Below are 57,671 nucleotides of genomic sequence, written 5' to 3'. Positions count from 1 at the left end.
CCCAGCAGCGCGCCGTTCCGCCACAAGCCGCGCAGTTCCGCCCGCTCCGGCCCCAGCGCCGCCATCCGCCGCCAGTAGTCGGCGCTCACCGTCACCGGCCGCAGCGTGGCATTGTCTTGCACCGCCAGGTAAAGCGCTTGCATCCGCTCCGCCTGCGCGTCCACCTGTTCCGGCGTCATCACGCCGATCTCGCAGCCGGCGGCTTCCACGGGCTTGAAGATCTGCTGGCGGATGGCGCTGCGGTATTTGGAGGTCATGCCGGCCAGGTAGTCGTCGTAAACGCGCCAGTCCTCGGCCAGCGGCAACACCATATTGGGTTCCGTCTCCAGGGTGCTGTAGCTGAGCTTGCCCAGCGCCCGGCTGTCTTCCCGCGCCGTTTCGTCCATGTCCTTGACCAGCACGAAGTCGATCTGGCCGTTCAGCTTCTCCGCGCGGCGGATGCGGTAGAGAATCTCCGCCACCGCCTGCCAGCGGGTCTGCGGGTCCAGATCGGCGGCGAAGGCCGCGCCGTCCAGGCCGTAGCTGAGCATATTGCCGCAGACCAGCAGCCGTTGCCGCAGCTTGGGCTTGAGGTTTTGCGCCAGCGCCGCGCGCAGCGAGCCTTCCGGCCGCGGCCCGGGATGGGCGTGCATGGTTTCCAGGCTGACTTCCAACAGCTGCATCGCCACCGCCGCCACCGGCTCGCCGTCGCGATAGGCCAGCGCGTAGCGCACTTCGAAATGGGCGAGCCCGGACCGCTCCAGCGCGCGCCAGTAATCGCGGGACATCAGCAGCCCGTGCCGGGCCGCCAGCTGATCCCAGTGTTGTCCGTTCAAAAAGTCTATGCGCTCGGAGAAGGCGAAATTCAGCGCGCTGGCCTGCCGCAAGCGGCGGCGCAGCTTCCAGCCGTCGCCCAATTGGCGGGCCAGTTGTTTGATTTTCTTGCTCATGGCTTGGGGCGTAGAAGGCTGGTTCTATGATTGACAATCATTCCAGTGTGCCGCAATGCCAAACGGGCAACAAGCTCCCTCAAGGCGCGCCGTCGGTCAGCAAGCGCCGGTAACGCTCCGGGGAATAGCCCAACTGCTTGTTGAACATGGCGATAAAGGCGGAAGCGGTGCCGTAGCCCAGATCGGCGGCGATGTCCTGCACCGGCCGCCCCTCGCGCAGCCAGGCCAGGGCCCGCAGCAGTCGCATCCGGTTGCGCCACTGGACAAAGCTCATGCCCAGCTCGCGTTGAAAATGGCGCGCCAGCGTGCGCTCGGTGCCGTGCACGCGCCGCGCCCACTGCGCCAGCGTGGCCGCGTCGGCCGGATTGTCGCGGATGGCGGCCAGAATGGGCGCCAGCTGACGGTGCCGGCTGTCCGGCAGATAGCTGTCTTGGTGGCCGGCCTGGGCCAGCCGCGCCAGCAGCAGCTCGGCCTGACGCCGGTCCCACGGATCCCGGATCGCGGTAACGCCGCGCTGACAGAAGTCATCCAGCAGCGCGCGCAGCAAGGGCGTTTGCGGAATCAGGCAGGGGTGGGCGGGCAGCCCGGCGGCGTCCTCCGCGCCGACGTAGACCGAGGTGTAGCGCATCGCCTGGCGCACCGAGGCGGAGTGGCGCACCCCGGCCGGCACCCAGATCAGAAACTCCGCCGGCGCCGCCAGCGCGCGTTCGGCCTGACCGGCTTCGATCAGGCTCAACTCGATCACCCCCAGGCTGATGCAGTTCAACTGCCCCCAAGGGTGGCTGTGCGGCGAGAACTCGGTCTGCGGCGTCAGCTGGTCGTAGCGCAGATGGATGGGCGCCGGCGCCGGCAAGCCCTGGTCCAGTTCGGAATAGTCCAATTTGTCGGTTTCCCGCTATCGTCTTGTCTGGTTTGCGTTATATACATTGAATCAGACAGCGCTACACTGCGCACTGTCAATGCTTTTCTGTGCTCTCGCCCGCCCGATCGGACGAAAGCCGCATCCGGAGCCATCCCATGTATTCATTGTTTCCCATGCTGGCCGTGCTGATCTGGTCCGCCAACACCGTGGTGTCCAAGGCCGCGGCCCAGGCGCTGGACCCCGCCGCCATCTCCTTCTACCGCTGGTTGCTGGCCGCGCTGATTCTCACCCCCTTGAGCCTGCGGCCGGCGCTGCGCCAATGGCGGGCCATCCGTCCCTGGCTGGGCCGCTTCGCCGTGCTGGCCGCGCTCGGCATGGTGATGTACCAATGCCTGGCTTATTACGCCGCGCACAGCACCAGCGCCACCAATATGGGCGTGATCTGCGCCTTGATTCCCTTGCTGGGCCTGGCGTTGAACGCCGTCGCCTTCCGCCAGCCGGTGGGCGCTCACGCGCTGTTCGGCGTGGCGGTGTCCTTGCTGGGCGTGCTCTATCTGCTGGGCCAGGGGCGGCCGCTGGATCTGCTCAGCGGCGGCGTCAACCGCGGCGACGCGCTGATGCTGGTGGGTTCGCTCTCCTACGCGCTGTACGGCATTCTGCTGCGCCGCTGGGCGCCGCCCTTCGGCAGCTGGACCAATCTTTACATCCAGGTGCTGCTGGCGGTGTTGATGCTGGTGCCGGTGGCGCTGAGCGCGGACAGCCTGGCGGTGCCGCCGCAAGGCGTGGGCCTGGTCGCCTTCGCCGGCATCGCCTCCTCGGTGCTGGCCCCCTATCTGTGGATGCGCGGCATTCAGGGCCTGGGCAGCGAGCGCACCGCCATCTTCATGAATTTGCTGCCCTTGTTCACCGCCGTGATCGCCAGCGCGCTGCTGGGCGAAACCATTCATGATTACCACTGGCTGGGCGGCGGCCTGATCCTGCTCGGCGTCAGCCTGAGCCAGGGCGGCTGGGCCAAGCTGCGCGGCCTCGTCCGTTCGACGGCCTGAGCTTCGCTTTTCCCGCCGCGCCCGGGCTCCACGGCCGGCGCGGCGGGATTGCCGCGGCCCCGCTTATCGCCTAAGCTCTGTAACAAAACCGCAGCCGGCGCGGGCCGGCCATGACAACCTCTTTACCGTGGAATCAGAAACCATGTGCCAGTTACTGGGCATGAATTGCAATACCCCAACCGATATCCTGTTCTCCTTTGAAGGCTTTCACCGCCGCGGCGGCCAGACCGACCACCACGCCGACGGCTGGGGCATCGCCTTTTTCGAGAGCAAGGGCTGCCGCATCTTCCTGGACGACAAACCGTCGGTGGAATCGCCGGTGGCCAATCTGGTGCGCAACTATCCGATCAAATCGGAAAACGTGATCGCCCACATCCGCAAGGCCACCCAGGGCGAAGTCAATCTGGCCAACACCCACCCCTTCATGCGCGAGATGTGGGGCCGTTACTGGATCTTCGCCCACAACGGCAACCTGGAAAACTTCCAGCCCGAGGCCGGCTGCCATTACAACCCGGTGGGCAGCACCGACTCCGAGCGGGCCTTCTGCCACCTGATGGAACGGCTGCGCGCCAAATGGTGCCAGCAACCTCAGCTGGACGATTTGTTCGCCGAAGTGGCGCGGCTGGCGGCGGAGATCTCCAGCCACGGCGTGTTCAACTTCATGCTGAGCAACGGCGAGGCGCTGTTCGCCCACTGCTCCACCCATCTGCACTACATCATCCGCCAGGCGCCGTTCAACACCGCTCACCTGGTGGACGACGACGTCAGCGTGGATTTCGCCTCGGTCACCACCCCGCATGACCGCGTGGCGGTGATCGCCACCCAGCCGCTGACGGACAACGAAAGCTGGACGCCGCTCGTCCCCGGCGAGCTGCTGCTGTTCCGCGACGGCTCTCCGCTGCTGCAACACCTGCCGGGCTGAGCGCCCGCCGACAAGCCCTTGCCGCCGGTGTTATGCTGGCGGCAATGTCTTGTTCCGCGAGGCCCGCCATGCAGCGATTCGACTTCAGCCACGCCCCATTCGACGCCCTGAGCCCGGACGAACGCCTGAGGCTGGAGGCTTGCGCCGACATCCTGTTCTACGCCGACGAGCAAACCGTGCTGGCGCCGGACGCGCCGGTCACCGCCCTGTACGTGGTGATCAAAGGCGTGGTCAGGGAAATGGCCGGCGACGAGGTCGTCGCGCTGTACCGGGCGCAGGACGGCTTCGACGCCCGCGCCACCGCCGCCGGCCAGACTCGCCACCGCTTCATCGTCCAGGAGGAAGCGCTGCTCTACAGCCTGCCGCGCGCCGAAGTGCTGGCGCTGACCGAGAGCAACCCGCGCTTCGGCGCCTATTTTTACGCCAGCGTGTCGGAAAAGCTGGGCCGGCTGGCGCAAGGCGCCGGCCAGCGCGAACTGCAAACCCTGCTGGCGGCCACCGTGCGCGACGCCGGCGGACGCCAGCCGGTGTTCGTGGACGACGGCGCCAGCCTGCGCGACGCGGCGGCGGCGATGAAGGAACACAAATCCAAGTCCGTGCTGCTGCGCGGCGACGGGCGGCTGGGCATCCTCACCACCACGGACTTTCGCGACATCGTGCTGAACGGCGTGCCTTCGGACGCGCCGGCGGCGGAATACTGCCAGTACGAGCTGCTGACCATAGACATAGACGACTTCCTGTTCAACGCCCTATTGCTGATGACGCGGCGCAATTTGCGGCGCCTGGTGGTGACCGAGCGCGGCGAGCCGGTGGCCATGCTGGCCCAGGTGGACGTGCTGTCCTATTTTTCCAATCACTCCCACTTGATCGCGCAGCGGCTGGAGCGCGCGGCCACGCTGGACGAACTGACGGAAGTGGCGGAGCAGATCCCGCGGCTGGTGCGCATTCTGTCCGGCCACGGCGTCAAGGCGCTGCAACTGGGCCGGCTGGTGCAAAGCCTCAACGCCCGCCTGTTCGCCCGCGCCTGGCGGCTGATCGCGCCGCCGGAGCTGGCGGCCAACAGCTGCCTGCTGGTGCTGGGTTCGGAAGGCCGCGGCGAACAGATACTCAAAACCGATCAGGACAACGCGCTGCTGCTGCGCGACGGCGCGCCCTGGCCGCAACTGGAAGCCAGCTGCCAGGCCTTTTCCGCCGCGCTGTCCCGCTTCGGCTATCCGCCCTGTCCCGGCAACATCATGCTCAGCCACCCGGATTGGCGCTTCAGCGGCGCCGAGCTGCGCGACCACCTGCACCGCTGGGTGCACAGCCCGGACGGAGACGCCTTGATGCGGCTGGCCATCTTCGTGGACGCGGAAGCCGTCTGCGGCGACGCCGCGCTGCTGGAAGACGCGCAAAACTATCTGCGCGCCACCTTGCGCGACGACGCCGGCTTCTTCTCCCGCTTCGCTCGCGCCATCGAACAATTCGACACCCCCTTGGGCCTGTTCTCCCATCTGCAAACCCGCGAACGCGACGGCCGGGCGGCGCTGGACCTGAAAAAAGGCGGCATCTTTCCGCTGGTGCACGGCATCCGCGCGCTGGCGCTGGAATACGGGGTGAGCGAGAACAATTCACAGCAAAGACTGCAGGCGCTGGCGGCCCAGGGACGGCTGGAGCGAGGCTTGGCCGAGGACGCGGGCGAGGCGCTGTCCTATCTGATGCAACTGAGACTGGAACAAGGGCTGGAACGGATGAGCGCCGGCAAGGCGGCCGACAATCTGCTGGAGCCGGACAAATTGTCCTCGCTGGAACGGGACCTGCTCAAAGACGCGCTGGGCGTGGTCAAACGATTCAAGACGCAGTTGCGCCACCATTACCGGCTGGGCAGTTTCTGATGCTGTCCGCCCTGCTGCGCCAATGGCAACGCCGCCGGCTGCGCGACCCGGCCTACGCCGGCATGTATAGCGAACACCCGGACGAACTGGTCAGCCTGGACTGCGAAACCACCAGTCTGAATCCGGCGGAAGCCGAGCTGCTGTCCATAGGCGCGGTCAAGCTGCGCGGCAACCGCATCCTCGCCAGCGAGGCGCTCTATCTCTTGGTGCGGCCGGAGCGCGCGCCGCAGGCGGACAATGTGCGCATTCACGGCCTGCGGCCCATCGACGTCAATCAGGGCCTGGCGGCCCGGGACGCCGTGCGTCTGCTGCTGGACTTCATCGGCGGCCGGCCGCTGCTCGGCTATTACCTGGAATACGACCTGGCCGTGCTCAACCGCTACGTCCGTCCCTGGCTGGGCGTGCCGCTGCCGCAGCGGCGCATCGAGATTTCCGGCCGCTATTACGACTACAAGCTGCGGCAAAACCCGGACGCCCACATCGATTTGCGACTGGCCAGCATCTGCCGGGATCTGGACATGCCCGCGCCGCCGCGCCACGACGCGCTCAACGACGCCATCAACGCGGCTATGCTCTATCTGGCGCTGAAACAGCGCGGCTACGGCTGATGCCTTGCCTTCAACTCTGCGCGCCACGCTTCACGACGCGCGGCGGACTGGACCATTTCCCAACCCGCCATCGCCGCCGCCTTTGAACGACACGGCCAATAGGACAGGTGACACGCCCGAACCGACGCATCGCATTCTACAATGCCCTGCTGCGCGCCCAAGCTTGCGCGGCAAGCGGTCTATCCACAACAGGAGAAACACCATGCGTTACGCTCACCCCGGCACGCCCGGCGCGTTGATCGCCTTCAAGCCCCGCTACGGCAACTATATCGGCGGCGAGTTCACGCCCCCGGTCAACGGCCAGCATTTCACCACCACCTCGCCGGTGAACGGCCAGCCCATCGCCGAATTTCCGCGTTCCGACGCCGCCGACATCGACAAAGCGCTGGACGCCGCCCATGCGGCCGCCGACGCCTGGGGCCAGACCTCGGCGCAACAACGTTCCTATCTGCTGCTGCAGATCGCCGACCGCATCGAAGCCAATCTGGAGGTGCTGGCCGTCACCGAAACCTGGGACAACGGCAAGCCGGTGCGCGAGACGCTGAACGCCGACATCCCGCTGGCGGCCGATCATTTCCGCTATTTCGCCGGCTGCATCCGCGCCCAGGAAGGCACGGCGGCGGAAATCGATCACAACACCATGGCCTATCACATCCACGAGCCGCTGGGCGTGGTGGGCCAGATCATCCCGTGGAACTTCCCCATCCTGATGGCGGCGTGGAAGCTGGCGCCGGCGCTGGCCGCCGGCAACTGCGTGGTGCTGAAACCGGCGGAACAAACACCGCTGGGCATTTCCGTGCTGATGGAAGTGATAGGCGATCTGCTGCCGCCGGGCGTGATCAACGTGGTCCACGGCTTCGGCAAGGAAGCCGGCCAGGCGTTGGCCACCAGCAAGCGCATCGCCAAGATCGCCTTCACCGGCTCCACCCCGGTGGGCCGTCACATCCTGCAATGCGCGGCGGAGAACATCATCCCGTCCACCGTGGAGCTGGGCGGCAAATCGCCCAATATCTTCTTTGAAGACATCATGCAGGCGGAACCGTCCTTCATCGAGAAAGCCGCCGAAGGCCTGGTGCTGGCCTTCTTCAATCAGGGCGAAGTCTGCACCTGCCCGTCCCGCGCCTTGGTGCAGGAATCCATCTATCCGGCCTTCATGGCCGAGGTGCTGAAGAAGGTGAAGGCGATCAAGCGCGGCGATCCGCTGGACACCGACACCATGGTGGGCGCCCAGGCCTCGCAGCAGCAGTTCGACAAAATCCTGTCCTATCTGGACATCGCGCGCCAGGAAGGCGCCGAGGTGCTGAGCGGCGGCAAGCTGGAACCGCTGGAGGGCGGCCTGGCGCAGGGTTATTACATCCAGCCCACCTTGTTGAAGGGCAATAACAAGATGCGGGTGTTCCAGGAGGAGATCTTCGGGCCGGTGGTCAGCATCGCCACCTTCAAGGACGAGGCCGAAGCCGTCGCCATCGCCAACGACACCGAGTTCGGCCTGGGCGCCGGGGTGTGGACCCGCGACATCAACCGCGCTTACCGCGTCGGCCGCGCGATCAAGGCCGGCCGGGTCTGGACCAACTGCTACCATCTCTACCCGGCGCACGCGGCCTTCGGCGGTTACAAAAAGTCCGGCATCGGCCGCGAAACCCACAAGCGCGCGCTGGATCACTATCAGCAGACCAAGAATCTGCTGGTGAGCTTTGACGGCAAGCCGCTGGGCTTCTTCTAGGAAGCTGTTCGCGGTTAGCGAGATCGTGAACGGTTGCTAAACCCCAAAGCGCCGCGATGCGACAATCATCGCGGCGCTTCAGCTGCGCTTAAGCATTGTTTTCTAGCATGGTTTCTCCAGGACAAACCAGCATGTCAAACCGGAGAAAGTCCCATGCGCAGCCCTGATCCACTCGAAGCCTCCCCCGCCTTTTGCCCCATTTGCGCCAAAGCGCTGAACGCGCCCGCCGTCTGCCGGGCCCATTTGACCGCCCGCTCTCCCCGCCTGTTTCTTCGCGAATGGATAAACCGGCCCGACCGGGTGGGCGCGGTCTGGCCCAGTTCCAAGTGCCTGGCGCAGTGCATGGCCGCCCAGACGCCGATGTCCGGCACCGGTTTGGTGATCGAGCTGGGCGGCGGCACCGGCGTCATTACCCAGGCCTTGCTGGCGCAAGGACTGAGCCGCGAGCGCTTGCGGGTGGTCGAACGCTCTCCGGCCTTTGCCCGGCATCTGCGGCAGCGCTTTCCCTCGGTCCAGGTGATACAGGGCGACGCCGCGCGGCTGGCGGCCTTATTGCCGGAGCACGCGGCGATAGACGCCGTCGTCTCCAGCCTGCCGCTGCGCTCCCTGCCGCGAGCGGAAGCCTTGGCCATCGTCGAACAATGGCGTCGCGTATTGCCGGCCGGCGGCGCGCTGCTGCAATTCAGCTACGCCTTGCAGGCGTCGGCGGACTGGCTGGGCGCGGGCTTTGCGCTGCGCGACAGCCAACTGATCTGGCGCAATCTGCCGCCGGCCAGGGTGATGCGGTTCGAGCGCCTGGGCACGCCGGGCCATTAAAAAAGCGGCGCCGTCGGCGCCGCCCGTTTTAAACCGGCAAGACCGGCCGGCTCAGGACGTGGCCCACTGCTCGCCCTGCGCCGCGCCGCCCATCGCCGGATCGCTATAACCGTCGCGGCCGGTTTCCACCCGGCCGGCGAAGCGGCGGCTGAAGCCGGGGAACACCGGCGCGCTGACGCTGACGTCGTACCAGCCGTGACTGTCTTTCAATGGCCAGTTCAACACCGCCTCGCCCTGCGGCCCCACGGTGACGCGCTGCGGGTCGGTCTTGGCATAGGCGTTGGCTCGCACCAGGAACTCGCAGTTTTCGCGGCCGCTATTGTGCAGCTTCAGATAAACGTCGCCGGCGACCGGGTCGTAACAGACCTGAATCTCCGGCTGCGCCTTGCTCACGCGGCCCAGTTGGCCGGCGTCGCCGCTGAAGTGGCGATGAAAGCCGTTGGGGCCCAGCACCCACAAATCGTAAAGATTGGCGTCGTAATTGACCCGCCACAGTCCAGACAGCTGCTTGCCGGCCTCCACCGCGTAGCGGCGCGGCGGCGCGTCCAGATGGCGACGGTCGTACACGTGGAACACCGCCGCCGCCTTGCCGCTGTTGGCGAAGATCAATTCCACGGCGCCGGCGTTGCCGTCCACCCGCGCGCTGGCGTGCAGCTCGTAGGGCAAGGCGCGCGAGCGGCGCAGGCCGACGGCCTGGACCGGCAGTTCCGGCAAGGCCGGCGCGTTGGGCTTGGTGCGGCCGGGCAAGGCGCGCGCCCGCGCCGCCAGCGCGGCGGTGGCCGGCAGCTTGGGCAGCTCGGCGTTGGGGTTGACGAAGTCGAAACAGGACAGCAGATCGCCGCACACCGCGCGCCGCCAGGCGGTGATATTGGGCTCCTTGACCCCGAAGCGCTGTTCGATGAAGCGGATCACCGAGGTGTGGTCGAACACCTGGGAGTTGACCCAGCCGCCGCGGCTCCACGGCGAGATCACGTACATCGGCACCCGCGGCCCCGGCCCGTAAGGCACGTGGATCAGGTCGGCTCGCTCATTGCCGGTTTCGCTGCTGCGCAGATGATGGTATTCGCCGTCGGTCGCCACGGTGGAAGCGCCGGCCAGCACCGCTTTGGCCGGGTCCGCGTCCCAGCTCAGATAACTGGGCGCGGCCGGCGGCGGCAGATGGTCGAAAAAGCCGTCGTTTTCGTCGAAATTGACCAGGAAAACCGTCTTGCTCCACACCTCGGGATTGGCGGTCAGCGCGTCCAGCACGCGGGCGGTGTAATCGGCGCCCTGCGCCGGGCTGGACGGGCCGGGATGCTCGGAGCCGTCGGCGGTGGCGACGATGTAGCTGACCTGGGGCAGCCGGTTGGCCAACACGTCCTGACGCAGATCGTCCAGCGTCCAGGTGGACAAGCCCTTGCTCTTGAGCGCGGGCTTGGCGCCGGCCTCGCCGAAGTAGGCGGCGCGGAAGCTGCGGAAGCCGGCCACCGGGTTGTCGGTGAAGTTGTCGGCCATGTCCTGATAAATCTTCCAGCTCACGCCGGCCGCTTCCAGCCGCTCGGCGTAGGTGCTGAAGGTGTAGCCGCCCTTGGGGTTGTAATCGACGGAGTCGTAGGCGTTGGCGATCACCGGGCCCTTGCCCTTCTGCAAGGGATCGTTGCCGCCGCACCACAGGAACACGCGATTGGGGTTGGTGCCGCCCTGAAACGCGCAGTGATAGGCGTCGCACAGGGTGAAGGCGTTGGCCAGCGCGTACTGGAACGGCAGGTCCGTCTCCTTGAAGTAGCCCATGGCGTGGTTCTGCTTATAGGTGGGCCAGGCGTTCATCACGCCCTTGCCCCAGGCGTATTGCGCGTCCGACCACACATGCGGCGTGCCTTCCACCCGCATATAGGCGAAAGTCTGGGCGGTGTTGAGGTGGAACGGCGCCACCACTCGCGGCGGCGTGGCGCTGTTCCCCTGATTGGTCTGATACCAGACGGTCTTGCGCTTGAGCAAGGCGCTGTCGGCCAGCGGCAGCGGGAAGCGGTCGCCAAAGCCGCGCACCCCGGCCAGGCTGCCGAAGTAATGGTCGAAGGCGCGGTTTTCCTGGGTCAGGATCACAATGTGCTCGACATCCTGAAGGGTGCCGGTGCGGTTGTTCGCGGGAATGGCCAGCGCGCGCTGGATGGAGGCCGGCAGCAGGGACAAGGTCAAGGAACTGGCGGCCAGCGCGCTGCCGCGCTTGATGAACTGGCGGCGGGAAGCGAAAACGGGAGTGTCGGTCATGGCGGGCTATCCGGGTTCAGGGCGCGCAGCGCAGCGTGGCAGGCGGCTTGGTTTGATTGGAATTGCCGTTGCCCGGTTGGCCGGCTTGGTCCTGATTGTCGCCCAGGCAGCCGGCGAGCGCGGCCGCCAGCAGACAGGCGGCCAGCCGGCGCGCCCAAAGGGCGGAGCTGGGCGAAAGAGTGGTGAGCGTCATCGGGGTGCAATCGTCTTGTGGCGGCGCGGCGCGCCGCGGTGAAAAACCAAGGGCCCGGGGGCGGAATCCCAGGCCCTTGCCCTGCCCGGCGATGAGGCCGGGCGGGAAAACGATAGCGAGAACGCGTTACCTAATGATGTCGGTTTTGTGAATTAGCCAAAAAATGCTTTTGTCAATGCGTTGGCGCGCTCAAGGCTGGGGCGGCTCCAGCGGCGCGGCGGCCTCCTCGCTCCGCGCGGAGAAGCGATACCAATCCAGCCGCCGGGTCAGCGTCATGATGGCGGTCAGCGCGGCGAAGAGCAGCAAGCTGCCCAGCAGCAAGGCGTTGTCTTCGGACTGCAAGAGGCCGTACAGCACCGCGTACAACAGGCTGATCAGTCCGGCGAAACCCAGGCCTCGTTTCCAGCCGCCCAGGATGTGGCTGACGTAGAAGCCTATCTGTCCGACGCAGGCCGTCGCCGCCAGCAGATAGGCCGGCCCGAAGCCCAGGTGTTCGGACAAGGCCAGCAGAATCAGGAAAAACATCACCAGCGCCATGCCCACCAGCACGTACTGGATGGGGTGCACGCGCAGGCTGCGCAGCGTTTCCAGCAGGAAGAATGACAAGAAGGTCAGACCGATGAACAGCACCGCGTATTTGACCGAGCGTTCGTTCTGCTGGTACTGGTCCACCGGCTGCACCAGGCCGGTGCTGAAGGACGGCAAGGCGCTCAGGCCGGATTTGCCGTCGCTGAAGGCGGCCTGCTGGAAACGGTCGTTCAGATTATTGGCGAACCAGCTGCTCTCCCATTGCGCCTTGAAGCCCTTGGCGTCCACGCTGCGTTGCACCGGCAGGAAGTTGCCGATGAAGCTGGGGTGCGGCCAGTTGGACGTCAGGCTCAGCGTGCTGCTCTCGCCCACCGGCACATAGCTGATGCTGCGCGTGCCCTGCAAATTGAGTTGGAAGGCGAACGGCAGCGTCTGCGGCTTGGCGAAGTCCAGCAACTGCGGCAGCGGCGCGTGTATGCCCTCGCTCATCCGCGGCAGGCCGGCGCCGGCCGCGAAAGGATGCGGCTTGCCGCCGGCGCTCAGCTGCGGCACTTTGCCGATGCCGCGCGGATCGCTGATGCCCACCGCCAGATAGGGGGTTTTCAGCTGAATCGACGGTTTGAGCAGCTCAGGCTGCGGCGGGATCTCGAAATGGCCGCTGAAACCGGCCTCGCTGCCGAAGATCAGCGCCTGATAAATGCCCAGCGAACGCGGGCTGACCTTGAGCTTGCCGTCCACCGCCAGCTGGCGCGGCAGCACATAGCGTTCCAGTTCGTGCTTGACGCTTTGCGTCTTGCCGTTCTGTTTCTCCTCCACGGTTTCCACATAGGGGATCACCAGCACCGGGCCGATCACGGTTTGCTCGCCGCTGGTGCTGGCCACCACTTTTTCCACCGCTTCTTCCTGGTAGTGCTTGCGCTCGGAAATCAGATTGCTGATCGCGCTCACCGGCACCAGCAGCGCCAAGGACAGCGCCAGCAGGATCAGTATCTTGGTCAATAAGGGGTTTTTCTTCATCGCTTGTCTCCTGGTTGCATGACGGGAGACAGCCTAAATCCAGGCGATGAAGCGGGAATGAGCCCGAGTGAAGTCTCGGTGAAGTTGGCCGAAGCCGCTCGCTATCGAAGCGGGCTCAGCCCGCCGGCAGCCACAGCCGCGCCTCGGCGCCGCCGTCGGCGTGGTTGGCCAGTTCGGCGCGGCCGCCGTGCAGCTGGGCCACTTCGCGCACCAGGCTCAGGCCCAGGCCGGTGCTTTTGCCGCTGTCCGGCCGCGGCAGAGAATAAAAGCGCTCGAACACCCGTTCCAGCGCGTAATCCGGCACGCCCGGCCCGTGGTCGCGCACGCGGAGCAGATAGCCGCCCTCTTCCGGCGCGCCGCTCAATTCGATGACGCCGCCGGGCGGGCTGAACTCCAGCGCGTTGTCCAATAGATTGGACAGCGCCTGCGCCAGCAGCAGGCGGTCCGCGTTCAGCCGGGCCGGCGCCAGCCGGCAAACCAAGCTCACGCCGCGCCCGGCGGCGGCCAGCGCCTTGCCGTCCACGGTTTCCGCGATCAAGGCCGGCCAGTCCAGCGGCTGGGCGTCCGGCCGCAGCCGCGACTCCACCCGCGCCTGCCACAGCAGCCTTTCGATCAACTGCTGCATGCGCAGGCTCTGCGCCAGGATGTTGTCGACGAAGCGGCGGCGCGTGTCCGGCGGCGGGTCTTCCCGCAGCAGTTCGCCGGCGCCCCGTATCGCCGCCAGCGGGCTTTTCAATTCATGGCTCAGCGTGTGCACATAGCCTTCCACATAGGCCTTGCCCTCCAGCTTGCGCCGCATCGCCTCCACCGCCAGGCCCAGGCTGTCCAGTTCCGGGCTGCCCAGCCGCGGCACATTGGCCGGCTGGCCGGCCGCCACCGCCTCAGCGTAGCCCACCAGCCGGCGGATGGAGCGGTTGATCCACCACACCATCACCGCGCCTATCAGCAAGGCCGCGCCCAGCAGCGCGCCGCCGGCCAGCATGATCTTGCGCTCGCTGCGGCGGATCACCGGCTCCATCGTCACATTGGGCTTGGACACGGTCAGCGAGCCGACGATGCGCCCGTCCAGGCGCACCGGCGCGGCCACGTGCATCACGCTGCTGTTTTCGTCGTCCGGCCTGCTGCGGGTGCTGCGCGCGCCGTATTCGCCGCGCAGCGTGCGGTAGACGTCGTTCCAGCGCGAGTAGTCCCGCCCCAGATCGCGGCCGCTGGAGTCGAAGATCACCACGCCGCGCGCGTCGGTGACGTAGACGCGGAACTCCATATTGTTTTTGACGATGCCGGAAATATTGGCGGCGATGGGCGGCCGCGCCTTGTCGCGGAAGGCGCGGGCCAAGCGTCCCTTGGCGATGTCGCCGTCGGCCAGGTCGGCGGCGGCGATGCCGGCCAGCACATTGGCGCTGTCCACCAGCGTGCCCTCGGTGGCGCGCCGCACGCCCGGCTTCACTTCCTGGGTGAAAATGGCCAACACGAACCAGCCGGCCACCGCCACGATCAGGAAATAGCCGAGGAACAGCCGCAGGCCGAAGCGCATCTCACTCGCCCAGGCTGTAACCCAGGCCGCGATGGGTCTGGATGGGCTGGGCGTCGGGGTCGATGTCGCGCAGCTTGGCGCGCAGGGTCTTGACGTGGGTGTCCACGGTGCGGTCGAAGCTGTCCTCGGCGTCGCGCCACACCCTCTCCATCAGCTGCTGGCGCGAAAACACCCGGCCCGGCTCCGCCAGCAGGGTTTTCAGCAGCAGGTATTCGTAGCGGGTCAGGTTCAGCTTGCGGCCGGCGAAATGGACGCAGGCGCGCGCCTCGTCCAGTTCGAAACCGGCGGGCGCCGGCGCGGCGGCCGGCGCCTGGCCCTTGGCGTAGCGCCGCAGGATGGTGCGCGCGCGGGCGCTGACTTCGCGCGGCGAAAACGGCTTGGCCACATAGTCGTCGGCGCCGATCTCCAGGCCGATGATGCGGTCCATTTCCTCGCTGCGCGCGGTCAGGAACATCAGCGGCACATCGGCGCGCTCGCGCAAGCGGCGGCACAGATCGAAACCGTTGATGTCCGGCAGGCCCACGTCCAGGATGCACAGCGCCGGGACGGCCCGCTCCAGCCGCTCCAGCAGCGGCAGGCCGCGCTCGAACCACTCGACGTCGAAGCCGTCCGTCTCCAGCGTGTAAATCAGGGTGTCGGCGATGCCGGCCTCGTCCTCGGCCAGCCAGATCAGCGGCTTCATGGCCGCGCCGTCGCCGGCGCCAGCCTGTGCGGCAGCAGCCGCAGCGCCTCGGCGTTGGACGGCGAAAACACCTTGTCGGCGGCCGCGTCCCACGGCAGCCAGAGCTGGGCCAGATGCTCGCGCGGCGCCAGCGTCACCGTCTGCGGCCGCTCCAGGCACAGGCCGAACACATGCTCGTCGTTGTGGGTGACGCCGTCCGGATAACGGTGGCGCCAGTGAGGATAGATTTCGTAGCGGTTGACCAGGCCCCAGTCGCTGAGCCGGGCGTCGTCGCGCGCCAGGATCAGGCCGGTTTCCTCGGCCAGTTCGCGCAGCGCGGTGTCGCGCAAGGCTTCCTCGCCTTCGCGGCTGCCGGTCACGGATTGCCAGTAGCCGGGCTTGTCGGCGCGTTCGATCAACAGCGCCTGGCCGTCCGCAGTGTGAATCACCACCAGCACCGACACCGGTTGTTTGTCGCCCATCAGCGCTTGCCTCCGTTGGCCGGGCTCTGGCTGGCCAGCAGGCCGGCCAGCTCCACTGCGGACTTGACGCCCATCTTGTCGAACACGCGGGCGCGGTGCACTTCCACCGTTTTCATGCTGATGGTCAGTTCCTCGGCGATCTGCTTGTTGAGCTTGCCGGTGAGGATCAGCTGCATCACTTCGCGTTCGCGGTCCGTCAGCAAGGACAGCGCGGCGGACACCTTGCTGCGGCGGCCGTGCAGCAGGCGGTTCTGCTCGTCGCGCAGCACCGCGGCCTCGGCGCGCTCCAGCAAGCGCTCGTCGTCGAAAGGCTTTTCCATGAAATCCAACGCGCCCAGCTTCAGCGCCGCCACCGCGTGCGGCACGTCGCCGTGGGCGGTGAGCATGATCACCGGCGGACAGTAAGGCCAGCCGGCCAGCTTTTCCAGCAGCATGATGCCGCTCATGCCGGACAGGCGCAGGTCCAGGATGATGCCGTTGAAGTCGCCGCCGTCCGGGCAGGCCAGAAACTCCTCCGCGCTGTCGAAGCCGCTGGCCAGATAACCCTGGCCGTCCAGCAGCCATACCAGCGACTCCCGCACCGCGGCGTCGTCGTCTATGATTGCCAAGCGTTTGCCTGCCATGGCGGCGTCTCCCCTGCCTTAGTCTTGCGGCTTATCGTTGAGAATGCGGATTTCCCGCTGCGGGAACGGCATTTGTATGCCATGTTGCTGGAACAGCCGCCAGATTGCCATATTCAGATCGGATTTCAAGCCCATGAAACCGTTTTCCGGGTCCGCCACCCAAAAACCCAGCTCCAGATTGATGCTGCTGTCTGCAAACAAGGTGACGAAGCCGCGCGGCGCCGGGTCCTTCTGCACTCGCGGATGGTCGGCCGCCTGCTGCAACAGCGCCAGCGCCTTGTCCAGATCCGTGCCGTAAGCCACGGACACCGGCAAGCTGGTCCACATGCTCTTGTCGGAATACGACTGGTTGACCACGGTATTGGACATCAGCGAATCGTTGGGAATCAGCGCCTCGGTGCCGTCCGCGCCCTTGAGCACCACGTAGCGGGAAGTCATCTTGGTCACGTAGCCGACGCGGTTCTCCACCATCAGCCGGTCGCCGATGCGGATGGAGTGGTCCAGCAGGATGATGAAGCCGGACACGAAGTTGCTGGCGATCTTCTGCAAGCCGAAACCCAGGCCGATACCCACCGCGCCGCCGAACACCGACAGCACAGTCAGATCGATGCCCACCACCGGCAGCGCGATCAGCACCGCGGCGATCAGCAGCCCGGTGCGGGTCAGCTTGGCGAACACGATGCGCAAGCTGGGGTCCAGATGCTTCAAATTCATCAAGCGGGATTCGATCAGGCGGCTGGCCCACAAGGCCACCACCACGATGATGGACACCCACAACAGACCGTTGAGTATGGTCAACATGTTCAGGCGGCTTTTACCCACCGAGAACGACATCGACTCCAGCCACTCGATCACCACCATGTCGAAGCCGATGGCCCAGCTGACAAAGCCCAGCCACAGCACCGTGGCCAGGAAATGCTCGGTATGGCGTTCGAAACGCCCCTTGGGTAGCGCCTGACGCACCACCGCGCAGCACAGCCGGATCAGGGTCAGCCAGAACAGCATCGCGCTCAGCAAGTGCAGCACCATCGCGCGCTCGTGCAGCAGATGCACCCAGGCGGAGCGGGACAGCATCACCAGCGCCTGCGCCGCCACCGGCAACACCAGGCGGAAGCCCACATAGGGCAAGAAGCGCTCATAGCGCTCCGGATTGTGATCAAAAAACTGTTTGAAGGCGAAACGGGCCAGATAGAAAGCGATGAACACGCACAAGGCGCCTATCGCCGACTCCATCAGGCCGGACGGGGTTTGCAAAATATCCAGCAAGGCATCGAAGTCGATTTCTTCACGCTTGAACAGCAATGTGGTTTCTCCCAGAGTTGGTTTGCTCGGTTTTCAAAGCACCGGCTCAAAGTCTAGCGAGCAGAAGCGGGGCCGCCGCCAAGAGCGGACCGACGCGCCGCTCGCCTTGCGACGGAGCGTGAACCGGTTTCTAAACATCAAAGCGCCTGGCCGGCGGCCGCGCGCTCCTGCTCCATATCCATCAGCCGGCCCTCGTTCAGCCGCAGCGTGCGCTGAGTGCGCGCCGCCAGCTCCAGATCGTGGGTGACGATGATCAGGCTGGTGCCCAGCGTGCGGTTCAGCTCCAGCATCAGATCGAAGACCTGCTTGGCGGTGTGCACGTCCAGATTGCCGGTGGGCTCGTCCGCCAGCAGGCAGGCGGGCCGGGTCACCAGCGCGCGCGCAATCGCCGCCCGCTGACGCTCGCCGCCGGACAGTTCGCCCGGTTTGTGCTGCAAGCGCTGGCCCAGGCCCACTCGGCCCAGCATCTCGCCGGCCTCCCGCTCGGCCTGCTTGCGCGGCATGCGGCGGATCAGCAGCGGCATCATCGCGTTTTCCAGCGCGCTGAATTCCGGCAGCAGATGATGGAACTGATAGACAAAGCCCAAGGAGGCGTTGCGCATCCGGCCGCGCTCCGACTCGGACATCGTCGCCAGATCCCGCCCCAACACCTCCACGCGGCCCTGGCTGGGCGTGTCCAGCCCGCCCAAGAGGTGCAGCAGCGTGCTCTTGCCGGAGCCGGACGCGCCGACGATGGCCAGGCTGGCGCCCTTCTCCACCGTCAGGCTGACATCGGACAACACCGTCAGCTGCAGCTTGCCTTCGTTATAGGACTTGCCCAGCCCTTGGCACGACAACACATTACTCATAGCGCAAGGCCTCCGCCGGTTGCGTGCGCGCCGCGCGCCAGCTGGGATACAGCGTGGCGAACAAGGCCAGCAGCAGGGAAATCAGGGTGATGGTGGACACATCGCCCCACTGCACGTCGGACGGCAGGTAGTCGATCATATACACCTCGCTGGACAAAATTTTGCTGCCGATGACGCGTTCGATCAGCGGCACGATCACGTCCAGGTTCAAGGCGATCAACACGCCCGAGGCCACGCCGGACAAGGTGCCCAGCACCCCGGCCACCGAACCCTGAATCATGAAGACTTTCATGATGCTGGCCGGCGACGCGCCCAGGGTGCGCAAAATGGCGATATCCGCCTGCTTGTCCGTCACCACCATCACCAGCGTGGACACCAGATTGAACGCCGCCACCGCCACGATCAGCGTCAGAATGATGGTCATCATCCTTTTTTCGATCTGCACCGCGCGGAAGTAATTGGAATTGGTGTCGGTCCAATCCGTCACCAGGTTTTGCGGCAGTTTGGCGCGCAGCGCCTGCTTCACCGTGGGCGCCAGCATCGGATCGTCCAGCTTGAAGCGCACGCCGCTGACGCTGTCCCCCATCCGCGACAACACCTGGGCGTCGCGCAGGTTCACCATCGCCAAGGAGGAATCGAACTCGAACATGTCCACCTTGAAGATGCCCACCACGGTGAACTGCTTGGAACGCGGCAACATGCCCGCCGGCGTGATCATGCCCTGCGGCACGAAGAGCATCACCTTGTCGCCCAGGCCCACATTGAGCTGGCGCGCCAGCTCCGCGCCCAGCGCCACGCCAAACTCGCCGGGGCGCAAATTCTCCAGCTTGCCGGTCACCATGTGCTGGCCCACGTCCACCACCTTGTCCTCCAGCGCCGGCTCGATGCCGCGCACCAGGCCGCCGCGCACATTGCCGTAAGCGGTAAACAGGCCCTGGCTGTTGACGAAGGGCGCGCCGGCCAGCACATGCGGCTGCGCGCCGCCCAGCTGGGCCACCTGCCGCCAATGATCCAGCCGGCCGTCGTAAGTGCTCACCTCCAGATGCGAGGCCACGCTCAGAATGCGGCCGCGGATTTCCTTCTGGAAGCCGTTCATCACCGACAGCACGATGATCAGCGCGGCCACGCCCAGGGCGATGCCGACGATGGAAATCAGGGAAATGAAGGAAATGAAACCGTTGCGGCGCTTGGCCCGCAGATAACGCAGGCCGATAAAGGCTTCAAAAGGCCACTGCATCAAAAAAGCTCCTTTCCGGAGCGAGTCGCGGGCTCGCCGCGCGTAGCCCGAGGGGGTGGATGAAAACGGCGCTCAGCGCCCTTGATAAGGGTTGTGCAGGCTTTGCATCACCTGCACCAGGAAATCCTTGACCTGGCCTTCGTCGCAGCCCATCAGCACCGCGTCCTCCAAGGCGTCCTGCGCCAACTGGGCCAGCTCCTCCAGGTTTTCCTGCATCACTTTCAGCTTCTCCACGCAGGCCACCACATTGCCTTGCGGGTCTTTCCACACCGGTATGTCCACTTTCAATGCCATCGTTTCGCTCCAAAGCACATTGCCCGCAACGCGGGCAATGTTGTTCCTGCATCCTTATCAGCTTAAGCCGCCAATCAACGCTTGGCTTTTTTCTTGGCGCCGCCGGCCGCCTTGCCGCCCTTCTTGGCCGCGGCTTTACCGCCGCTCTTGCCGGACTTCTTGGCTTCGGCCTTGCCGCCCTTCTTGGCGGAGACCTCCGGCTTGCACTTCTTGCCCTTGCGGCACTTCGCCGCCGGAGCGCTTACCGCCGCGGCCTTACGCGTCGGCGTCGCCACGGTCAGATCGTCGGAAGTGTCCGCCGCCTGCGCCGCCGTGCTGCGGTTCACCCGTCGCGCGCCGTTGAAGCGGCCATTCCAGTAACTCTGGTTGATGTTGGCCACTTCGATATTCTTGCCGGTGCGCGGCGCGTGGATGAATTTGCCGTTGCCCATATACATGCCGACATGGGAATAACTGAAGCCGCGGGTATTGAAAAAGACCAGATCGCCGGGCACGAGTTCGCTGCGGTTGATGGATTTCCCAACGCGGGCCATTTCAGCGGAAGTGCGCGGCAGATTCACTTTCAAGGACTTTTGAAACACATAGCGGATAAAGCCGCTGCAATCCAGGCCGTTTTCCGGCGAGTTGCCGCCGAAACGATAGGCCACGCCCAATAGGCTCATGGCTTGCAACAACAAATCCCCCACCGCGTCTTCCGCGGGGGAGGAGAATTTCGAGATGGGGTCGTCCTGGCCAGACTGCGCGCTAGCTTCCGCCGCGGGGCGCCCTTCCGGAGGGGCCTTTTCCGGCGCCGCTTCAGCGAATACCATAAAGCCCGCCAGCACCAGAGTCATTAAGCGGAGTTGCAATTTCATAGGCCGAACTCTATCGGACGGGGGCGGTAGTGTAAAGCCGCAGGCAGGCCGTTTCCAGCGCTTTGGGCCGGCCCGCTTGAACCTTGGACGAGACAGCCGGCACTAATGGCGTACAATCCATCGCACTGGCATGGCCGGCGGCGAAACCGCGCGACGGGACGGCGCCGGCGCGCCCGGACGGCAAGCCTTTGTTTTTGAGCGAAAACCCAATGCCCACAAGGCAGAACCGATGCTGAGAGAAACCCTGATCGCCATGCGCGACCTGCCGCGACTGAAGGAAATCAGCGGCATTCTGATCCGTCACGGCCTGGGCGAATTCGCCCAAAGGCTAAAATTACCGCGCGCGGTGGAAAAGGCCGGCCAATGGCTGAACCTCAACCTGCCGGAGGCGGAAAACCGCCCGCCCACCCCGGTGCGCGTGCGCCTGGCCTTTGAAGAACTGGGCCCCACCTTCATCAAGCTGGGCCAGATTCTCTCCACCCGCGTGGACGTGTTCCCGCCGGACTGGATCGCCGAGTTTGAAAAACTGCAGAACAGGGTGCCGCCGGTGCGTCCGGAAGCGGTGCGCCGCCTGGTCAAGGCCGCGCTGGGCGACGAGCCTGAAAACGTGTTCGCCCACTTCGACTTCAACCCCATAGGCTCCGCCTCCATCGCCCAGGTGCACCGCGCCACCCTGCACGACGGCAGCGACGTGGCGGTGAAACTGCGCCGCCCCGGCATTGTGGACAAGGTGGAAGCCGACCTGCGCATCCTCAACCACCTGGCCGGCCTGCTGGAACTAGAATTTCCCGACGTGCGCCGCTTTCAGCCGGTGGAAATCGTCGGCCAGTTCGCCCGCTCGCTGAAGCGGGAAATGGACCTGGCGGTGGAAGCCCGCAATTCGGAACGCTTCGCCCGCGACTTCGCCGACGATCCGGAAGTCCAGGTGCCCAAGGTCTACTGGGACTACACCAACGCCGCCGTCAACGTGCAGGACTACATCGCCGGCGTGCCGGCCGCCCGGTTGGAACAACTCGCCGACAGCGGCCTGGACCCGGTGCTGCTGGCCCAGCGCGGCGCGGACGCGGTGTTGAAGATGATTCTGATCCACGGCTTCTTCCACGCGGACCCGCATCCGGGCAACGTCTTCTTCCTGCCCGAACACCGCATCGCCTTCATCGACTTCGGCATGGTGGGCCGCATCAGCCATGGCCGCCGCGATGAAATCGTCGATCTGCTCGCCGCCGTGGCCAACCGCGACGAAGCCGGCATCATCGACGTGCTGATCGAATGGACCGGCAACACCCCGGTCAACGAACGCCAGTTCGCCCACGACGTGGGCGAATTTCTGTTCCAGTACGAACACGTGCCGCTCAAGGGCATTAACATCAGCCAGCTGATCGCCGACATCATGGCGCTGATCCGCGACCACTCCATCCTGCTGCCGCCGGACATGGCCATGTTGTTCAAGGCGCTGATCACCCTGGAAGGCCTGGGCCGCCAGTTGGACCCGGATTTCCAGCTCATCGCCCACATCACCCCCTTTGTGCGCGAGCTCTCCATCGCCCGCTACCACCCGGCGGCCCTGCTCAAACGCGGCCGCCATTCGCTGGGCGAAGCGCTGACCATGCTCTCCAGCCTGCCGCGAGACCTGATGCGCATGGGCAAGGACATGCGCCACGGCAAGTTCCGCGTCAATCTGGACCTGCAGCGGCTGGACAGCTTCGGCCGTCAACTGGACCGCAGCACCAACCGGCTGACCATGGGCATCGTCACCGGCTGTCTGATCATCGGCTCCTCCATCGTGATGACCGTCAACGCCGGGCCCAAATTGTTCGGCCTGCCCTTCTTCGGCTTCGTCGGCTTCATGCTGGCCATGTTCAACAGCGTGTGGCTGGTCTGGGCCATCTGGCGCTCCGGCAAGGATTTGTGACATGAAATCTAGCAAGACAACCCTGATCGCGGCCGCTTTGCTCGGCCTCGCCGCCGCGGCCAACGCCGCCGACGTGATCACCCTCAACTGGCGCGACGGCGACGAAGTGGCCGCCGCCTTGCGGCCGCAACTGCGCGACGGCGAAAAACTGGGCGCGCTGGGCAACCAGCTGATCCTGGACGCCCCGCCCGGCCGCAGCGCCGAATTGCGCCGGCTGATCCGCCAGCTGGACGTCAAATCCTCGTCCCTGCTGGTGGAAGTGACCCAGGACGGCGTCAGCCGAGAGAGCAAATCCGCGGTGCAATTGGGCGGCCAGGTACAGGGCGGCGGCTACAGCATCAGCACCGGCAAGCCGATGACGGTGCGCCCCGGCAGCCAGGTGGTGATCGCCGGCGGCGCCAGCCAGTCCAACACCCGGCTGCAAGCCAGTCAGGCGCTGCGCATGCTGGACGGCAAAACCGGCTTCATCGAGATAGGCAGCAGCCGGCCGCTGCCCTGGCTGATGTTCGGCCCTGACGGCCGGCCAGTGGTGGGCGTGCGCTACCAGGACGCCGTCACCGGCTTCTACGCCCGGCCGCGGCTGCACGGCCAGCGGGTGACGCTGGAACTGGCCGCCAGCCAGCAAGCCTTCAACGGCCAGAACCTGGACAGCGCCAAATTGGCCACCACCGTGGAAGGCGCGGTGGGCGAATGGTTGACCGTGGGCGGCATAGGCCGCGACCAAGGCGGCCAGGAAACCGTGCTCATCGGCGTCAGCCGCAGCAATGTGCAGCTGGAGCGCAGCATCAAGGTGCGAGTGACGCCGGCGCAATAAGAACCTGTTTACGATCTGCTGCGCGTCGTGAGACGTGGCACGGTGAGCACCGCTTCGAAATGCTCATGTACCACCTGTACATTCCGCTTTCTCAGCCGCAACGCCTTGTCTCGCCTTAGCTCGCGAGATCGTAAACACGTTCTAAGCGCCGCTAACAAAACCGCGCAGCGTACCTGAGCCAAGGCGCGCCGACGCAGGCAGTACAAGTCGTACGACAAGGAGGCGCAACGCGGGGTCAGGGGTTTTGTGAGCGGGTCTTAGAGCCTGTTCAAAGTCTCGCGAGCAAGGGCGAGACAAGGCGTTGCGGCTGAGAAAGCGGAATGTACAGGTGGTACATGAGCATTCTGAAGTCGTTTTCAACGCCGTATCGCTGAAGCGCAGCAGACTTTGATCAGGTTCTAAGCGCCTACTCCGCCGGAGGCAGCCCTCGCTCGCTGTCCGGCATCTCGCCGCGGCCGCCGCGCGGACCGCGCGCGACCCGCCCGCCGCCGCGGGAAAGCGTCCGCGGCGAATCATAGGCCGAGGCCGGGCGCTCCAACCTGGCCTCCAGCTCGCCGCCGCGCCAGGTCCACAGCATCGCGTTCAAGCGATTGCGCGCCTGACGCGCCCGCCATGCTCCGCCGTCCTCGTCCACCGTCATCGCCCCCTCCTGATTGCAGCTGGCCACCAGCGTCCAACTGCGCACCCGGTAGTCGCGCACTTGCAGCAGGCGGTAAGCCGGCGCGCATTCCGCATCGTCCGCGCGCAACAGCACCAGCGCGTCCTCGCCGACGACGCGGGCGTCCGCGATGCGCACCCGGCGCCATTGCGCGTCCAGCGGCGCCACCAGTTGGCGATCATAGAATTTCAGCTCGAAGCGCCCGCCCAGCGAAGAGCGCAGCACCAGATGGTTGCCGGCCAGCGGCACATCCTGATGCACGAAAGCCAGCGCTTCCTGCAGATCCAGCCGGCGTTGGAGCGAACCATCGGCGGAACGCTGCTGCGAACAGGCGGACAAGACCAGCAACAGCGGCACGGCCCAGGCAAAGCGGCGAATCCTCGTCATGCCAGCCCTTTCACGGCATGGTTGCTGATCGTTCAATACTACCACCAATATTTCCAGCTCCGCCCGCCACCCCGGGTCCGCGCACCTCGGTCCGGGCGAAACGCCGCGCTTGCCTAGCACGCCGCGAGCCGGCAATAATGCGCCCGTGCTTGAGATTACAGGCACCGGGATTGAGAGCCCGTTCTGCAAAGATTCCCGGTTGTTCAGCGCAACCGGCGCCATTGCTGCGCCCATTTTTCGGCAAGCCGTGGCGGGGAGGCCTTCATGGTCTGCCGGGTCCTTTGCGCCGGTCTCTCAACCCTGTCACGTGCTCGCCATCCCGAATGAGAGCGGAGTCGCGGGCATGAACCTCGCAAAGGAGCCTCTTCATGAAACGCAATCACCCCCTTCGCCGCCGTTATCAGCCCGATCCCCAACCCCTGCCTTACCATGCGCTGCCCTTCGCCGCGCAACTGCCCGGCCAGGCCCGGCCCCACTGCTGGACAGTGCCGCCGTTGGCCGATCGCCGCCAAGCCTATCTGCTGGGACGGGAGTACGCGGGCCATTACCTCGTTTTCCTGCAAGACAACCCCGGCAGCGCGGACCGCTTCCTGCTGGCGCGCATTGCCGAAGACGTCGACTTCAGCGCCCCGGACGCGGCCAGCGCTTGCTGGACCGGCTTCTTCCATCTGATCGAGCAAGTGCTGACGCAAAGCATCGCGCCGCTGGACGTGTTCGAGTACATCGACCGGCTCAACACCTACGAGGCGGCGTTGCAGCGCCTCTTGCATCAAACTCCGCCACAAACTTAATATATGCACAAAAACAAACCGCTTTCCCCATCGCATCGGCGGCCTTGCCGCGGACCCGCTTAGTCCGCAAAGCGACAGTCTTTCCGGCTTGCGGGCGGCAGGCCCGCCGATGGCAATTCCGCAACAAGCCGCGGCTCAAACAAAGCAATCTCCGGCTTAATTTGCGGGAGAAGCGACATTTCGACCGGTCCCCGGCTTAATATGGACAGTCAATTCATTTTGCATAAACAAGCGATGCCCGCCATGCGGTTTGGCGCGGCGTCGGCGGAAACCATGGCAGCTCTTTTATTTTGAGGATGATGAATATGCGCACTATATGCGTAGGCTTGTCGGCTTTGTTGGCGGCTCAACTCGCAGTGGCGGACCCGATACCGGAAGAAAACGGCTTCTCCGGCAGCATCGGCCTGGGCGTGGGCGGCAACCGCGTCAAATCCAACCTCTTCAAGGGGGACAAAAACCAAAGAACCAACAGCCTGAACAGCGCGCCGGAGTCCCACAATGACTCCTTCGCGCTGCCGGTGCTGGATCTCAGCTACACCTTCGCCGCCAGCCGCACCCAGATCGTGTTCGACAGCCAGATTCACGACCCGCTGGGCATGGACGACACCCTGGAACTGGGCGTGCGCCAGCAAGTGGGCAACAACGGCATCGTCTCCGCCGGCCTGCTCTACGGCGGCCTCAGCAAAAACACCTGGACCGATCCCTACCTCGTGGGCGTGGACCGCGACGGCACCAAACGCAAATCCACCGGCCTGTTGCTGGGCTGGGAAAACATCATGGGCACCGGCTTCAAGGCCCAGCTGACCCAGCGCAACATCAAGATAGACGACGAGCGCAGCGGCCAGAGCGTGGCCGGCCTCAGCGCGGCGGACCGCGCCACGCTGAACCGCAACGGCGACGCCACCTTGCTGAAAGCGGGCTATGAATGGGCGTTCGCCCCCAATCAAACGCTGACCCCGGGTCTGAGCTGGGGCAAGGACAAGCTGGACGGCGGCGCGATGAGCAACAAGAGCTACGGCCTGAGCCTGGACTACGCCTACAGCAGCGACCTCAACACCTTCAGCGCCGGCCTGCAATTCCGCAAACAGCGCTTCGACCAGAGCAACCCGCTGTTCGGCAATAAAAAAGCCGACAGCAACGCCTACGCCGTCGACCTCAACTACCTGCGCCATCAGCTGTTCGGCGAGAAAGCGCTGTCCGCCTTCGTCAGCGCGGCCTACGGCAAATCCAACGCCGACATCAGTTTCTACGACGCCGAAATCCGTTCGCTGGGCGTAGGGCTGATTTACTCGTTCTAAGAACGTGTTTACGATCTCGCGAGCTAAGGCGAGACCAGGCGAAAACAGCAGAGAAAGCGGGATGTACAGGTGGTACATGAGCATTTCGAAGTGGTACTCACCGTGCCACGTCTCACGACGCGCAGCAGATCGTAAACAGGTTCTAAAACCATCGCGCGCCCCTGGCTGTTAAAGGGGCGCGACATGGCGGCCCCAGCCTTACTCCGTCATCAGCCGATAAAACGGCTCCTCGCGCAAGGCCTGGCTTTGCGCATCGCCGCCTTCCCTGCCGCTGCGCAATTCATTGCGGTAACTGGCGTAGCGCCAGTGTTCAGGACGGACATCGGACTCCGGATGCTGGCCCGGCTCAATGCCGTGCTCAGCCAAAGTCGTTTCCAGGCGCTCCACAAACTGGCGCACCTGGCTCAAACCCTGCGCGCTGTAATGTGAATCCGCGCCATCGGGCTTCACGTACAAAGTCAACTGCGCGCCCGCTCCTACTCTGGCCTCCGGCTCCACGTGCGCCATATCCGTCACTTTCCATTTATCAATCGGGCTGGACTCCGAAAACAACAAGCCGGACAGCGCTTGAAGCGCCTGCGGCACCAAGTCCCGCTGCACGCTGAGATGGAATTTATCGCCGGCGAATTCGCCCTGATTCTGCGCCTGCTCGCGCCGGGCATGCATGAACACATCCTGCCCGCCGCTGCTCAACATGAAGCCATGGCTCATGCAGGCGAAACCGCTTTGCCGCATGCCGGCATAATCCGGAGCGTGCTGGGCCTCGCGAAAATCAGCGGGCGGCATCGCCCGCAGTTGCTGACGCAAGCCTTCCATATTGGCGCGAAGATGATCAGCGCTGGACGGCGCTGGCACACTGGCGGCAGGCGCGCCCATATTCAAAGGAGGGAGATTCAGTTTAAGGCCGGGGCGTTGAATGGGCATGGTGGGAGCACATAGAAAAAGCGCGAATGCGCGACATTGGCACTTTCTCATGCACTCCGGAAAGCGGGCTTGCAAAAATTGCTCGGAGCCTCATGCGCCACATGCAAGCCACAATCCAAGTCCGAATCCATTCCCATATAAAACCTAGATCGCTCCACAGCGATAGAGTGGCGAAAACAAGCTTGCCTTCCTATCGTAATTCTTATTGCAAAATGCAGCGGCAATTAAATCAACATATCTATAGGAATATTTTAAATCTGCACTATTGAGACCAGTACCCACCCTGTTAGGAATTTGTACGGCGAAGTCTTGCCAGAACCAGGTCATGGCTTCTCCATCTTTAAAAGGCAATGGCACTCAATAGTGCCATTGCCCAATCAAAAGGAAGCCTAACCATTTACCAAATTATTTTTTGCCTTGATCAAGGCTGAAATAAAATCCGCAAGATCCAAGTCAACCACTCCATCCTTCAGTGGGAAAATTTGAATCCTAACTCCCTCGTCCTCAGATTCATAATAAACCTCTGCTAACTGTCTATCATTCTGAAATATTTCAAAAACAACATTATTTCTATCCGGCAGACTAGCTATTTGCACTAACAAATCATCGCTCATCTCAAAGGCTCCAAGAGCTCACTCAATCAACCCTATTCATTCTGCAGCATACTTGCATTCCACCTCTCATCAGCATGCTTTCACGACAAACAGTCACCTCACAGCCTGCTCCAAGTACTCTTTGTAGTTTCTGCTGCTCAATTTGAGATAGAGCCACACACACCCCTGTCACCCCCCCCTATTGCAGGCGAATTAGCTATTGTCTAAGTTCATTAAAACGAGCACAACAACCCTAACAACTAATCATTCCCAAAATTACCATAGCAATCTGGCAGTTCATATCCTTCAGGCAGCTCCGGCCACTCCCCTGTTTTAAGTATAGTTTCCGCATCATCAGCAATTGCATCAAACAAACTTGACAAGCCCATAGCGTAGCTCCTTAGCCTTAGCAACGCCGATTGCATTGCCAACTCATCGTTAACACTTTTCGCACCAGAAAGCAGAGCAGCTCTAGACTGGCAAAGTGCCATATACTTCAATAGCAAATTTTCTAGTGATGCACCATAGTCAATCGACAAATCATCAATAGCACTAGAAGACTTTTCGTTAATAATTTCTAGAAAATCACTTTTCATTTCATCAAGAAAAGAATACGTTGCCATTCATTACCCTATTAGATAAAAAAATTTATTTCCGCGCAAATCCGAAGCGGCTTGCTCCGCCACCTTTTCCACTTCCCGAATGGTGTAACACATCTTCGCTTCCAGAAATTCCATTCATCAAAGTAGATCTTTATTGAAAAACAACCAAACCGGTATGAATTTAGCTCAGGATTACATTAATCTTCTCTCAATGCAAACCCCGCAAGCAGGGCAGCCTTTACGCCCACAACAATCCGTTAAATTTAAAAAATATTAAAACACAGGCCGCTAACAATTAAATTAAATTTTTTAATATCAACAATCTCTCCTTGGAATTTTACATCCTCACTTTTCCGCAGGGTACCAATTATGCTTGCATCACACAAATAGCTGAACTCACTCCCACCGAGGGCAGGAACCAAGGAGAAAAGTATTTTTTCAAGATCGAGATGCTGGATTTTTATGGCATTTTTCATAGAGAACGCGTCTTCCTTACTCTCTACCAAGAACCCGCCCCCTGAGACCATTGCAAAACAGCAACTTATCTCAACCTCTTTATCAAAGCCACTAACAAGGACACAATTTTCCATTTACTAAAGCATCAATGCGCACAAACCATCACTCCCTTTTTATCAGCATCCAGCATCAATAAGCCCCTCCTCTTTAATAATCTCCAAAAATCTACGATAGGCATCCTCATCAGACTCTAACAAATCATCCAGCAATTGCTCTTCAATCATCGACCAATGATAGACCCCTTAATCTGATTAAGCCAACAAAATACCAATCTATTTGCCATATGTAGCGTCTACAACTTCTACTTGAGAAGAGTCATAAAAAATCAAACCTCCGTGCCCTGCTGGCAACCCTAAGAAAATGCCTTCCCATCAACCCAATAAATGGAAAAAACATCAATAAAGCAATTTTGAAACACAATTTTCATACTCAGCCTTCTGTTAAAAAAATCAAACCCACAAATATTATTTAATGCCTTTATCGATATCGTCAAAATTTTTCCTGGCTTACCACTGGATCTTTGCGGAGTAGTTATCTTCATGTCCAATCTCCGTGTATGATTGATTGGACTCTAAAGTCACATGCTACTCAATACTGGGAGGCATCGTTCCCTTTACTTCCATTCTCTCGACTCAACTTACTCTTCATCCCAAATACCGACAGGCGTCACATATATAGAGTTTTTGAGAACTGGCAACCATCCCATATCTTCATAAAACATTGAGAGATCTTCAATTTTGTATACACCATCAGATACTGGCTCAAGTGAAATCAAGCAGCATCTATGATGCGTCCATGCTCCACCTGCTCCTGCAGGGGCTCGCCACTCCAACTCCTTTCTGTCCCAATCCTCAACGAGCCCAAATTTTTCATATTGCAAGCATGGGAAATGCACTTCAAAATTAATACCTATCTTACAAAGACAGAGCACATTTTGTTGCTGCACCAAGGATTGAAACAATAAATCCTCAGGGGAATTAATCATTAATTTCATTGCATTACCTATTTTTAGGGACGCCCCCCCTGTAAAATGTGCCCCCCATATTTTCCTTCACACCCATTCTTACATCTCCAAATTTGAGCAATTAAAACTCACAAAAGGATTCACTCTTAATGAAAAATCATGCCTCACACCCCCAAACATAACCTCAGCACTTAAAATTTCCCCAACACCATCTCGCCTTATTTCAAAACAAGAAACACACTCACACAAGAATCGAGACATTTCGCGCCCCTGAAATTCCAAAACAACCTGAACCCACCCTGCGACCTCGCAATAAGAAAAACAACCGTAACATTATCGGCATCAGTATATCTATATGAGAAATGTAGGTCCTGCTTATTTTCTGCCACAGGATCCAACTCAAAAACCCCAAAAGCTCAATACTATCTGGCACCGACCTAACAAACATTATCTCCCTCTCTTTTCGGAGTTGTAGTTACAAACCACCTAACTTCGCCTGACATGACCTCATAGGTAAGCTCACGCGGCCCTATGCTTTCCTACGTTTCCCTAACTCCCACCTCACTTCAAATATGAGAAATCCAATATTACACTCCGTTAATGCTACCCAATCTCTCACTTGTTTTATCAAAAATATCTTTTACAATCTGATCATCCTCTGGATGATTTTTCATGTATTTTGCACACGCAAAATTAATCAAACTCAAACAAACATCTAGACTTACAATCACTTCATCATCACCCCCATACATCGAGTTAGCGGGAGTGCCATTAATAATAATTTCGCCTCTGGGCTGAGTGATACGAGCGGCCTCAGGCAAGTAATCCATCATAGAGCCGGTTCCTCCTACGTTTGATTGCTAGGAATATTTGGCATCCTCATTGCATTTGACCCAACTGCATTTGGCGTTGTCGGCCCAACTGCCACTGCTCCCGGAAATTTGGCACCTGACGCATCTGTAAACACATCAACAGCACCACCGCTTTATCCCTGAGTCAGGAACAAGTACAGTTCCACTAGGGGTGAATCGCCACATCTAGCCTAGAAATTTTTTGTGCTCTCCACTAGCATAGCTATTCGGACATCACTCTTCTAGTTTACAGCCTGCACATAGCCAAATAACAACACGCTAGCGCGACTCCACTTCTTTAACATAGGACTGATACACCCCACCCTCAGCCTCCAGCCACAACCTCTCGCACTGAGGGCACCTCAGAACACCTACTCTATCTTTGTCAATTCTTTCAAAAAAACCATCAACATCTAAAGCCTCGTTACTTTCCAATAGGCACGAAATTTCCTCAATATTTTTCTCAGGAATCAAGGCAAGTTCATACGACTCCCATCCCGTAGATAAATTCATGACACAACCACACTTACATCCAAATTTTGGCATCACTCAATCCTCTTTATGGGCCGATCAAATCTAATGATGTGCCCCTCTTTATTTTGAAAAAATAGTTTACTTATGTTTTCAGTGCTAGATTTTCCCCATGCCCTCGCAACAATCTCTTGAATTTCTTTTGGAGCTAAATTCACCTGAATAATAATCGCATTTGTTTGTAGATTTTTCTTTTCAATCATTCTTAGTATTGATTTAGGTGTAACAACAGTAGGAGTATACACATCTACTTTACCTATCCCATCAACCCACAAATCTTGAGTTTTAACACCCTGAACTCCCTTGTCAGATGCTGTAGCCTTATGAGTCACATCATAGCCTAGCTTTGAGAAACCATTCGCAGCTATTAACTCGTTAGCATCAGGCTTGGCATATGGCTCGGTTACCACTTTACCTACCCTCAAAGCTGGTAATTTTTTTACATCCCCATCAACCACTAGACTAGGATCACTAGGCCTAGCCCCCTTAATTGTCCCAACCGCAACACTCAGCAATGCTAACTGCTGCGGAGAAATTCCTGCCTCTTTAGCATAGTTGGCGGCGGCATCCGCCAGGACTCCCTGTACTGGGTTGCCTGCCGCCCCCGTCAGCAGAGCGAACCGTTCCTTTTCATTCAATGGCTTACCAAAGATCAGCGTTTCAAAGCCGGCTCTATTATTGGCGCTCATTGCATAGAACTGCTTTTCAAACGGCGTCTGCAGCTCGGGATTCAGGCGAATCTGATCATAATAATAGCGGGTATCCGTCAGCGAGGGAGTCGCACTATTCCCAAATGCCAAGCCTGCGGTATCTACCCCCCCTTGAGCCAAGCCCACGATCTGCTGATACACACCAGCCGCTTGCTCAATCTTCTTCATATGACGATCAAGACATGCTCGATCGTTTCTGCAAGACTCTGAGCGCATCGCATTGGAGTTTGCGTCCGATAGCTTAACGGCGGCCTGTACTGCTTGTTTAATGCAGCTTTCATCTCGATGCAAACGACAATCTTTGACCTTAGACGCTAAGCGAGTGATCTGATCCGCTGCCAGGTAGTTATTCTCCACCTCGTTCTTAGCCGCCTGCGCACCGGTCAACGCCCCAGCGCTATTGCCCCCCGCCAGCGAACCCGCCAGGCTACCCGCCATCGTGGTCAACGCTGAAATAGTCTGCTTTTGATCTTCGCTCAGACTATCTGCATTTGGATACAAGGTTTTTTGCAGGTATTCCGCCACCAACGGCGATGCACCAGCACCCGCAGCACCCGCTGCCGCGCTTTCGCCCTTCATCTGCGCCAACGCCGCGCCCAGCAAGGCGTGCGCCATCACATTGGCTTCTTTGTTGCCGTCGGTCATGTCCTTGACCACGCCGGCCAGGTAAGGCGCGGCGGCGCCGCTGATGGCGGCTTGCACATTGCCGCCAGCCAAGCCTTGCAGCGCGGCGGTGGCGGCTTGCGCGGCCCTTTGGAAGTCGCTGCCAGTACCCCACTTCGCTTGCATTTCTTTATACGTGTCGCTCTTCGCGTACTCTGGATTGCGCCGTACCTTCTCGTTTTCCTCCATCATCATCTCAGTGGCGACGATCTGGGTGGCTTGCGCGCCGATCTGGCCTACCAGCTGTGCTTCCTGCAAGCGGTTGAGCTCCTTCTCCTTATCGAAGATAGGGCTCAGGCCGTTGGCGGCGTGTTCGGCGTCGCGGCTCAGCTCTTTCAGATCCTGTTGCTGCTTGTCCTGGTCGCGGATCTTGATCGCGCCTTCGCTGACCGCGGCGTAGGTGGTGGATTCGGCATGACCACTGCTGTTGCCGCCGCCCAGCACGCTGCTGGCGCCCTGGCTCATCAGCGTGCCTTTCAACGAGTCGGTGATGTTGCCGCCGCTGCTGATGCCGAAGCTTTGGCTCTCCACCTTGAAATCCGCCTGGTTGTGCTGATTGCTGAAGCCCAGCGTGCCGGTATCCAGCGTGTTTTTGTCCGCCTTGGCGGTGCTGGCGATCACCGCGCCGTCCAGCTGGGTGTGGCGGCCCACCTTGACGTCGAAACCGCCCTGGCCGGCGTAGAGGCCGGTTTGCTCCTGCACGCTGACGAAGTCGCTATTGGCCTTTTGACGGCTGATGCTGATGGAGGCGCTGCCGTTCATGCTGCCGAAGGTGAAGCTGGCGCCGGCGGAAGCGTTGCTCTGCTCGCTGTGGTAGCGGTCCTGATCTTGCAGACTCTGCAACGTCAGGTTGCGTCCTATGTCCGCCACCACGGTTTTGCCGCTGGCGCTGGCGCCGGTCAGGCTCGCGTCGCGGCCGCTTTGCAGGTTCAGGGTATCGCCGGCGCTGAGCACGGTTTCGTTCCAGCGGCTGCCCTGGCCCTCTTCCTTGCCCCGGCCCTTGTTGGCGTTGGCGAAGATGGAGATGCCCGCCCCCTGGCCAACGCCGATGCTGAAACCGGCATTCCAGCCGCTGCTCTTGTTGCCGCCGCTTTGAGAGTCTTCATTGCGGCCGGCTTGCAGTTGCAGATCCCGCGCCGCGTCCAGCCTCAGGTCTTTGCCGGCCTTGAAACGGCCGCCGGTGACGCTGATGTCGCCGTCCTGCGCCTGGCCCTGGGCGTCTTTGGGCCCGCTGCCGGTGGCGGTCAAACTGAGGTTGCCGCCGGCGGTGAGCTGGCTGCCCTGGCTCTGGCTCTGCTGGCGCTGGCTGTGGGATTGGCTTTGCTGGTTGCCCACGGACAAGCTGATGCCGACAAAGCTTTGTTCCGCCGCCGGTTTCATCGCTTCCTGCTGGTAGGCCTGATAAGCCTGATAGCCTGATAAACCGGCCTGAACGCCTTGCAACGCGGCCAGGCGGCCGCTGGCTTTTTTACTGTCCTGCGCTTGCTGCACGGCGGTGTTGGCGGCGGCGCCCACCACGCCGGACAAGGCCACGGTGAGGCCGCTCTTGCTGACTTCGTGCTTCTCGTCGCGCTGATAGCGGTTGGCCACGTCTTCCACGCGGATGTTCTGGGCCAGCACGTCGATGTCGCCGCCGGCGACCAGGTCGGAGCTCTTGATCAAGGCGTTGCGGCCGGCGTCGATAATGACCTTGCCCAGCACACTGCCCACCGTGCTATTGGTTTGGCTGACGCTGGTTTCGCCCACCTGGTCTCGCTGTTTCTGACTGCCGATAGTGAAGCCGATGCCGCCGCTGCCCAGCAGGCCGGATCGTTTAACGCTTTCGTCGTGCTGCTGGTACTGGCGGTTTTCCACTGTGGTGACGTTGACGTCGCGGCCGGCGACCAGGTCCACGTCATGAGTGGCGGCCACGCTGCTGCCGGCCACGGTCAGGTCCTGCCCGGCTTGCAGGCTGATGCTTTCGCCGGACAAGCTGCTGCCCTTGGCCAGCGTTTGCCGTTCGTCGGTCTGACTGAGGCTTTGCTTGCTGTTGGCCAGGTTTTTGCGAGTGCTGGCGGCTTGCTCCTGGAAGCTGCGGCTTTCTTCCGCCGCGCCCACGCGGATATCCCGCGCGGCGCTGAGCTTGAGGTCGCCGTTGTCGCTGGCCAGTTCGCTGCCCTGCACGGTGAGGTCCGTCTTGCGCGCCTGGATGGTGACGCCTTGCTGGCCGCTGATTTGGCTGCCCTGCGCTTGCGTGTCGCGAATGGCTTGCTGACGCTGGCTGCGGGTCTGGCCGATGTGATTGTTTTCGTAGTCGTCGATTTCCACATGGCGCTCCGTCGCGCCGATGTCCACTTGGGTGCCGGACAACAGCACCTGGCCCTGATCGCTGGCGACTCGGCTGCCTTGCACGCTCAGTTCCTGGCCGGCCACGGCGACCACGCCGGCTCCGCCGCTGAGCTGGCTGGCAATCAGCGTATCGGCCTGATAGCGCGCCTCCACCCGAGAGCTGGCGCTATCGGCGGTGAGCTTGGTGTTGTTGGTGGCTTTGTCCGCCTGCACCGTAAGCTTGTTGCCGGCGCTGACATTGAGCTGACCCTTGGCCTGGGCGCTGGAGCCGGTCAACGTCAGATCCTTGCCCGCGCTCAGGTTGAGCTTGCCGCCGGATTGCAGGCTGCTGCCCTGCGCGGTTTCCCACACGCCGCTGACGGTGGCGACGCCGCTGCCGCCCACGTCGGCGCCCAGCGTGGCGTCGCGGTTGCCCATGCTGCCGGCGATCAGATCCACGCTGCCTTCCTTGCGGCTGCGCGCGGTGCCCAAGGTCAAGTTGTTGCTGGCGCTGAGCGTCAGCTGTTCCGAGGCGTCCACCTTGGCGCCCTTCAAAACGATGTCCGCGCCGCTCAGGCTGACGTCTCGCCCGCTGACGGCGGCCTGCCGGCCGGCGTTTTGCAGATCGGTGTCCAGCCTCAGGCTGTCCGCCAACAGCTTGACGGTGTCGGCCTGGATCAGGCCTCCGGTATTGCTCAGAACCTCCGCCTTGGCCACCAGGCTTTGGTCCGCCTGCAGCTTGCCGCTATTGCTCAGGCTGGCGGCGGACAGGCTGAGGTCTTTGCCGGCGATTACCGCGCCGTCACCGGTGAGGCTCAGGGTGTTGTGCGCCAGATAGACGGTGGGCACCAATACGGTTTGCGGGCCGTTGGCGGTGTTGACGGTTTCGCTGACCATCCAGACGATGTCTTGCTGCAAAGCGGCGATTTGCGCCGGAGTCAGCGCCACGCCGGTGGTCAGCCGGAAGTCCCTGGCCACGTTCACGCCCTGGTTCATCAGCGCCTTGAATTGCTCGGTGGCGTCTTCTCCGCGCAGAGACGGACGGCCGGTCAGCGCCAGGATCTGGTCGCGCACCAGCTTTTGCTCGTAATAGCCGTCGCCCAGGCGCTTGTGCGCGCCCACCGGATCGTAGTTCAACTGCTTCAGCATGTAGTCGCTGCTGATGAAGTTGTTGTACTGGGTGAAGCGACTATCGGTTTCAATCAGATAGGAGGCCGTGGGGCTGGGGTTTTGCTGGAACAGCTGGTTGTTGGGCAGGCGGTCCAACAGGCCAGGCTGGCCTGCGCCGCCTTTGAGCGGACCGGCTTTCGCGCCGGCCGCGGCGGAGCCCGCGGCCGCTGCCACGTCTTGCTTGTCCCAGCTCGCCGGTTCCGCTTCCGCGGCGGCCTTGGCCGCTTCCGCCACGCTGATCTGGGCCGGATTGACGGTGACGTTTTCAATGCTGGGCGCGCGCACGCTGACGCCCTGATGACCGGCGATGGTGGCGTCTATGGTCTGCAACGCCACCGTTTTGTCCTGGGTGTATGTGGGGTACCAGTGCCGCGTGTTGCGGTCGTAGTGGTCCGTTCCGGTTTCCTGGGTGCGCTCGTTGACGGAGTAAGCGCGGTTGATCACGCGCGCGTCGCCTCCGCCATTGTCCGCCCCGTTGATGGTGACGGCGCCGTTGGCGGCGATGCGGCTGGCGTCGTTCAGCAATTGCCCGCTGACGTTCACCGTCATATTGCCGCCGGCGCTCAGGCTGGCCACTTCGCCGGCTGAGATCAGCTTGTCCCGGGTCTTGGTGCCGCTGGCGGAACGGTTGCGCAAGTTGAACTTGTTGCCGGGGTCGACAAAATCCAGCTCCAGCGGATTGATATGAATGGCCGGGTTCCATTGTTCGTTGCTGCCGGACCATACTTCGCGCCACACCGTGTGCTCATAGGGACAGGCGGCCCCTTGGAAGCAGCTGTAACCTTGGTAGAAGGTCATGTCGTAACCGCCGCTGTCGTTCTTCTTGATGGCGTTGTAATTGACCCAGCGTTCCTGAGTGCCCTGGAAGCGGACCAGGGCCTGCTTCTTGGCTTCATTCACTTGCAGAATGGTGCCGTATCGCGTTTTGGCCGCTTCCGCGTCGTTGACCGGCAAGGATTTGGTGACGGCCGACCAATCCCAGCCGCCCACCCGTTCAAACACATCAAAGTAGTAGTTGTACTTGTACCAGCTATAGTTCTCGCTTTCCGCCGCGCGCTGGATATTGACGTGGGTGCGCTGGTTATTGAACCGGCCGGCGCGGATGGCAACGTCGCCTTCGGCTTCTATCGCGGTGGAGATGTTTTCGATCAGGTCGCCGCTGCTCAGACTCAAAGCGCCGCCGCTGTAGATGTAGCCGCTGTCGCGGTTGCTCAGGCGGGTGCCGGCGTTGAGACTCAGGCTGCGGGTGGCGGCCAGCACCGCCTGGCCGCCGTGGTTATCGATGACGCCACCGTTCACCGTGACGTCGCGGCCGCTGATCATGCCGCTGTTGTCCAGCGCCGCTGCGTTCAGCGTCAGTTGTTCCGCGTCCAGCCGGCCCTGGTTGACCGCCTGACCGGCGCTATTGATGTCCAGGCGGCCGCTGGCGGCCAGCTTGGCGCCCGCGGCGTTGCTGAAACTGGCCGCTTGCAGGCTGACGTTGCCGGCGCTGGCCCACTGGCTTTCGTTGCGCAGGCTGCCGCTGGTGCGGAAACTCAGCGTCCCCTGGCTAGACAGCGTCTCGCCGTCGCGGAAGACGTAGTCCTGCTGCAAGTCCAGGCTGAGGCCGCTTTGCCCCGCCATTTTGCCGCCCTGGTTGCCCAATTGCCCGGCGGTCAGGCTCAGCGCCTGGCCGCTATTCACCGCGCCGCCCTCATTGTGGAGCCGGCTGGCGCTCAGCTTCTGATTGCGATTGGAGATCAGCTTGCCCTGGCGGTTGTCGATCTGACCGCTCAGTTCCGCCTCCAGCGCACCGGTGGTTTGGATCTGGCCGTATTGGTTGTCGAAACTGCTCAGTCCCAGGCTGACGTCGTCCAGGCTCAGCAGGCTGCCGTAGCGGTTGCTCAGCGTACCGGCCTTGAGTTCCAGCGCGCCGCGGCTGTTTAGCAGGCCGCCGGCGTTGTCCACGGAGGCGGCTTGCAGCGCAAGCCCCTGGTCCGCCACGATCTTGCCTTGCTTGTTGTCCAGCGCGTCGCTGATGGTCAACCGCGCCGCGCCGCCGCTCTGCAGTTCGCCTTCCGCGTTATGCAGCCCCGCCAGTTGGTAATAAGCGTCGCCGCGGCTGATCAGCTTGCCTTGCTGGTTGCTCAGTTGGCCGCCGTCCACCGTCAGATCCATTCCACTGCTGATCTGGCCGCGCCGGTTGTCCAGCTCGCCGGCGCGCAAGCGCTGGCCCTGGTCCGCCACCAGCTTGCCGTCCTGATTGTCCAGCAGGCCGCTGGCGTCCAGCGCCAGATCGCCCAAGGTCTGGATCTGGCCGCCCTGGTTGTTAAGCCCGCCCAGCGTCAGCGTCAGGCCTTGCTGGCTGGCCGCCGCGCCGCCTTGATTGTCCATCTGGCCCGCCAGCACGGTGATGCGCTCGCCGCCCGCCAGGGTGCCTTGCCGATTGTTCAGCGCGCCGGCGTCCAGCCGCATCGCGCGCTGAGCGCTGATGCGACCTTCCCGGTTGCCTAGTTCGCCTTGGACTCGCACGGCCAGAGCGCCGCCGCTTTGCAGCTTGCCGCCGCTATTGTCGAGCGCGGCCAGTTGGATATCTCCGTCTCCCAAGCTGACGATGCCGCCGCCCTGATTGCCCAAGACGCCCGCTCGCAGCGTCAGCGCTTGTCGGCTGCTGATCTCGCCGCCGCCGTTATTGAGGCTCGCGGCCTCTATCTTCTGGTCCCGGTTGCTCAGCAACTTGCCCGCGCTGTTGTCCAGCCCGCCATCGGAACGAAGGGTCGACGCGCTTTCGCTCTCCACCTTGCCGCCAGCGTTGTCAATCTCGCCCGCTTGCAGGCCAACATCCGCGCCGCCGTGGATGGTGCCGGCCTGGTTGTTCAACTTGCCTGTCGCCTTGAGCGTCAGCGGCCCGCCGCCGTCTATCCGCCCCCCTCGGCTATTGTCCAGCTGCGCCGTGTCCAGTTTCAAAGCGGCGCCAGACAGCAGCGCGCCGCCTCGGTTGTCCAGTTCCCGCTCCGTGGTCAGCGTTAAAGCGATGGCGCTTTGCACGGCGCCGCCGGCATTGTCCAAGCTGCCGGCGCTCAGGCTCAGGTCCCCGTTGCCGCCGATCAGGCCGCCCTGATTGCTCAGATCTTGCCGCACGCTCCAGGACTGCGCCGCGTCGCCCAAGGCCAGCAATTTGCCGCCGCCGTTGTCCAGCTGGCCAATGCTCAACGCCAGGCTGGCGGCCTCGATGCGGCCGCCGCGGTTATCCAGCAACTGGCCAATGCGGAAGTCGCCGCTGCCCTGGCCTATCTGTTCCCAAACGCCGCCCAGATTGTTGAGCGCGGCGGCGCTGGCCTGCCACTGGCCCGCTTGCAGCGTGGCCGCGTCGCTGTCGATCTGCCCGCCGGCCTGAACCACCAAGCGGCCGGTGTTCAAGCTGGCGCGGCTGAGACCCAGCCCGTTCTCCGCCGTCAGCGTCACGCTATCATTGGCGCGCAGTTTGGCGTCGGCGGCCTTGATCGCCGCCGCGTTGAGGTCCAGGCTGGAGCCGGCCAGCGCGTGGCCGCTCAGCTGCAGGCTGTCGCCGGCTTTCAGGCTCAGCGCGCCTGTCGTGCCCACTTGCCCCTTGTCGTCGCTGCCGGCGGCGAAATCGCCGCTGGCGGCGATGCTGCGCGCCTTGACAGTGACATCGCCGGCCGCCGCCACGGTGCCGCTCTGGCGCAAGGCGGCGTCGCCGCTCAACTCCAGCTTGCCGCGGCTGTAGCTGGCGCCGTTGTGTTCGATGTCGCCGGCGGCGTGGTATTGGATGTCGCCGCCGTTCTGGCGGCCGCTCAGGGTCAGTTGGCCGGCGCTGTCCAGCTTCAGCTGCTCGCCGCCGCTCAGTTGGCCGCTGCTGCGCACGCCGACGCCGGCCTCGGTGGCCAGCAGGCGGATCTTGCCGGCGTACATGCCGCCCAGTTGCGCCACATCGATGGCGAAACCGGGCCGTCCGGCGCTGTCCGCCGCCAGCGCCTGGATGTTTTGGTGGTCGGCGCTGACGCGGTTGCGGCCGGCGCTGACGCTCAGTTGAGGCGCCCAGATGCCGGCCCGCACTTCCACCGCCCGCGCCATCAGGTCTGCGTACTCGGTGCTGCCGGCCTGCATGCCGGCGCCCTCGATGCGGATGGTGCCGCTTTCCACGCGGTAGCCGGCCAGGCTGCCGTCCGGGTTCAGTTCTGGGCGGCCGGTGGTCAGGGTCATGCGCCCTGCATTGATGGTGCCGCAGCCGTCGCAGAGAATGCCGGAGGGGTTGGCCACGATGACCTGGGCGCGGCCGCCGGCCACTTCCAGGAAGCCGCGCAACTGGCTGGGGTTGGCGCTGTTGACCTCGTTGAGGATCACCCGCGCCGGCGCGGCCGGATTGAGGTTGGGGTTGCCCTGGATCCAGCCGCCCAGTTGGGTCTGCACGCTGGTGGCGCTGTTGTTGAGAATGGCTCCGCCCTTGTCGACGTCGAACTGGCTGTACTGGTTGCGCGACACTCCGGCGGCGCTGGGCGCCTGGATGTTCACTTGCGGCAGGCCGTTGGCGGTGTTGATCACGCTGGGGCGCTGCGCCGCCGGCGCGTTCGGGTCCGCCACGATGCCGCCGGCCAGCGCGGAAGTTCCAGCCAGCGCGCACCAGCTGGCCCAGACAATGCCGCGCAGGGTCACGCCTAAGCGCCGGCTTGCCGCCGCGGGCTCGGCGGAGCGGCCGCCGCCCGCGCCCATCGGCTTGACGATCTCGGCGACGGCCATGATCAGGCCCCGCGCGCGGTTGAAAATCAGACGGTAACAAAGACGGTTCATGACCAAAACTCTCGACAAGGACGAGGCCGTCAACGCAAAGCGTTGCCACCGGCCCCGAATTCAAAGATCAAAATTGCAGGTTCAGGCTGAAGCCCGAGGCGGCGCCGGTCTGGAAGCCGACGGGTTTCTGGATAGGCCAGCCGGTGAACATGTCGTAGGACAGACGCTTGAACAGGCTGCCGCGCATGCCGACTGCGCCGCCGGCCAGCCGCCGGCCTATCAGCTGGCTGCTTGCGGCGCCGCCGACGCGTCCCAGGTCCAGGCCCAGATACAGCTCCTGCCCGCTGGGGCCCATTGCCCAGGACAGCTCGTTGCGCCACAGCCAGCCGCGCTCGCTGGACAGGCTCAGATCACCGTCGAAGCCGCGCACGGTGTAGCGTCCGCCAATGGCGAAGCGGTCCTGCGGCACTAGCGCGCCCTTGCTCCACTGCCCGCGCCATTGGCTGTTGAGCCGCAGCTTTTGCGCGCCGATTTGCAGCGGCTGGGTATAGCTCAGGTCCGCGGTCACGATGCTGGCCCGAGAGCCGCCGTTGCCCGTTTCTTCCTCCGGCGCGGGCAAGGCGCCCAGCATGCCGGTGCCGCGCCGCCAGTTGAGGCCGGCGTCCAAGGTGGCGTCGCCCAGATAAGAACGCTGGTTCAGCCCCAGTTCCCAGCCGGCGGTCTGCCGATGCTGCAGGCGGATTTCCGTGTCTTCGACGAAGTTGCGCGATTTGCGCTGGTAGGCGCGCAGGCTGAGCGTGGTCTTGTGCGCCTGGCTGCGATACACCACTCGCGACAGGCTTAGCTGGCTGTTCTCGCTGTCGCCTCGGTATAGGTATTTCTCGTTGGCGCCGGCTATGGTCTGGTGGTAGCGGTAATCGTTGAGGGTCAGGCCCAGCTGCCAATAACCCAGGGGCAGCGAGTAATGCAGCGAGCGGCTTTTGGAGCCCAGCGGATCATGCTGGAACAAATCCTTGCCCTGGCTGTAATAGAACAGATCATTGACGGTGAGCAGATTGTCCAACGACAAGGTGGCGCTGCCCTGGTAGCGGCCGGTGGCGTCGCTGCCGCCGTCGTCCAGGCTCAAGGACAGGCGGATGGGCAAGGTTTCTTTCCAGGCGATCACCAGATCGCTTTCGCCGTCGGCGCCGGCCGGTTCGATCTGGATGTCGGCGTCCGCCGTCGGCACTCGTTTGAAGTTTTCCAGCGCCTGCTCGATATCGCGCAGATTGAGCACGTCGCCCGGCCGCGCCGGCAGCGCGTTGAACCAGCGCGCGCGCCGCGAGGCGGGCTCGGCGAAGCGGATCGCATGAATGCGGCCGGGGATCAGCGTCAACGTCAACACGCCCGGCTTCAAGTCCTGAGGCTTGACCAGCACCCGGGTGGTGACGTAACCCTGCGCGATCAAGGCGTTCTGCACCCGCTTCATCGCCAGGTTCACCCCTTGCGCGCCCAGACAGCGGCCGGCGGCGTCGGCGGCGGCCAGCGCCCACCGGAAACGCTCGGACAGTTCACCCTCCAGCCTGAGCTCGCGGATGACAAAGCATGGAACTTCGCCAATGGGATAGTCCGCCAGCGCATCGGCCTGGCGCGGCAGGCGCACATCGGGCGCCGCCGGCTGCGCTTGCTCTTGCAGCGTCCGTTCGCGTTCTTGTTGCAAAATCAGCTGTTGATCAGGGGACGGCAACTCCGCCGGCAGTTTCGCCCAGGCCGGCGCGGCCAGGCAGAGCGCGCTTAGCGATGCGAGACAGGCCCCGGTTGGCCGCTTGCACAGGCAGGCCACCGGCTTTAATTGAAAGTGCGACACTTAGAATGCGTTTTTTCTTGAAAGTGGGCGATTCTATGACAAACACCACTCAAGCCCATCCGTATAACTACGTAATTCGCGGATGTGAATCTTCACGGCAGGCATTCAAAACTTTTTGTTTTCATTAGAAATATCAAATAAAAATCATTATCGCCGCGTCTCGCCCCACCCTCCCAGCCGGCTTGGCCGGAAAGTGAAAATCACGAAAATCTGAAATTCCTTCAAACCCGCTCCACCCATGATCAAAAGGGCTGGCAGTCGCCGGTCTTTTTTACATCTAGCGCTTACATCTCTTTCCTTGCCGCCGCTCCAGCCGCGTATAATTGCGATGGTATTTTCCGGAGCCTCGTCCATGTCTTTGCCATTCCGCCTTGCGCCCGCGCTTTTGGGTTTCGTCGGCGCCGCCGCTCTTGCCGCCGGCGTCACCACCTTCAGCCCCCAGGGCGAAGTCAAAGAAGTGCAGCAGGTGCGCGTCACTTTCAACAGCAGCATGATTCCGCTGGGCAATAGCGCCGCGCCGGCGCCGTTCGCCTGGAGCTGCGGCCTGAAAGCCAAGGGCCATTGGGTGGACGACAAGAGCTGGGTGCTGGACGTGGCGGAAACCCCGGCCGCCAATACCGACTGCCGCTTCACGCCCAAGCCCGGCCTCAAGGACCTGCAGGGCAACTCGGTGGGCGCCGGCCTGAGCTTCCGTTTCTACACCGGCGCGCCGGTAGTGGTGGAACGCTGGCCGCGCAACGGCCGCATCGAGGAAGACCAGGCGTTCGTGCTCCAATTCAACGGCGTCGGCGTGCCGGCCTCGTCCTTGTATTGCCAATCCTCCAGCCTGCCGGAACGCATCCCGGTCCAGCCCCTGCCGGCCGGCGAGCGCGCGGCGCTGCTCAAGCATCTGAAACTGGAACAACAATCCGCCAAGGTGCTGACGCTGCGCTGCGGCCAGCGCCTGGCGCCGGACAGCAAGCTCACCCTGGTGCATCTGCGCGGCGCGGCCGCGCCGGACCGGCTCAACTACCAAGTACGGCCGCCGTTCACCGCCAGCATGAGCTGCCTGCGCGAGAACGCTAAAGGCGCTTGCATCCCGTTCAAGCCCATTACCCTCAACTTCAGCTCGCCGGTGCCGGAAAAACTGGCGATGGCGGTGCGCCTGAGCGGCGCCGGCGCCGAACGCGCGCCCCAGGCGGAAGCACGCGGCAAGGGCGAGCCGGTGGACAGCATCAGCTTCGCGCCGCCGTTCCCGCCCTTGGAAACGCTGACGCTGAAGCTGCCCAAGGACTTTGGCGACGAGGTGGGCCGGCCGCTGGTCAACGCCGAGCGCTTCCCGCTGGCCATCAAGCTGGCCGACTATCCCCCGCTGGCCAAATTCGCCGCCGCGCCGTTCGGCATCATAGAGTCCGGCGCGGACGCGGCGCTGCCCATCACCCTGCGCGGGGTGGAGGGCGATCTCAACATCAAATCCGTGCAATTGGGCGGCCAGGCGCTGCGGCTGAACAAGGACCAGGACATGATGGCCTGGCTGGCCAAGGTGCTGCGCTATCACGAGAGCGCCCTGCCCGCCGGCAAGGACAAGACCATAGAAAGCCGTCGCTTGTCGCTGCTGGCCAAGGAGCCAGCCGCCCAGCCGCTGAAGCTGCCCAGCCAGCCGGACAAGCAGGGCAAATGGCCGTTCGAAGTGGTGGGCATCCCCCTGCCCAAGCCCGGCCTCTACGTGGTGGAAGTGTCGTCGCGGCTGCTGGGCAAATCCCTGCTGGCCAGCACCAAGCCCATGTATGTGCGCACGGCCGCGCTGGTCACCAATATGGCGGTGCACTTCAAGAGCTCCAAGGAAAACGCGGCGGTGTGGGTGACCACGCTGGACAAGGGCAAGCCGGTGCCGGCCGCCCGCGTCAACATCTACGATTGCAAGGGCAATGCGCTGTGGTCCGGCAAGACCGACGCCAAAGGCGTGGCCGCGGTCAAATCCGTGCTGCCGGCCGGCGAGTGCGACAACGAGGAGCTGTCCGGCCTCTTCATCACCGCCGCCGCCAAGGACGCCAAGGGCAACGACGACGTGTCCTTCGTCCGCTCCAGCTGGAACCGCGGCATCGAATCCTGGCGCTTCCCCTTCCCCACCCAGTGGAGCGACAGCCCCACCATCCTGGCCCACACCATTCTGGACCGCGCCTTGTTCCGCGCCGGCGAAACCGTGTCGATGAAGCACCTGCTGCGCACCCAGGTCAGCCGCGGCCTGGCCCAGCTCAAGCCCGGCCAGCTGCCTCAGCAACTGCGCATCGTCCACGACGGCAGCGGCGACGAAATCAGCCTGCCGCTAAGCTGGCGCAGCGGCCGCTACGCGGAGAGCAGCTACGCGCTGCCCAAGGAAGCCAAGCTGGGCGAATACACGCTCTACCTGGAACGCAAGGGCGCGCGCGGTCCGGACGACAAGGACAAACCGTCTAGCCCGGAGCTGGACGGCTATTCGCTGCGCAGCGGCGGTTTCCGGGTGGAGGAATTCCGCCTGCCCACCATGACCGGCCGCATCTCCACGGTGAAGAACGCCGGCATCGCCCCCAAGCAGCTGCCGCTCAATGTGTCCCTGTCCTGGGGCAACGGCGGCCCGGCCAAGGGCTGGCCGGTGGAAGTCAGCGCCATGCTGGCCGACGCCTATCAGCGCATCAAGGGCTATGAGGCTTACAGCTTCTCGCCGCCGCAGCGTCAGCGCGATCAGGCCGAATCCTCGCTGGACGGCAAGGTGCTGCTGGACAAGTCCGCGCTGCAACTGGACGCCAACGGCAACGGCAAGGCCACGCTGGACAAGCTGCCCAAGCTGGATCGCCGCTACGACCTGGTCACCGAGGCCGCCTACCGCGACCCCAATGGCGAAGTGCAAACCCTGACCCGCCGCATTCCGCTGTGGCCTGCCGGCCTGCAAGTGGGCATCAGCGTGGACAGTTGGATCACCGCCGGCCGCGCGCTGCAGCTCAAGGCCGTGGTGCTGGACACCGCCGGCAAGCCGCTGGCCGGCAAGAACGTCAAGATCAGCCTGCGCGAACACCGCTACCTGTCCAGCCGCAAGCGGCTGGTGGGCGGCTTCTACGCCTGGGACCACAACGAGGAAACCGACGACAAGGGCAAGGTGTGCAGCGGCGGCACCGACGGCCGCGGCCTGATGTTCTGCGAAATCAACCTCAAGGACGCCGGCGACATGGAGCTGATCGCCGAAGCCGCCGACGACAACGGCAATCTGGCGCAAAGCGCGCAATCGGTCTGGGTCAGCAAGCACGACGAGCTGTGGTTCGACGTGGACAACAACGACCGCATCGACATCCTGCCGGAAAAAATCAGCTACGCCCCCGGCGAAACCGCCCGCTTCCAGGTGCGCATGCCCTTCCGCAAAGCCACAGCCTGGCTGGCGATAGAGCGCGAAGGCGTGATCGAAACCCGAGTGGTGGAGCTGGAAGGCAAGAACCCGGTGATCGAGCTCAAGGTCGAGCCGGGCTGGACCCCTAACGTCTACGTCTCGGTGCTGGCGGTGCGCGGCCGCGTGCGCGAAGTGCCGTGGTACTCCTTCTTCACCTGGGGCTGGAAAACCCCGAGCGAGTGGTGGGACGCCTACTGGAACGAAGGCGGCGATTACACCCCGCCCACCAGCATGGTGGACCTGTCGCGGCCGGCCTTTAAATACGGCATCGCCGAAATCCAGGTGGGCGACGCCGCCAAGCGGCTGGACGTGACGGTGAGTCCGGCGCGCAAGAGCTACGGCATCCGCGAAACCGCCGACGTGACCATCCAGGTCAAGCTGCCCGGCGGTAAGCCGGCGCCGGCCGGCACCGAAGTGGCCTTCGCCGCGGTGGACGAGGCGCTGCTGGAATTGCAGCCCAACCGCAGCTGGGAGCTGATGCAGGCCATGTACCAGCGCCACAGCTACGGCGTGGAAACCGCCACCGCCCAACTGGAAGTGGTGGGCAAGCGCCATTACGGCCGTAAATCGCTGCCGCCGGGCGGCGGCGGCGGCAAGGCGCCCACCCGTGAACTGCTGGACACCCTGCTGCTGTGGCAGCCCCGCGTGGTGCTGGACGCCAACGGCAGCGCCCGCGTCAAAGTGCCTATCAACGACGCGCTGACCCGCTTCCGCCTGGTGGCGGTGGCCGACGCGGGCAATGATCTGTTCGGCACCGGCGAAGCCGGCTTCAACGTCACCCAGGACCTGCAACTGAGCTCCGGCATCCCGCCGCTGGCGCGCGAAGGCGACCAGTTCAGCGCCGGCGTCACCGTGCGCAACGGCGGCGACAAACCGCTCAAGGTCAAGGTCCAGGCCGGCGCGCCCGGCCTGCCGGACTTGCCGCCGCAGGAGATCAGCTTGCCGGTGGGCGAGGCGCGGCTCTTGAGCTGGCCGGTGACGGTGCCCAACGACGTCAAGGAGCTGAAATGGAGCTTCAGCGCTCAGCAAGTGGACGGCAAGGCCGCCGACAAGCTGGCGGTGCGCCAGGAAATCGAGCCGGCGGTGCCCATCACCGTGGAGCAGGCCACGCTGCAACGCGTGGAGCCGGAACTGAGCATCCCCGTCGCCTTGCCGCCGGGCGCCCTGCCCGGCCGCGGCGGCGTCCGCGTCAGCCTGCAGGCCAAGCTGGGCAATGAACTGCCCGGCGTGCGCCGCTGGTTCCAGGACTACCCCTATGTCTGCCTGGAACAGCGCAGCTCGGTGGCGCTGGGTCTGGCCGACGCCAAGCGCTGGGATCAGCTGATGAGCGAACTGCCGCTGTATCTGGACGGCAGCGGCCTCGCCGCCTACTTCCCGCTGGCCGAAGGCGCGCCGGATCGCGGCAGCGACATCCTCAGCGGCTATCTGCTGGCCGCCGCCCACGAAGCCGGCGTCGCCATCCCCGAAGCCCAGCGCGCGCGGCTGCTGGACGGCCTGTCCGCCTTCGTCGAGGGCCGGATCAAGCGCGATCTGCCGCTGGGCCGCCAGGACGCAGACGCCCGCCGCCTGAGCGCAATGGAAGCGCTGGCGCGCTACGGCCGCTTCCGCCCGGCCATGCTGGACGTGCTGGACCTCAACCCGCAGAAGATGAGCACCGCCATGCTGGTGGACTGGCTGGCCCTGCTGAACCGCGCAGCGGACATCCCGCAGCGCGCCGCGCGGCTGAGCGAGGCGGAAAACCTGCTGCGCGCGCGGCTCACCTACCAGGGCACGCGCATGGGCTTCAGCACCGAGGCCAGCGACAACGCCTGGTGGCTGATGGGCAGCGCCGACGTCAACGCCGCCAAGCTGCTGCTGACGGTGCGCAAGCTGCCGGGCTGGCAGGCGGATATGCCGCGCCTGCTCACCGGCCTGCTGGGGCGTCAGCAAAAAGGCCATTGGGGCACCACCACTTCCAATCTGTGGGGCAGCCTGGCCGTCGCGCAATTCTCGCGTCAGTTCGAAACCACGCCGGTCAGCGGCCAGACCAGCGCCGCGCTGGGCGGCGCCAAGCTGAACCTGGGCTGGCCGCAGGAAGGCGTCAAGGCGCTGGGCCTGCTGCCCTGGCCCGCGGGCGCCGGCAGCCTGCAGCTCAAGCACGCCGGCGGCGGCGCGCCGTGGGCCACGGTGCAGGCCGAGGCCGCCATCGCGCTCAAAGCCCCGCGCTACGCCGGCTACAGCATCAAGAAAACGCTGAGCCCGGTCAGCCAGAAAACCAGCGACCAGTACCAGCCCGGCGACGTGGTCAAGGTCACGCTGGAGATCCAGGCGCAAAGCGATATGACCTGGGTGGTGGTCAACGATCCGATCCCGGCCGGCGCCACCATCCTGGGCTCCGGCCTGGGCCGGGATTCCGCGATCAACGCCAAGGCGGACAACGACGGCGACCCCGCCGACTACGTGGAGCGCCGCTTCTCCGGCTACCGCGCTTACTACGGCTACGTGCCGCGCGGCGGCCTGAAAGCCAGCTACACCATGCGTCTGAACAACCCCGGCGCCTTCAAGCTGCCGCCGACGCGGGTGGAAGCGCTGTACGCGCCGGACGTGTTCGGCATGTTGCCCAACTCGGTGTTCAAGGTAGGAAAAGGGGAAAATTAAGCCGGCGCCCCCTCTTTGGCCAATGTCAAAGAGGGGGCGCCGCAAGCGGGCAATGCCTCATGCCCGCGCGTCGACCGCTTGCGTTCAAGGCAGCGGTCGCCGCCTCCGGCAGCCGTCGCTTACGGAATGACGATGGACACGCTGAGCACGCGCGTTCCCAGCCTTTCTCCATGGGAGCCGTCAGACTTGGGGCGGCCGTAGAGATGGAGCGTGATGCGGAAATCTTCTCGGCCAGAGTCCGTCACATCATGAGTCCAGTAAAAAAACGATGCTTTTTCAGCATGGAGCCGCTCCATATTGATTTCGGAAGTGGCGGCATCCTGCTCGGGCAGCAACTGCCCTCTTTTGCAGAGGCATGGAGCGGTGATCGAGGTGGCTGCTTGCCCTCCGACACGGTCAACGGCATAGGGGATGATGCCCATCCCCTGACTTGGAGAGGCGCTCGCGCCATACCAGCGTATCGTATTCCCCACCCTGGCATCGGGCAGAGACAATAGGAGCAGACCATTCTGTAAACGCTCCTCGACTAGGGTATGACTGGAAAAAACCCGTACCGCGCCTTCATTGACCGCTGCGGGCGAATCCTCCTGCAGACCCAAGACGTTTTGTGGCACGTCCGGTTGCAGCGCCAGGGTCAAGTCGATAACCGGATTCATAATTCATCCTTACAATAGGTGAAGTGCCGGCAAGCTGAACAGTTTGCCGGCACTTCGGTTTCAATGAAATCTGATATTTCAAGAAACCTGAATAACGGGATCCCAATAGAAATAACCAAGCGTTTTAACTTGATTGCCGCTTACTTGCTCGGTGATATAAAACCAAACCTGATAATTTTCAGTGCCCGTATCCGTTACGTTGCAGCCAAGATAGTAGTTTGGAATTTGTTGCGCCGTATAATTCAGCGGGTCCACCACTTTGTCCGCATTCTGATTGGGAATGGGCACCCAAGGTCTGGACTCGGTCGGAACCGGGATGGAGGTCACCTGACTGCCGGAGAATTTTTGAATTTTGTAAACGATAACGCTTTGGCTGACGTTTGAAGACAAAGACAGTGCGCGCCACCGGATCACGTCATCCACCTCGGCCTTCACCGCCAAATCAGCGGAAGCTTGTCCGCCTGTTACAAAGCGGCTCTCCGCCACCATATAAACGTCCTGATGGGCGATGCCGGTTGGCTGGCTAGAGTTTTGGCTTGGGCCAGGATACTTGTTGAGAATGGTTTGCGTATCGAACACCATTTCAATGTTGACAATATTGCTCATTCCTTCCTCCACATGTAGATCATTAATTAGGAGAGGCAGCTTCACCCCAAGGCCTTTTATTGATACAACAGGATCAAGAGAATAGAACCTAGTGCAAATACCTAATTAACAGCATGCAAAATATTTAATTGCAGATTAAAATGTTTTATTACGCAATATCACAACAACAATCAACTACCGTAAAGACCACATGCAATGCATGCTCCACTTTCATGCCATCCACTCAGCCACAAACTCGGTCTCGCACATGACGCGCATCCTCCCTCTTCGACTGCTGCGCTCTAAACCTCCACGCCAAGCCTGCCTTTGGGAGCAAACCTCCATAAAGGGGGGGCAGTGGCTGGCCGCCCTGATTCTGTGCGGCGCCGCCGCGCCGGCGCTGGCCCAGCCCAGTTTTCAGCAGGTCAAGGCCGAATGGCGGCCGTCGGACGTGGTGGTGCTGGACCGCAACGGCCAGCCGCTGCAGCGGCTGCGGGTGGACAAGCAAGGCCGACGGCTGGACTGGGCGGGCCTGGCCGATACCTCGCCGGCCTTCCGCCACGCGCTGGTGGTGTCGGAAGACCGGCGCTTCTATCAGCACAGCGGCGTGGACTGGTCCGGCGTGGCCGCCGCGGCCTGGGGCAATCTGTGGAACACCCGCACCCGCGGCGCGTCCACGCTGACCATGCAGCTGGCCGGCCTGCTGGATAACGATCTCAAGGTGGGCCGCAACGGCCGCAGCCTGTGGCAGAAGATGGGCCAGGGCTGGTCCGCCGCCTGGCTGGAAACCCACTGGAGCAAGGCGCAGATCCTGGAGGCCTACCTCAATCTGGTCGGCTTCCGCGGCGAGCTGGTGGGCCTGTCCGCCTTGTCCGCCACCTTGTTCGGCAAACTGCCGGCCGGCCTCAATCTGGAAGAATCCGCCATCGCGGTGGCGCTGATCCGCGCGCCCAACGCCGCGCCGGACAAAGTGGCCGCCCGCGCCTGCCGCATCCTGCAGGGCATGCGCCGCCAGCCCAATTGCGCGGCGCTGGCGGTGCGCACCCGCCAGGCGCTGGCGCAGAGCCGCGCCGCCAATCCGCTGGCGGAGCAGGACGCGCCGCACTTCGCCCAAAAACTGCTGCAGCGCCAGCCCTTGACGGCCGGCAGCCGCATCGCCTCCACGCTGGACCTGGGCCTGCAGCGCTACGCCGCTTCGGTGCTGCGCCGCCACCTGGCCGCGCTGGCGCAGCGCAATGTGCAGGACGGCGCGCTGGTGGTCTTGGACAACGCCAGCGGCGACATCCTAGCCTGGGTGGGCTCCAGCGGCCGCGGCCTGTCCAACGCCGCCGAAGTGGACGGCGTCACCTCGCTGCGCCAGGCCGGCTCCACCCTCAAGCCCTTCCTCTATCAGCTGGCGCTGGAGCGACGCTACCTGAGCGCCGCCTCCCTGCTCGACGACAGCCCGCTAAGCCTGCAAACCGGCGCCGGCTTGTACGCGCCGCAAAACTACGCCAAGGACTTCAAGGGCCTGGTGTCGGCGCGCACCGCGCTGGCCTCCTCCCTCAATGTGCCGGCGGTGCGCGCCATCGAAATGGTGGGCCCCAACGCGCTGCGCGACCGCCTGTACCGGCTGGGCCTGAGCAGCCTGCAGCAGGACGGCGACTATTACGGCTTCAGCCTGGCGCTGGGCGCCGCCGACATCCGCCTGCTGGAGCTGGCCAACGCCTACCGCACCCTGGCCAATCAGGGCCTGGCCAGCCCGACCCGCTGGACGCTGGCGGACCCCAAGCCCAAGCCGCAGCGGCAGCTGGACGCCAGCAGCAGCTTCATCATCGCCGACATCCTGTCCGACCGCACCGCGCGCGCGCGCACCTTCGGCCTGGAAAGCGCGCTGTCCACCCGTTACTGGAGCGCGGTCAAGACCGGCACCAGCAAGGACATGCGCGACAACTGGGCGGTGGGCTTCTCGCGCCAGCGCACGGTGGCGGTATGGGTGGGCAACGCCGCCGGCGAGCCGATGTGGGACGTATCCGGCATGCACGGCGCGGCGCCGGTGTGGCAGGCGGTGCTGGACCGCGCGCAGCAAGGCGCGCCGGCCTCGCTGCCGCCATCCCCGCCGGCCGGCGTGGTGAGCCAGAACGTGCGCTATGAAGGAGATGTGGAAGCCAGCCGCCGCGAATGGTTCCTGGCCGGCACCGAACGCGCGCTGATCGTACCGGAGCGCGGCAGCGCCGCCAGCCAGACGCCGGGCATCGCCGCGCCGGTGGACGGCAGCGTCTACGCGCTGGACCCGGACATTCCGCCGGCCAACCAGCGCCTGTTATTGCGCGCGCGCGGCGTGGCCCGCCCGCAATGGTGGCTGAACGGCAAGCGCCTGGGCGCCGGCGCCAGTCTGGCCTGGTTCCCCTGGCCCGGCCGCCACGCCTTGGAACTGCGTGACGCCAAGGGCCTGGTGGTGGAGAAAATCCGTTTCGAAGTACGCGGCGCGGTGGCCACACCTGGCCGAAAGGCCGGCAAGCCCGGGCCCCGCGTCAACTAATAGCGGCAAACGCCGCGCCATGCCGTACACATAAATGGCGAGTCATTCCCATTTCAACGACAAGGAGCGGCATATGAAATATTCATTCGAAAACCTGGCGCTGTCCGGCGGCGGCGTCTGGGGCATCGCCTACCTGGGCATGTTGGAGGAACTGGAGCGGGCCGGCGCGCTGGCGCAGATCCAGCGCGTGGTCGGCGCCTCCGCCGGCGCCATCTCCTCCATGCTGATCAGTTTCCGCCTCAGCGCGGCCAAGACCCAGGAACTGTCCGACTCCCTCGACTACAGCAAGATCCCGCAAAAAGCGGCTGAGCCGGCCACGCCGCAACTGCAGGCCGCGCACAAGGCCTTCCAGGCCCAGCTGGCCTTGCAGCCGCACGCCAAAAACGTCTCGCTCGAAGACTTCATCTGCCTGCTGCGCCTGTTCAACAAGAAAGGCTGGTATTCCAGCGACTACTTCTACCACTGGCTGAAAGGCGTGGTCGCCAGCCAGTTCAAGGACGGCCGGCCGGACAAGAAATACACCTTCGCCGACTTCGCCAAGCCGGCGCTGCACAAAAACGACCAGCCCTTCCGCCAGCTCCACGTGATAGGCTGCGACGCCAACGCCCATCAGGCCAGAATATTCTCCGCCGAGCTGACGCCGGACGTGGAAGTGGCCGAGGCGGTGCGCATCTCCATGTCCATCCCCTTCTTCTTCGAAGCGCAAAACTTCAGCTACCCCGGCCAGCCAGCCGGCGTATTCGTCGACGGCGGCACCATCTGGAACTACCCGATCAACTTCTTCGACGACAAGTACCCAGCAAAGCCCAAGCAGGGAGAAGATGAGGAGGAGGAGAAAACCTTCGGCGCCCGTTTCGACGCGCCGCCGGGCAAGCCGTCTTCGGACGCCAACCTGATCCAGCACATCCAGAACATCGCCCAGAGCGCCTGGCAAGCGCAAAACCTGAACTATCAGTATTCGCCGCGGGATCAGGCGCGCAGCATCAATATCCCCACCGAAGGCGTCTTGGCCACGGACTTCAATATCAAGACCGGCGACGACAAGTATCAGCGGCTATTCCAGGCCGGCGCCGCCGCCACCCGCGCCTTCCTCGCCAGCTGCGAAAGCTAAGAAGCGGCTCAAAGACTCGCGAGCAAGCGCGAGACAAGGCGTTGCGGCTGAGAAAGCGGAATGGTCAAGCGGTACATGAGCATTTCGAAGTTGTTTTCAACGCCGTATCGCCGCAGCGCAGCAGATCGTAACAGCCGCCCGCGCCTGACGGCGCGGGCTACGCTCACTCCGCGGCCAGCAAACGCCAGCGCTGATTCGCTCCGCCGTGGCAGCTCCATTGAATCAGTTGCTGGCCGGCCAGGGACGAGGCATTGGCCACGTCCAGGCATTTGCCGGCCTGCGCGCCCACCAGGCTGTACGTGCCGGCTCCGTCCGCCTTCAGGCTGAAGCGCTGATTGGCCTGGCCGCTGCACGGCCACTGAATCAGCTTGCCGCCGTCCTGCTTGGCGCCGCCCTCCACGTCCAGACACTGCCGGGAATGCGCGGCGATCAATTGATAGCCGCCGCCGCTGGCGGCCAGCTGCCACACCTGGTTTTGCCCGGCGGCGGCCTGCTGAACGACGGCCGCGCCGGCGGACGCGCTATTATCCTTGACCGTCAGCCACAGCCCACTGCTCAGGGACTGCAGCCGGTAAGACTTGCCCGCCTGCGGCCCGACGGCGCTGCTGTCTATCAGCTTGCCGGCGCGCGCGTCGCTGCGGTCCAGCACGTCGGTCACGGTCAGATTCACTTGCAGCTTGGCCGGCGTCGGCGTTCCCGCCGGCAGCTTCAAGCTGGCCGCGCGGCGCTCGCCGGCGATTTCGCCGCCCTGCGCCAGGATCTTGCCGCTGGCCGCGTCGCTGACGCTGAGCTGGTATTTGAACTGCGGCGCGCCATAGGGGCTGGTTTGCCAGCTCGCCGTCACCGCGCGCGCGGCGGCGTCGTAAGCGGCGTTCAACTGATCAATCTTGGCCGGATCCGCTTCCGGCGCCGCCGGACGCCGGGCGGTGGAAATCAACGGCGATTGAAAGCCGGCCAGCGGCGCGCCCTGCTGCATCACAAAGCGGCCCTGCGCGGACACCGCGTGTTGCTTGGCCTGAGCCGGCGTCAGTTCCGTGACGGTGGGCGTGGCGCGATTGATCGCCTGCCAGCCCTGAGCGCCGCGCGCCCAGACATCGTAATACTCGGCGCTGCGGGTCACCTCCTTGGCCTGGCCGCTCCAGTTCTCGATGAAGCTGTTGGCGGACTGGGCGGCGAAGTCGATATTGGCCGCCGGGAAATCGAAAGTGGCGTGATGGGTCCAAATCCGCGTGGCCGCGTCCCGCGTCCACATGCCAAAGTAAGTGTGGCCGTTTTGCTGCCAATTGCGCACCAGGGACGTTACCGGCTGGCCCAGCGTCCACTTGGTCTGCAAATCGAAATACTTCAGCCCCTCGCCCTCGCCGCCAAAGCGCTCCACCTTGGCGCCGGGCTTGGCGTACACCGCGCGTATCGGCACGCCGTGCACCGACACCGGGTCCCAGATTGAAAAGATATAGGCCGGCGCGCCGTTGTTGTGGCTCTGAATGCCGGTATAGCCGCCGGCATCGCGGCCGCCGTTCCACCCCAGGGTCTCGTAATAAGTGTGCTGATGCGTGTTCAACACCTTCACCGTCATCATCAGGATGTCGGCGGACACATTGGGATAGTTGAGATGGGCGGACCCGGTGCCGGCCAGCGCCGGCGCAATGGGAACACAGACAAGAGCCAAGCGGGCGAGACCGCGGCTGAATGAGTACATGGCAACACCTTTATTCAATAAGGGAAACCAAGGCCGGCCGCATACGACAACGGCCTGCCGCCAAAACACTTAATAAGTGAGTGAACGACAGGCCGTCGGGTTCCGCCCCTGCGGCGGAATGGCACTATTTACACAGGCTCAACGCTGGATCAGATAACGTATCGTCGGGCCGTCCTGCTGGATTTCCAGCACAGTGTAGCCATGATTTTTGGCGTCCAGCGGGATGTTGTTGATCGACTGCGGGCAATCGGTCACCACCTCCAGGATTTCGCCCGGCTGCAGCTGCGGCATCGCCTCCAGCGTGGCCACCGCCGGATACGGGCAGGGCTCGCCCATCATGTCCAAACGGTAATTTGGGGTATAACTCTGCTTGCTCATGCCGCCTCCTTGCTGAATCTAGCCGCCTGCGCCTTATTGGCGAAAAAGCGTTTTTCCCACCACATCACCGCCAGCATCGCCAGCGCCAACATCGCGTAAGTGAGCACCAGGCCGCCTTGCGGGCCAAACACCGCCAGCAGGTTGACCTTGGCGTAATCAGTGGCCACCGCCGGCGCGATATCGTCCCACCACGCCGCCAGCAAGGTGGCGCCGACGATATTGCCCAGCCCCACCCACCAGTAATGCACCTGGCCCTCCACCGCGCGATACATCCAGCCGGTTTCGCAGCCGCCAGCCAGCACGATGCCGAAGCCGAACAAGACCCCGCCTATCACCGCATTGGGGCCGGCCCACAGAATCTTGGGCGGCACGCCCAGCTGCACATAGCTGTACACGCCGATCACGCTCACCGCCATGCCGGCGATGATGGCCTTGGCCATCTGGGTGCGGCCGGTCAGCCACAAATCGCGGAAGGCTGAGGTGAAGCACACCTGCGCGCGTTCGATGATCAGACCGAAAGCCAGGCCGAACAAGGCCGCCAGCCCCAGCTTGGGCATGGAGAAGGTGCGGGCCAGCGCCCACAGCGTGAAGGCGACGAAAATCAGCATGCCCAGGCGGAAACGACGCCGCGCCTGGTCCTCGCGCTGCTGCAAGGGCTGCGGCGCGCTCACCTTCTGCAGCTTCACCGGAATGCGGAACATCGGCAGCATGGTCACGCGCGCGCCCAACCAGGAACCGGCCGCGGTGGCCAGCGCAAACAACCAGGCATGCAGGGAAAACTGCGGAATGCCGGTGAAGAAGGCCGCCAGATTGCAGCCCATGGCCAGCCGCGCGCCAAAACCGGCGATCAAGCCGCCCAGCACCGCCTGCGCGATGCGGACGCGATGATGCGGCATGCGCAGCTTGACGTTGTTGGCCCACAAGGCCGCGGACAGACAGCCGGCGAACATGCCTATGATCATCATGCCGTCCACCCGGTCCAGCGGCGTGCCCTCAAGATGGATCACCTTGAAATAGCCCCAGGTTTCCGGATGGAAACCAAACAGCTGCAAGGCGTGGCCGCCCCAGCGCGTGAACTCCCCGGTCACCGCCCAGAAAGTGCCGGTAATGCCGAAATAATAAGCGGACAACACCCCGGCGGCGATCACCGCCGGCACCGGCGCCCAGAAACGCACCAGGTATTGCGTCTTGAAATCCTGCCAAGTCATGGCTCAGACGTCTCCCAATAAAAAAACCTGCCCGCGGGCAGGGTCAAAAATATACGGTTGGCATTGTAGAACAGTGCGTGAACCATGTCAGCGCCGGATTGTCTCACCCGCCGCCTATCGCAGGCAAACCCAAAGCCGGCCGGACTTGATCTGAAGCGGCACGGCGAACGCGCGTCGGGCTTGCCGGCTGGTACTGATTAAAACCAAATCCCTTTGGCATCAAAGCCTTTGTGCGGAGCAGTAAAAACACATAGAATAAGCTCGCTTTTTAACAATAACTATCAACAGCTATCGCGTAAGCCACGATGCCGCCGCTACGGCGCCTGAACGCTTGCTCGCAAACCTTCGCCAGATAGAGCCCTGAACCCATGGACTTAAGCACCCTGCTCGCCAGCTTCGCCTCCGCCTTCAACCAGGACCAGCGCCTGCTCACCCTCAGCCTGGGCGACGGCAGCGTGGCGGCCGAGCAATTGCTGCCCCTCAGCCTGGCCGGCGAGGAAGGCGTGTCCCGGTCTTACGCCTACCAGCTGACCTGTCTGTCTCCGGACGGCAAGATCGAACTCAAGAGCCTGCTCGGCCTGCCGGCTAGGCTTGGCATCCTCGACGCCGCCGGC

General features: G+C 63.3%; 42 protein-coding genes (1 of these 42 only partly in view). 14 read left to right on the top strand and 28 right to left on the bottom strand.

Features of this window, described 5'->3' with window-relative positions:
* Both DB032_RS07880 and DB032_RS07875 read right to left on the bottom strand, forming a co-directional pair.
* Positions 1 to 929, bottom strand: partial view of a GNAT family N-acetyltransferase gene (locus DB032_RS07880; protein WP_107798987.1) — the 5' portion only. It extends 313 nt beyond the left edge of the window; the window shows 929 of its 1,242 coding nt (coding positions 1–929); the start codon lies at positions 927 to 929; the stop codon falls past the left edge of the window.
* A 79-nt stretch (positions 930 to 1,008) separates the two neighbouring features.
* Positions 1,009 to 1,809 carry a helix-turn-helix domain-containing protein gene (locus DB032_RS07875; RefSeq protein WP_107798986.1) on the bottom strand — a complete coding sequence of 267 codons (801 nt, stop codon included), beginning with the start codon at positions 1,807 to 1,809 and terminating at the stop codon, positions 1,009 to 1,011.
* Between the two features lie 137 nt (positions 1,810 to 1,946).
* On the opposite strand from DB032_RS07875, the gene DB032_RS07870 reads away from it, so the two are divergent.
* From DB032_RS07870 to DB032_RS07845, 6 genes are all read left to right on the top strand, one after another.
* Positions 1,947 to 2,837 (top strand): DMT family transporter, encoded by an 891-nt coding sequence (locus tag DB032_RS07870; protein ID WP_107798985.1) that lies wholly within the window; start codon positions 1,947 to 1,949, stop codon positions 2,835 to 2,837.
* A 142-nt stretch (positions 2,838 to 2,979) separates the two neighbouring features.
* The gene (locus DB032_RS07865) at positions 2,980 to 3,759 is read left to right on the top strand and encodes a class II glutamine amidotransferase (RefSeq protein ID WP_107798984.1); all 780 of its coding nucleotides are present in this window, start codon (positions 2,980 to 2,982) and stop codon (positions 3,757 to 3,759) included.
* Positions 3,760 to 3,827: 68 nt separating this feature from the next.
* Positions 3,828 to 5,633 carry a putative nucleotidyltransferase substrate binding domain-containing protein gene (locus DB032_RS07860; RefSeq protein WP_107798983.1) on the top strand — a complete coding sequence of 602 codons (1,806 nt, stop codon included), beginning with the start codon at positions 3,828 to 3,830 and terminating at the stop codon, positions 5,631 to 5,633.
* On the top strand, positions 5,633 to 6,241 hold the full coding sequence (locus DB032_RS07855) for a 3'-5' exonuclease (protein ID WP_199225847.1): 609 nt from the start codon (positions 5,633 to 5,635) through the stop codon (positions 6,239 to 6,241). Before DB032_RS07860 ends, DB032_RS07855 begins: the two co-directional genes overlap by 1 nt.
* A gap of 202 nt (positions 6,242 to 6,443) precedes the next feature.
* Positions 6,444 to 7,964, top strand: coding sequence for an aldehyde dehydrogenase family protein (locus DB032_RS07850; RefSeq protein WP_107798982.1), 1,521 nt, complete (start codon positions 6,444 to 6,446; stop codon positions 7,962 to 7,964).
* A gap of 342 nt (positions 7,965 to 8,306) precedes the next feature.
* Complete coding sequence (locus DB032_RS07845; RefSeq protein WP_199225846.1) at positions 8,307 to 8,780, top strand: class I SAM-dependent methyltransferase; 474 nt, start codon at positions 8,307 to 8,309, stop codon at positions 8,778 to 8,780.
* Positions 8,781 to 8,831: 51 nt separating this feature from the next.
* Here DB032_RS07845 and DB032_RS07840 read toward each other — a convergent pair whose 3' ends face one another.
* The 12 genes from DB032_RS07840 to DB032_RS07790 all read right to left on the bottom strand — a co-directional run bounded on the left by DB032_RS07840 (position 8,832) and on the right by DB032_RS07790 (position 20,600).
* The gene (locus DB032_RS07840) at positions 8,832 to 11,027 is read right to left on the bottom strand and encodes a phosphocholine-specific phospholipase C (RefSeq protein WP_107798980.1); all 2,196 of its coding nucleotides are present in this window, start codon (positions 11,025 to 11,027) and stop codon (positions 8,832 to 8,834) included.
* Between the two features lie 16 nt (positions 11,028 to 11,043).
* Positions 11,044 to 11,220, bottom strand: coding sequence for a hypothetical protein (locus tag DB032_RS24095; protein WP_158274261.1), 177 nt, complete (start codon positions 11,218 to 11,220; stop codon positions 11,044 to 11,046).
* 189 nt (positions 11,221 to 11,409) lie between these two features.
* Positions 11,410 to 12,765, bottom strand: a complete 1,356-nt coding sequence (creD, locus tag DB032_RS07835; RefSeq protein WP_107798979.1) for a cell envelope integrity protein CreD — start codon at positions 12,763 to 12,765, stop codon at positions 11,410 to 11,412.
* A 115-nt stretch (positions 12,766 to 12,880) separates the two neighbouring features.
* Positions 12,881 to 14,299, bottom strand: coding sequence for a two-component system sensor histidine kinase CreC (gene creC / locus DB032_RS07830; protein WP_107798978.1), 1,419 nt, complete (start codon positions 14,297 to 14,299; stop codon positions 12,881 to 12,883).
* Position 14,300: 1 nt separating this feature from the next.
* Complete coding sequence (gene creB, locus DB032_RS07825; RefSeq protein WP_107798977.1) at positions 14,301 to 14,981, bottom strand: two-component system response regulator CreB; 681 nt, start codon at positions 14,979 to 14,981, stop codon at positions 14,301 to 14,303.
* Positions 14,978 to 15,442, bottom strand: a complete 465-nt coding sequence (gene nudB / locus DB032_RS07820; protein WP_107798976.1) for a dihydroneopterin triphosphate diphosphatase — start codon at positions 15,440 to 15,442, stop codon at positions 14,978 to 14,980. Before nudB ends, creB begins: the two co-directional genes overlap by 4 nt.
* Positions 15,442 to 16,065 (bottom strand): response regulator transcription factor, encoded by a 624-nt coding sequence (locus tag DB032_RS07815; protein WP_019100757.1) that lies wholly within the window; start codon positions 16,063 to 16,065, stop codon positions 15,442 to 15,444. The genes nudB and DB032_RS07815 overlap by 1 nt, the downstream gene beginning before the upstream one ends.
* 18 nt (positions 16,066 to 16,083) lie before the next feature.
* Positions 16,084 to 17,367 (bottom strand): mechanosensitive ion channel family protein, encoded by a 1,284-nt coding sequence (locus DB032_RS07810; protein ID WP_233246665.1) that lies wholly within the window; start codon positions 17,365 to 17,367, stop codon positions 16,084 to 16,086.
* A 137-nt stretch (positions 17,368 to 17,504) separates the two neighbouring features.
* On the bottom strand, positions 17,505 to 18,215 hold the full coding sequence (gene lolD, locus DB032_RS07805) for a lipoprotein-releasing ABC transporter ATP-binding protein LolD (RefSeq protein ID WP_107798975.1): 711 nt from the start codon (positions 18,213 to 18,215) through the stop codon (positions 17,505 to 17,507).
* Positions 18,208 to 19,452 (bottom strand): lipoprotein-releasing ABC transporter permease subunit, encoded by a 1,245-nt coding sequence (locus tag DB032_RS07800; protein WP_107798974.1) that lies wholly within the window; start codon positions 19,450 to 19,452, stop codon positions 18,208 to 18,210. The genes lolD and DB032_RS07800 overlap by 8 nt, the downstream gene beginning before the upstream one ends.
* A 72-nt stretch (positions 19,453 to 19,524) precedes the next feature.
* A complete protein-coding gene (locus DB032_RS07795; protein WP_048415208.1) occupies positions 19,525 to 19,746 on the bottom strand; it encodes a hypothetical protein in 222 nt (73 codons plus the stop codon).
* A 74-nt stretch (positions 19,747 to 19,820) separates the two neighbouring features.
* Positions 19,821 to 20,600 (bottom strand): C40 family peptidase, encoded by a 780-nt coding sequence (locus DB032_RS07790; RefSeq protein ID WP_107798973.1) that lies wholly within the window; start codon positions 20,598 to 20,600, stop codon positions 19,821 to 19,823.
* A gap of 229 nt (positions 20,601 to 20,829) precedes the next feature.
* Between DB032_RS07790 and DB032_RS07785 the strand changes: the two genes are divergently transcribed.
* Together DB032_RS07785 and DB032_RS07780 are read left to right on the top strand one after the other, a co-directional pair.
* Entirely contained in the window at positions 20,830 to 22,512 is a 1,683-nt protein-coding gene (locus DB032_RS07785) for an AarF/ABC1/UbiB kinase family protein (RefSeq protein WP_107798972.1), read from the top strand.
* 1 nt (position 22,513) lies between these two features.
* Entirely contained in the window at positions 22,514 to 23,326 is an 813-nt protein-coding gene (locus DB032_RS07780; RefSeq protein WP_233246664.1) for a hypothetical protein, read from the top strand.
* Positions 23,327 to 23,732: 406 nt separating this feature from the next.
* Here DB032_RS07780 and DB032_RS07775 read toward each other — a convergent pair whose 3' ends face one another.
* On the bottom strand, positions 23,733 to 24,371 hold the full coding sequence (locus DB032_RS07775; RefSeq protein WP_107798971.1) for a hypothetical protein: 639 nt from the start codon (positions 24,369 to 24,371) through the stop codon (positions 23,733 to 23,735).
* 368 nt (positions 24,372 to 24,739) lie between these two features.
* Here DB032_RS07775 and DB032_RS07770 point away from each other — a divergent pair, with 368 nt between their 5' ends.
* Both DB032_RS07770 and DB032_RS07765 read left to right on the top strand, forming a co-directional pair.
* A complete protein-coding gene (locus tag DB032_RS07770) occupies positions 24,740 to 25,162 on the top strand; it encodes a hypothetical protein (RefSeq protein WP_107798970.1) in 423 nt (140 codons plus the stop codon).
* A gap of 305 nt (positions 25,163 to 25,467) precedes the next feature.
* Complete coding sequence (locus DB032_RS07765) at positions 25,468 to 26,460, top strand: DUF2860 family protein (RefSeq protein WP_158274260.1); 993 nt, start codon at positions 25,468 to 25,470, stop codon at positions 26,458 to 26,460.
* 198 nt (positions 26,461 to 26,658) lie between these two features.
* Here the strand turns inward: DB032_RS07765 and DB032_RS07760 are convergent, their stop codons facing one another.
* The 8 genes from DB032_RS07760 to DB032_RS07725 all read right to left on the bottom strand — a co-directional run bounded on the left by DB032_RS07760 (position 26,659) and on the right by DB032_RS07725 (position 42,865).
* Complete coding sequence (locus DB032_RS07760) at positions 26,659 to 27,459, bottom strand: type III secretion system effector phosphothreonine lyase (protein WP_304529378.1); 801 nt, start codon at positions 27,457 to 27,459, stop codon at positions 26,659 to 26,661.
* Positions 27,460 to 27,773: 314 nt separating this feature from the next.
* Positions 27,774 to 27,998 carry a hypothetical protein gene (locus DB032_RS23610; protein ID WP_146176609.1) on the bottom strand — a complete coding sequence of 75 codons (225 nt, stop codon included), beginning with the start codon at positions 27,996 to 27,998 and terminating at the stop codon, positions 27,774 to 27,776.
* Between the two features lie 239 nt (positions 27,999 to 28,237).
* On the bottom strand, positions 28,238 to 28,600 hold the full coding sequence (locus DB032_RS07755; RefSeq protein ID WP_107798967.1) for a hypothetical protein: 363 nt from the start codon (positions 28,598 to 28,600) through the stop codon (positions 28,238 to 28,240).
* A 242-nt stretch (positions 28,601 to 28,842) separates the two neighbouring features.
* Complete coding sequence (locus DB032_RS07750) at positions 28,843 to 29,169, bottom strand: hypothetical protein (protein ID WP_146176608.1); 327 nt, start codon at positions 29,167 to 29,169, stop codon at positions 28,843 to 28,845.
* A 563-nt stretch (positions 29,170 to 29,732) separates the two neighbouring features.
* A complete protein-coding gene (locus DB032_RS07740) occupies positions 29,733 to 30,089 on the bottom strand; it encodes a hypothetical protein (RefSeq protein WP_199225844.1) in 357 nt (118 codons plus the stop codon).
* A 557-nt stretch (positions 30,090 to 30,646) separates the two neighbouring features.
* A complete protein-coding gene (cdiI, locus tag DB032_RS07735) occupies positions 30,647 to 30,892 on the bottom strand; it encodes a ribonuclease toxin immunity protein CdiI (RefSeq protein WP_107798965.1) in 246 nt (81 codons plus the stop codon).
* Positions 30,893 to 31,455: 563 nt separating this feature from the next.
* A complete protein-coding gene (locus DB032_RS07730; protein WP_107798964.1) occupies positions 31,456 to 41,079 on the bottom strand; it encodes a hemagglutinin repeat-containing protein in 9,624 nt (3,207 codons plus the stop codon).
* A gap of 67 nt (positions 41,080 to 41,146) precedes the next feature.
* Positions 41,147 to 42,865 (bottom strand): ShlB/FhaC/HecB family hemolysin secretion/activation protein, encoded by a 1,719-nt coding sequence (locus DB032_RS07725; protein WP_199225843.1) that lies wholly within the window; start codon positions 42,863 to 42,865, stop codon positions 41,147 to 41,149.
* A 352-nt stretch (positions 42,866 to 43,217) separates the two neighbouring features.
* Here DB032_RS07725 and DB032_RS07720 point away from each other — a divergent pair, with 352 nt between their 5' ends.
* Positions 43,218 to 48,899, top strand: coding sequence for an alpha-2-macroglobulin (locus DB032_RS07720; RefSeq protein WP_233246663.1), 5,682 nt, complete (start codon positions 43,218 to 43,220; stop codon positions 48,897 to 48,899).
* Positions 48,900 to 49,018: 119 nt separating this feature from the next.
* On the opposite strand, the gene DB032_RS07715 is transcribed toward DB032_RS07720, so the two are convergent.
* The gene (locus DB032_RS07715; RefSeq protein WP_107798962.1) at positions 49,019 to 49,555 is read right to left on the bottom strand and encodes an AidA/PixA family protein; all 537 of its coding nucleotides are present in this window, start codon (positions 49,553 to 49,555) and stop codon (positions 49,019 to 49,021) included.
* A 78-nt stretch (positions 49,556 to 49,633) separates the two neighbouring features.
* Positions 49,634 to 50,161 (bottom strand): inclusion body family protein, encoded by a 528-nt coding sequence (locus tag DB032_RS07710; RefSeq protein ID WP_107798961.1) that lies wholly within the window; start codon positions 50,159 to 50,161, stop codon positions 49,634 to 49,636.
* A gap of 247 nt (positions 50,162 to 50,408) precedes the next feature.
* Here DB032_RS07710 and pbpC point away from each other — a divergent pair, with 247 nt between their 5' ends.
* Together pbpC and DB032_RS07700 are read left to right on the top strand one after the other, a co-directional pair.
* Positions 50,409 to 52,661 carry a penicillin-binding protein 1C gene (gene pbpC, locus DB032_RS07705; protein WP_107798960.1) on the top strand — a complete coding sequence of 751 codons (2,253 nt, stop codon included), beginning with the start codon at positions 50,409 to 50,411 and terminating at the stop codon, positions 52,659 to 52,661.
* A gap of 73 nt (positions 52,662 to 52,734) precedes the next feature.
* The gene (locus DB032_RS07700) at positions 52,735 to 53,772 is read left to right on the top strand and encodes a patatin-like phospholipase family protein (RefSeq protein ID WP_158274259.1); all 1,038 of its coding nucleotides are present in this window, start codon (positions 52,735 to 52,737) and stop codon (positions 53,770 to 53,772) included.
* Positions 53,773 to 53,935: 163 nt separating this feature from the next.
* Here the strand turns inward: DB032_RS07700 and DB032_RS07695 are convergent, their stop codons facing one another.
* The 3 genes from DB032_RS07695 to yedE all read right to left on the bottom strand — a co-directional run bounded on the left by DB032_RS07695 (position 53,936) and on the right by yedE (position 57,057).
* A complete protein-coding gene (locus tag DB032_RS07695; RefSeq protein ID WP_107798958.1) occupies positions 53,936 to 55,471 on the bottom strand; it encodes an RICIN domain-containing protein in 1,536 nt (511 codons plus the stop codon).
* Between the two features lie 138 nt (positions 55,472 to 55,609).
* Positions 55,610 to 55,849, bottom strand: a complete 240-nt coding sequence (gene yedF, locus DB032_RS07690; protein WP_019100738.1) for a sulfurtransferase-like selenium metabolism protein YedF — start codon at positions 55,847 to 55,849, stop codon at positions 55,610 to 55,612.
* Positions 55,846 to 57,057: a selenium metabolism membrane protein YedE/FdhT gene (gene yedE / locus DB032_RS07685; protein WP_107798957.1), complete on the bottom strand. Its 1,212-nt coding sequence runs from the start codon at positions 57,055 to 57,057 to the stop codon at positions 55,846 to 55,848. Before yedE ends, yedF begins: the two co-directional genes overlap by 4 nt.
* Positions 57,058 to 57,425: 368 nt before the next feature.
* On the opposite strand from yedE, the gene DB032_RS07680 reads away from it, so the two are divergent.
* On the top strand, positions 57,426 to 57,671 hold a 246-nt coding region (locus DB032_RS07680), incomplete at its 3' end, for a hypothetical protein (RefSeq protein WP_199225842.1).

The sequence above is a fragment of the Chromobacterium sp. Panama genome, assembly GCF_003052555.1.
GTDB lineage: Bacteria > Pseudomonadota > Gammaproteobacteria > Burkholderiales > Chromobacteriaceae > Chromobacterium.
Note: the sequence above shows the minus strand (reverse complement) of the source record. Positions and strands in the feature narration are given on the sequence as shown.

What these genes read in the sequence shown, in the direction of transcription:
- lolD (WP_107798975.1), bottom strand. Translation starts at nt 18,215, where the DNA reads ATGAGTAATGTGTTGTCGTGCCAAGGGCTGGGCAAGTCCTATAACGAA.
- DB032_RS07740 (WP_199225844.1), bottom strand. Translation starts at nt 30,089, where the DNA reads ATGAAATTAATGATTAATTCCCCTGAGGATTTATTGTTTCAATCCTTG.
- creB (WP_107798977.1), bottom strand. Translation starts at nt 14,981, where the DNA reads ATGAAGCCGCTGATCTGGCTGGCCGAGGACGAGGCCGGCATCGCCGAC.
- DB032_RS07865 (WP_107798984.1), top strand. Translation starts at nt 2,980, where the DNA reads ATGTGCCAGTTACTGGGCATGAATTGCAATACCCCAACCGATATCCTG.
- DB032_RS07855 (WP_199225847.1), top strand. Translation starts at nt 5,633, where the DNA reads ATGCTGTCCGCCCTGCTGCGCCAATGGCAACGCCGCCGGCTGCGCGAC.
- DB032_RS07700 (WP_158274259.1), top strand. Translation starts at nt 52,735, where the DNA reads ATGAAATATTCATTCGAAAACCTGGCGCTGTCCGGCGGCGGCGTCTGG.
- DB032_RS07800 (WP_107798974.1), bottom strand. Translation starts at nt 19,452, where the DNA reads ATGCAGTGGCCTTTTGAAGCCTTTATCGGCCTGCGTTATCTGCGGGCC.
- creD (WP_107798979.1), bottom strand. Translation starts at nt 12,765, where the DNA reads ATGAAGAAAAACCCCTTATTGACCAAGATACTGATCCTGCTGGCGCTG.
- DB032_RS07750 (WP_146176608.1), bottom strand. Translation starts at nt 29,169, where the DNA reads ATGGAAAATTGTGTCCTTGTTAGTGGCTTTGATAAAGAGGTTGAGATA.
- nudB (WP_107798976.1), bottom strand. Translation starts at nt 15,442, where the DNA reads ATGGGCGACAAACAACCGGTGTCGGTGCTGGTGGTGATTCACACTGCG.
- DB032_RS07770 (WP_107798970.1), top strand. Translation starts at nt 24,740, where the DNA reads ATGAAACGCAATCACCCCCTTCGCCGCCGTTATCAGCCCGATCCCCAA.
- DB032_RS07710 (WP_107798961.1), bottom strand. Translation starts at nt 50,161, where the DNA reads ATGAGCAATATTGTCAACATTGAAATGGTGTTCGATACGCAAACCATT.
- DB032_RS07775 (WP_107798971.1), bottom strand. Translation starts at nt 24,371, where the DNA reads ATGACGAGGATTCGCCGCTTTGCCTGGGCCGTGCCGCTGTTGCTGGTC.
- DB032_RS07845 (WP_199225846.1), top strand. Translation starts at nt 8,307, where the DNA reads ATGGCCGCCCAGACGCCGATGTCCGGCACCGGTTTGGTGATCGAGCTG.
- DB032_RS07695 (WP_107798958.1), bottom strand. Translation starts at nt 55,471, where the DNA reads ATGTACTCATTCAGCCGCGGTCTCGCCCGCTTGGCTCTTGTCTGTGTT.
- DB032_RS07790 (WP_107798973.1), bottom strand. Translation starts at nt 20,600, where the DNA reads ATGAAATTGCAACTCCGCTTAATGACTCTGGTGCTGGCGGGCTTTATG.
- pbpC (WP_107798960.1), top strand. Translation starts at nt 50,409, where the DNA reads ATGACGCGCATCCTCCCTCTTCGACTGCTGCGCTCTAAACCTCCACGC.
- DB032_RS07860 (WP_107798983.1), top strand. Translation starts at nt 3,828, where the DNA reads ATGCAGCGATTCGACTTCAGCCACGCCCCATTCGACGCCCTGAGCCCG.
- cdiI (WP_107798965.1), bottom strand. Translation starts at nt 30,892, where the DNA reads ATGATGGATTACTTGCCTGAGGCCGCTCGTATCACTCAGCCCAGAGGC.
- DB032_RS07870 (WP_107798985.1), top strand. Translation starts at nt 1,947, where the DNA reads ATGTATTCATTGTTTCCCATGCTGGCCGTGCTGATCTGGTCCGCCAAC.
- DB032_RS23610 (WP_146176609.1), bottom strand. Translation starts at nt 27,998, where the DNA reads ATGAGCGATGATTTGTTAGTGCAAATAGCTAGTCTGCCGGATAGAAAT.
- DB032_RS07765 (WP_158274260.1), top strand. Translation starts at nt 25,468, where the DNA reads ATGCGCACTATATGCGTAGGCTTGTCGGCTTTGTTGGCGGCTCAACTC.
- DB032_RS07780 (WP_233246664.1), top strand. Translation starts at nt 22,514, where the DNA reads ATGAAATCTAGCAAGACAACCCTGATCGCGGCCGCTTTGCTCGGCCTC.
- DB032_RS07840 (WP_107798980.1), bottom strand. Translation starts at nt 11,027, where the DNA reads ATGACCGACACTCCCGTTTTCGCTTCCCGCCGCCAGTTCATCAAGCGC.
- DB032_RS07715 (WP_107798962.1), bottom strand. Translation starts at nt 49,555, where the DNA reads ATGAATCCGGTTATCGACTTGACCCTGGCGCTGCAACCGGACGTGCCA.
- DB032_RS07795 (WP_048415208.1), bottom strand. Translation starts at nt 19,746, where the DNA reads ATGGCATTGAAAGTGGACATACCGGTGTGGAAAGACCCGCAAGGCAAT.
- DB032_RS24095 (WP_158274261.1), bottom strand. Translation starts at nt 11,220, where the DNA reads ATGACGCTCACCACTCTTTCGCCCAGCTCCGCCCTTTGGGCGCGCCGG.
- DB032_RS07815 (WP_019100757.1), bottom strand. Translation starts at nt 16,065, where the DNA reads ATGGCAGGCAAACGCTTGGCAATCATAGACGACGACGCCGCGGTGCGG.
- DB032_RS07720 (WP_233246663.1), top strand. Translation starts at nt 43,218, where the DNA reads ATGTCTTTGCCATTCCGCCTTGCGCCCGCGCTTTTGGGTTTCGTCGGC.
- DB032_RS07785 (WP_107798972.1), top strand. Translation starts at nt 20,830, where the DNA reads ATGCTGAGAGAAACCCTGATCGCCATGCGCGACCTGCCGCGACTGAAG.
- DB032_RS07730 (WP_107798964.1), bottom strand. Translation starts at nt 41,079, where the DNA reads ATGAACCGTCTTTGTTACCGTCTGATTTTCAACCGCGCGCGGGGCCTG.
- yedF (WP_019100738.1), bottom strand. Translation starts at nt 55,849, where the DNA reads ATGAGCAAGCAGAGTTATACCCCAAATTACCGTTTGGACATGATGGGC.
- DB032_RS07755 (WP_107798967.1), bottom strand. Translation starts at nt 28,600, where the DNA reads ATGGCAACGTATTCTTTTCTTGATGAAATGAAAAGTGATTTTCTAGAA.
- DB032_RS07850 (WP_107798982.1), top strand. Translation starts at nt 6,444, where the DNA reads ATGCGTTACGCTCACCCCGGCACGCCCGGCGCGTTGATCGCCTTCAAG.
- creC (WP_107798978.1), bottom strand. Translation starts at nt 14,299, where the DNA reads ATGCGCTTCGGCCTGCGGCTGTTCCTCGGCTATTTCCTGATCGTGGCG.
- yedE (WP_107798957.1), bottom strand. Translation starts at nt 57,057, where the DNA reads ATGACTTGGCAGGATTTCAAGACGCAATACCTGGTGCGTTTCTGGGCG.